Origin of the sequence: Flavobacterium sp. HTF, from assembly GCF_003105115.1 — a bacterium.
Classification (GTDB): Bacteria; Bacteroidota; Bacteroidia; order Flavobacteriales; family Flavobacteriaceae; genus Flavobacterium.
On the sequence record NZ_QETH01000011.1, the window covers coordinates 1 to 57,671 of the forward strand.

General features: G+C 35.3%; 47 protein-coding genes (1 of these 47 running past the window's edge). 38 read left to right on the forward strand and 9 right to left on the reverse strand.

From position 1 onward, the window contains the following. Together DCO46_RS23040 and DCO46_RS05255 are read right to left on the reverse strand one after the other, a co-directional pair. The coding region (locus tag DCO46_RS23040) for a hypothetical protein (RefSeq protein WP_207784948.1) at nt 1-189 on the reverse strand (189 nt) is incomplete at its 3' end. 53 nt (nt 190-242) lie between these two features. Beyond that, entirely contained in the window at nt 243-794 is a 552-nt protein-coding gene (locus DCO46_RS05255) for a hypothetical protein (protein WP_116751518.1), read from the reverse strand. Between the two features lie 117 nt (nt 795-911). Here DCO46_RS05255 and DCO46_RS05260 point away from each other — a divergent pair, with 117 nt between their 5' ends. From DCO46_RS05260 to DCO46_RS05285, 6 genes are all read left to right on the forward strand, one after another. After that, nucleotides 912-3,683: a 2-oxoglutarate dehydrogenase E1 component gene (locus DCO46_RS05260; protein ID WP_116751519.1), complete on the forward strand. Its 2,772-nt coding sequence runs from the start codon at nt 912-914 to the stop codon at nt 3,681-3,683. A gap of 71 nt (nt 3,684-3,754) precedes the next feature. After that, nucleotides 3,755-4,999 carry a 2-oxoglutarate dehydrogenase complex dihydrolipoyllysine-residue succinyltransferase gene (gene odhB, locus DCO46_RS05265; protein ID WP_116751520.1) on the forward strand — a complete coding sequence of 415 codons (1,245 nt, stop codon included), beginning with the start codon at nt 3,755-3,757 and terminating at the stop codon, nt 4,997-4,999. A 260-nt stretch (nt 5,000-5,259) separates the two neighbouring features. Beyond that, the gene (locus tag DCO46_RS05270) at nt 5,260-7,626 is read left to right on the forward strand and encodes a TonB-dependent receptor (RefSeq protein ID WP_243416255.1); all 2,367 of its coding nucleotides are present in this window, start codon (nt 5,260-5,262) and stop codon (nt 7,624-7,626) included. A 57-nt stretch (nt 7,627-7,683) separates the two neighbouring features. Then, nucleotides 7,684-8,016 (forward strand): hypothetical protein, encoded by a 333-nt coding sequence (locus DCO46_RS05275; RefSeq protein ID WP_116751522.1) that lies wholly within the window; start codon nt 7,684-7,686, stop codon nt 8,014-8,016. A 2-nt stretch (nt 8,017-8,018) separates the two neighbouring features. Further along, nucleotides 8,019-8,321: a hypothetical protein gene (locus DCO46_RS05280; RefSeq protein ID WP_116751523.1), complete on the forward strand. Its 303-nt coding sequence runs from the start codon at nt 8,019-8,021 to the stop codon at nt 8,319-8,321. Nucleotides 8,322-8,324: 3 nt separating this feature from the next. Continuing rightward, nucleotides 8,325-9,872, forward strand: coding sequence for a PepSY-associated TM helix domain-containing protein (locus tag DCO46_RS05285; protein WP_116751524.1), 1,548 nt, complete (start codon nt 8,325-8,327; stop codon nt 9,870-9,872). Nucleotides 9,873-9,993: 121 nt separating this feature from the next. Here DCO46_RS05285 and DCO46_RS05290 read toward each other — a convergent pair whose 3' ends face one another. Beyond that, a complete protein-coding gene (locus DCO46_RS05290) occupies nt 9,994-10,341 on the reverse strand; it encodes a toxin-antitoxin system YwqK family antitoxin (RefSeq protein WP_116751525.1) in 348 nt (115 codons plus the stop codon). Nucleotides 10,342-10,552: 211 nt separating this feature from the next. Further along, on the reverse strand, nt 10,553-11,551 hold the full coding sequence (locus DCO46_RS05295) for a TlpA family protein disulfide reductase (RefSeq protein WP_116751586.1): 999 nt from the start codon (nt 11,549-11,551) through the stop codon (nt 10,553-10,555). 156 nt (nt 11,552-11,707) lie between these two features. Between DCO46_RS05295 and aspS the strand changes: the two genes are divergently transcribed. From aspS to DCO46_RS05385, 18 genes are all read left to right on the forward strand, one after another. After that, a complete protein-coding gene (aspS, locus tag DCO46_RS05300) occupies nt 11,708-13,459 on the forward strand; it encodes an aspartate--tRNA ligase (RefSeq protein ID WP_116751526.1) in 1,752 nt (583 codons plus the stop codon). A 287-nt stretch (nt 13,460-13,746) separates the two neighbouring features. Continuing rightward, on the forward strand, nt 13,747-13,941 hold the full coding sequence (locus DCO46_RS05305) for a cold-shock protein (RefSeq protein ID WP_007137066.1): 195 nt from the start codon (nt 13,747-13,749) through the stop codon (nt 13,939-13,941). A 243-nt stretch (nt 13,942-14,184) separates the two neighbouring features. After that, nucleotides 14,185-14,550, forward strand: a complete 366-nt coding sequence (locus DCO46_RS05310) for an NADH-quinone oxidoreductase subunit A (RefSeq protein ID WP_116751527.1) — start codon at nt 14,185-14,187, stop codon at nt 14,548-14,550. Between the two features lie 158 nt (nt 14,551-14,708). Next, complete coding sequence (locus DCO46_RS05315; RefSeq protein WP_116751528.1) at nt 14,709-15,257, forward strand: NADH-quinone oxidoreductase subunit B; 549 nt, start codon at nt 14,709-14,711, stop codon at nt 15,255-15,257. 1 nt (nt 15,258) lies between these two features. Beyond that, nucleotides 15,259-15,780: an NADH-quinone oxidoreductase subunit C gene (locus tag DCO46_RS05320; protein WP_116751529.1), complete on the forward strand. Its 522-nt coding sequence runs from the start codon at nt 15,259-15,261 to the stop codon at nt 15,778-15,780. 24 nt (nt 15,781-15,804) lie between these two features. Beyond that, entirely contained in the window at nt 15,805-17,043 is a 1,239-nt protein-coding gene (locus tag DCO46_RS05325) for an NADH-quinone oxidoreductase subunit D (RefSeq protein WP_116751530.1), read from the forward strand. Between the two features lie 77 nt (nt 17,044-17,120). Further along, nucleotides 17,121-17,651 (forward strand): complex I 24 kDa subunit family protein, encoded by a 531-nt coding sequence (gene nuoE / locus DCO46_RS05330; RefSeq protein ID WP_116751531.1) that lies wholly within the window; start codon nt 17,121-17,123, stop codon nt 17,649-17,651. A 1-nt stretch (nt 17,652) separates the two neighbouring features. After that, nucleotides 17,653-19,020, forward strand: coding sequence for an NADH-quinone oxidoreductase subunit NuoF (gene nuoF / locus DCO46_RS05335; RefSeq protein WP_116751532.1), 1,368 nt, complete (start codon nt 17,653-17,655; stop codon nt 19,018-19,020). A gap of 87 nt (nt 19,021-19,107) precedes the next feature. Next, nucleotides 19,108-20,139: a 2Fe-2S iron-sulfur cluster-binding protein gene (locus tag DCO46_RS05340; protein ID WP_116751533.1), complete on the forward strand. Its 1,032-nt coding sequence runs from the start codon at nt 19,108-19,110 to the stop codon at nt 20,137-20,139. Further along, the gene (nuoH, locus tag DCO46_RS05345; protein ID WP_207784949.1) at nt 20,139-21,197 is read left to right on the forward strand and encodes an NADH-quinone oxidoreductase subunit NuoH; all 1,059 of its coding nucleotides are present in this window, start codon (nt 20,139-20,141) and stop codon (nt 21,195-21,197) included. The genes DCO46_RS05340 and nuoH overlap by 1 nt, the downstream gene beginning before the upstream one ends. Nucleotides 21,198-21,362: 165 nt before the next feature. Then, nucleotides 21,363-21,908: a NuoI/complex I 23 kDa subunit family protein gene (locus DCO46_RS05350; RefSeq protein ID WP_116751534.1), complete on the forward strand. Its 546-nt coding sequence runs from the start codon at nt 21,363-21,365 to the stop codon at nt 21,906-21,908. After that, entirely contained in the window at nt 21,908-22,447 is a 540-nt protein-coding gene (locus DCO46_RS05355) for an NADH-quinone oxidoreductase subunit J (protein WP_116751535.1), read from the forward strand. Before DCO46_RS05350 ends, DCO46_RS05355 begins: the two co-directional genes overlap by 1 nt. Next, nucleotides 22,447-22,767: an NADH-quinone oxidoreductase subunit NuoK gene (nuoK, locus tag DCO46_RS05360; RefSeq protein ID WP_026982591.1), complete on the forward strand. Its 321-nt coding sequence runs from the start codon at nt 22,447-22,449 to the stop codon at nt 22,765-22,767. The genes DCO46_RS05355 and nuoK overlap by 1 nt, the downstream gene beginning before the upstream one ends. A 6-nt stretch (nt 22,768-22,773) precedes the next feature. Continuing rightward, on the forward strand, nt 22,774-24,657 hold the full coding sequence (nuoL, locus tag DCO46_RS05365; protein ID WP_116751588.1) for an NADH-quinone oxidoreductase subunit L: 1,884 nt from the start codon (nt 22,774-22,776) through the stop codon (nt 24,655-24,657). A gap of 10 nt (nt 24,658-24,667) precedes the next feature. Further along, nucleotides 24,668-26,107, forward strand: coding sequence for a NuoM family protein (locus DCO46_RS05370; RefSeq protein WP_116751536.1), 1,440 nt, complete (start codon nt 24,668-24,670; stop codon nt 26,105-26,107). A gap of 60 nt (nt 26,108-26,167) precedes the next feature. After that, on the forward strand, nt 26,168-27,559 hold the full coding sequence (locus DCO46_RS05375) for an NADH-quinone oxidoreductase subunit N (protein WP_116751537.1): 1,392 nt from the start codon (nt 26,168-26,170) through the stop codon (nt 27,557-27,559). A 164-nt stretch (nt 27,560-27,723) separates the two neighbouring features. Continuing rightward, nucleotides 27,724-28,494 (forward strand): Bax inhibitor-1/YccA family protein, encoded by a 771-nt coding sequence (locus DCO46_RS05380; RefSeq protein ID WP_116751538.1) that lies wholly within the window; start codon nt 27,724-27,726, stop codon nt 28,492-28,494. Between the two features lie 598 nt (nt 28,495-29,092). Next, on the forward strand, nt 29,093-31,933 hold the full coding sequence (locus DCO46_RS05385; RefSeq protein ID WP_116751539.1) for a T9SS type A sorting domain-containing protein: 2,841 nt from the start codon (nt 29,093-29,095) through the stop codon (nt 31,931-31,933). Between the two features lie 68 nt (nt 31,934-32,001). Here the strand turns inward: DCO46_RS05385 and DCO46_RS05390 are convergent, their stop codons facing one another. Continuing rightward, a complete protein-coding gene (locus DCO46_RS05390) occupies nt 32,002-33,555 on the reverse strand; it encodes an aldehyde dehydrogenase family protein (RefSeq protein WP_116751540.1) in 1,554 nt (517 codons plus the stop codon). Nucleotides 33,556-33,739: 184 nt separating this feature from the next. Between DCO46_RS05390 and DCO46_RS05395 the strand changes: the two genes are divergently transcribed. Together DCO46_RS05395 and DCO46_RS05400 are read left to right on the forward strand one after the other, a co-directional pair. Beyond that, nucleotides 33,740-34,699, forward strand: coding sequence for an MBL fold metallo-hydrolase (locus DCO46_RS05395; protein ID WP_116751541.1), 960 nt, complete (start codon nt 33,740-33,742; stop codon nt 34,697-34,699). A gap of 55 nt (nt 34,700-34,754) precedes the next feature. Beyond that, a complete protein-coding gene (locus tag DCO46_RS05400; RefSeq protein ID WP_116751542.1) occupies nt 34,755-35,045 on the forward strand; it encodes a type II toxin-antitoxin system RelE/ParE family toxin in 291 nt (96 codons plus the stop codon). Nucleotides 35,046-35,047: 2 nt separating this feature from the next. Here the strand turns inward: DCO46_RS05400 and DCO46_RS05405 are convergent, their stop codons facing one another. From DCO46_RS05405 to DCO46_RS05415, 3 genes are all read right to left on the reverse strand, one after another. Further along, a complete protein-coding gene (locus DCO46_RS05405) occupies nt 35,048-35,359 on the reverse strand; it encodes a hypothetical protein (RefSeq protein ID WP_116751543.1) in 312 nt (103 codons plus the stop codon). A 72-nt stretch (nt 35,360-35,431) separates the two neighbouring features. Next, nucleotides 35,432-35,971, reverse strand: a complete 540-nt coding sequence (locus tag DCO46_RS05410) for a 3-hydroxyanthranilate 3,4-dioxygenase (RefSeq protein ID WP_116751544.1) — start codon at nt 35,969-35,971, stop codon at nt 35,432-35,434. Nucleotides 35,972-36,064: 93 nt separating this feature from the next. Beyond that, nucleotides 36,065-37,144, reverse strand: a complete 1,080-nt coding sequence (locus tag DCO46_RS05415; RefSeq protein WP_116751545.1) for an endonuclease/exonuclease/phosphatase family protein — start codon at nt 37,142-37,144, stop codon at nt 36,065-36,067. A 140-nt stretch (nt 37,145-37,284) separates the two neighbouring features. Here DCO46_RS05415 and DCO46_RS05420 point away from each other — a divergent pair, with 140 nt between their 5' ends. The 12 genes from DCO46_RS05420 to DCO46_RS05480 all read left to right on the forward strand — a co-directional run bounded on the left by DCO46_RS05420 (nt 37,285) and on the right by DCO46_RS05480 (nt 56,208). Continuing rightward, complete coding sequence (locus DCO46_RS05420; protein ID WP_124019543.1) at nt 37,285-38,358, forward strand: serine hydrolase domain-containing protein; 1,074 nt, start codon at nt 37,285-37,287, stop codon at nt 38,356-38,358. Between the two features lie 155 nt (nt 38,359-38,513). After that, the gene (locus DCO46_RS05425; RefSeq protein WP_116751547.1) at nt 38,514-39,413 is read left to right on the forward strand and encodes an LD-carboxypeptidase; all 900 of its coding nucleotides are present in this window, start codon (nt 38,514-38,516) and stop codon (nt 39,411-39,413) included. A gap of 142 nt (nt 39,414-39,555) precedes the next feature. Beyond that, nucleotides 39,556-39,915, forward strand: coding sequence for a YraN family protein (locus DCO46_RS05430; protein WP_116751548.1), 360 nt, complete (start codon nt 39,556-39,558; stop codon nt 39,913-39,915). A 121-nt stretch (nt 39,916-40,036) separates the two neighbouring features. Further along, entirely contained in the window at nt 40,037-40,693 is a 657-nt protein-coding gene (locus DCO46_RS05435; protein WP_042564741.1) for an aspartate kinase, read from the forward strand. 379 nt (nt 40,694-41,072) lie between these two features. Continuing rightward, nucleotides 41,073-41,636, forward strand: coding sequence for an RNA polymerase sigma factor (locus DCO46_RS05440; RefSeq protein ID WP_116751549.1), 564 nt, complete (start codon nt 41,073-41,075; stop codon nt 41,634-41,636). Nucleotides 41,637-41,933: 297 nt separating this feature from the next. Then, complete coding sequence (locus tag DCO46_RS05450; protein WP_116751551.1) at nt 41,934-43,115, forward strand: FecR family protein; 1,182 nt, start codon at nt 41,934-41,936, stop codon at nt 43,113-43,115. Nucleotides 43,116-43,303: 188 nt separating this feature from the next. Next, on the forward strand, nt 43,304-46,516 hold the full coding sequence (locus DCO46_RS05455) for a TonB-dependent receptor (RefSeq protein WP_243416256.1): 3,213 nt from the start codon (nt 43,304-43,306) through the stop codon (nt 46,514-46,516). 7 nt (nt 46,517-46,523) lie between these two features. Then, nucleotides 46,524-48,038, forward strand: a complete 1,515-nt coding sequence (locus DCO46_RS05460; RefSeq protein WP_116751553.1) for a RagB/SusD family nutrient uptake outer membrane protein — start codon at nt 46,524-46,526, stop codon at nt 48,036-48,038. 8 nt (nt 48,039-48,046) lie between these two features. After that, entirely contained in the window at nt 48,047-49,159 is a 1,113-nt protein-coding gene (locus DCO46_RS05465; protein WP_116751554.1) for a SusE domain-containing protein, read from the forward strand. Between the two features lie 104 nt (nt 49,160-49,263). Next, entirely contained in the window at nt 49,264-50,643 is a 1,380-nt protein-coding gene (locus DCO46_RS05470) for an alpha-amylase family glycosyl hydrolase (protein ID WP_116751555.1), read from the forward strand. Nucleotides 50,644-50,689: 46 nt separating this feature from the next. Then, entirely contained in the window at nt 50,690-52,867 is a 2,178-nt protein-coding gene (locus DCO46_RS05475; RefSeq protein ID WP_116751556.1) for a glycoside hydrolase family 97 protein, read from the forward strand. Nucleotides 52,868-53,100: 233 nt separating this feature from the next. Next, nucleotides 53,101-56,208: an Ig-like domain-containing protein gene (locus DCO46_RS05480; protein ID WP_116751557.1), complete on the forward strand. Its 3,108-nt coding sequence runs from the start codon at nt 53,101-53,103 to the stop codon at nt 56,206-56,208. Nucleotides 56,209-56,341: 133 nt separating this feature from the next. Here DCO46_RS05480 and mfd read toward each other — a convergent pair whose 3' ends face one another. Then, a protein-coding gene (gene mfd / locus DCO46_RS05485) for a transcription-repair coupling factor (RefSeq protein WP_116751558.1) crosses the window boundary here: on the reverse strand, nt 56,342-57,671 show its final stretch. Its footprint extends 2,036 nt past the window's final position; 1,330 of the gene's 3,366 nt are visible here — the last part of the coding sequence; its start codon lies off the right edge, out of view — the gene reads right to left on this strand; it ends in the stop codon at nt 56,342-56,344.

Genomic DNA, 57,671 nt, shown 5'->3' on the forward strand with positions numbered 1-57,671 from the left:
TTTATTTTTACTTATTAGTTCTGTAAAGTCATGATCTGAAAAATTTAAATAATAATGATCAATTTCATCTGAATCAAAAAAAGGTCGTAATTCTTTTTTTACAACCTTTTTATTATCAGATTTTATTGTCTTGGAGTTGTTACAGCTTAAAGTTATAATTGCTGTAATTATAAAAATATACTTCTTCAAATTTTTCTATTTAAAAATCTTAGAACCTCAGAACCTTAGTGCCTCAGCACCTTTTAAAAATATACTCTCACAAAAGGCATAAATGCTGAACCATAAAGACTTTTTTCATCATTAAACAAAACATCGTAACGTGCCCCTATTGTAACGTTTCCGGTTCTGTATCCGGCTCCGAGATATAAGGCCGTATTCCAGAAATTATCTGAAAATGCCGGTCTGTAATTGGTTGCTTCATAATCTGTATTGACGCGCACCTGTTCTAATTCTGCAGAAAGTTGAACTTCAGGGATCGGATTCACAAGGCCAATCAAACTTCCGCCGTAAACAAATGAATCGTAGTAGTTTTTTGAAGCCAGATAACCAAACTGTAATCCGACACCAACAGCAACAATTTCATTAACATTGTAGATAGCGCTTGGCATAACTGAAATGTCGGTATATCCGGAACCAATTCCGAGACCAATCCCTCCTCCAAACTGAACCTTCTCCCAAAAATGATTATTGTTATCTATAACATAATTTTGTTGTGCAGAGGCATAACTTGAAAATAACACTGTCAATATCACAAAAAGAGATTTGCAATCGATTGAAAATACAATTCTATTCATACTTAACGTTTATTTTAACAAATTTTTACGTAAAAGTACTTAAAAAAAAGATTTAAATAAATGCGATTGTTGTACTTTTGCCATTCTATTAAACAAAAAGTATATTCAACTAATATTATGGATAGGTTTTCATTTTTAAATGCAGCGCATACAGAGTTTTTCGCACAGTTATATGATCAATATTTAGTAAACCCGGACAGTGTTGAGCCAAGCTGGAGAAGTTTTTTTCAAGGTTTTGACTTTGGAATGACGACTTACAATGACGAAAATCCGGTTCAACAAATTGTCGAATATGTAAACACTAATACTGATTACAGTCAGGTTTCAGAAAAACTTAAGAAAGAATTTAATGTTCTAAAATTAATTGACGGATACCGTACACGCGGGCATTTGTTTACTAAAACAAATCCTGTTCGCGACCGTAGAATTTCTTCTCCGAGTTTAGATATCGAAAATTTCGGATTATCAGCTGCAGACCTTTCAACTGTTTTTGATGCTGCTCAGACAATCGGAATGGTACCTTCTTCTTTGCAGGATATCGTAAATCGCCTTAAAGCTATTTACTGTCAGCATATTGGTATTGAATATATGTACATCAGAAATCCCGGTGTTGTAAAATGGATTCAGGATAAACTGGCAGTAAATGTTAACCAGCCAAGTTTTTCCGGTGACGAAAAGAAAATCATATTAGATAAATTAAACCAGGCCGTTTCTTTTGAGAACTTCTTACATACCAAATATGTAGGTCAGAAAAGATTCTCATTAGAAGGTGGTGAAACCATCATTCCTGCATTAGACGCCTTAATCGAAAAAGCGGCTGAAAAAGGTGTTGAACAATTCGTAATGGGAATGGCTCACCGTGGTCGTTTGAACGTTTTGGCAAACATCTTCGGAAAATCTACTCAGGATATCTTTGGTGAGTTTGACGGAAAAGATTACGATCAGGAATATTTTGACGGTGACGTAAAATATCATTTAGGTCTTACTGCCGACAAGAAAACAAGATCAGGAAAAAGCATCAATATCAACTTAGCACCAAACCCTTCTCACCTTGAAACGGTTGGAGCTGTTATTGAAGGAATTACCAGAGCAAAACAAGATAAATATTACGCAGATGATTTCTCAAAAGTATTACCTATCGCCGTTCACGGTGATGCTGCAATTGCAGGTCAGGGTATTTTGTATGAAATCATTCAGATGGCTCAGCTTGATGGTTACAAAACCGGAGGTACCATTCATATTGTAATCAATAATCAGGTTGGATTTACAACTAACTACTTAGATGCCCGTTCATCTACTTACTGTACAGACGTTGCCAAAGTTACGCTTTCGCCGGTATTACACGTAAATGCTGATGACGCTGAAGCTGTTGTACATGCCGTTTCTTTCGCATTAGATTACAGAATGGAATTTGGCCGTGACGTATTTATTGACTTATTAGGATACAGAAAATATGGTCATAACGAAGGTGACGAACCTCGTTTTACACAACCGGTTTTATATAAAATCATTGCAAAACATAAGAATCCAAGAGATATTTATGCTGAGAAATTATTATCTGACGGCGTAATTGATGCTTCTTATGTAAATGCTTTAGAAAAAGAATACAAAACTGATTTAGAGGAGAATTTAGAAGCTTCCCGTAAAAAAGATTTGACTATCATTACTCCATTCATGAAAAACGAATGGGACGGATTTGTTCAGGTAACAGATACGCAAATGCTTGAAAAAGTAAATACTACTTTTGACAAAAAAGGACTGGATTCGATTATCAATACAATCTCAACATTACCTTCAGATAAAAAGTTCATCAACAAAATAACCAAAATTGTTACGGACAGAAAAACAGGATACGACAATAATACTATCGATTGGGGAACTGCAGAAGCACTGGCATACGGTTCGCTTTTAACAGAAGGATTTGATATTCGTATTTCAGGTCAGGACGTTGAACGTGGTACATTCTCTCACCGTCATGCTGTAGTTAAAGTAGAAGATTCTGAAGAAGAAGTAATTCTATTAGATGCTATCGAAAACAAAAAAGGAAAATTCGGCGTATTCAATTCACTTTTATCAGAATATGGAGTTCTTGGTTTTGATTACGGATATGCATTGGCAAATCCAAAAGCATTAACAATCTGGGAAGCACAATTTGGAGATTTCTCTAACGGTGCACAAATTATGATTGACCAATACATTTCTTGTGGAGAAGATAAATGGAACAACCAAAATGGTATTGTTTTATTATTGCCTCACGGATATGAAGGACAGGGAGCTGAACACTCTTCTGCAAGAATGGAACGTTACTTACAACTTTGCGCAAGACAAAATATGTATGTTGCAGATTGTACAACGCCAGCCAACTTCTTCCACTTGTTGAGAAGACAGATGAAAACGAATTTCCGTAAACCTTTGGTAGTTTTCTCTCCAAAAAGTTTATTGCGTGACCCAAGATGCGTATCAACAGTTGAAGAATTAGCAAACGGAAGTTTCCAGGAAACAATTGACGATACTACGGTAAACAAAAAAGACGTTAAAACTTTAGTTTTCGTTACAGGTAAATTCTACTATGATATTACTGCAGAAAGAGAAAACAACGGAAGAAAAGACGTTGCAGTTGTTCGTATCGAGCAATTATTCCCATTGCCGGTTGAGCAATTAAAAGCAATTATCGCTCAATATCCAAATGCAGATGATTATGTTTGGGCACAGGAAGAGCCTAAAAACATGGGAGCTTACAGCTTTATGTTGATGAACTTTGACCTTGTAAAATGGAGATTAGCGTCATTAAAAGCATATGCTGCACCAGCATCAGGAAGTTATACACGTGCAAAACGTCGTCATGCAGATGCAATTAGAATGGTTTTCGATAAAGATTTATTCAGATAAAAAAATGTTTCAAGTTTCTGTTCCTATAGCTATCGGGACTGAAACCATAAAAACCTTAAACAAAAACAAAGATGATTTTAGAAATGAAAGTCCCATCACCAGGGGAATCAATAAAAGAAGTTGAAATTGCAACTTGGTTAGTAAAAGACGGAGATTATGTAGAAAAAGATCAGGCTATAGCTGAAGTTGATTCAGACAAAGCTACTCTTGAATTACCTGCTGAAATGAGCGGTATAATTACACTAAAAGCTGAAGAAGGTGACACAGTAGCTGTAGGTGCTGTAGTTTGTTTAATTGATACAGATGCTGCAAAACCTGCAGGGGACGCTCCGGCAGCACCAGCGGCTGAGGCAACAAAAGCGGAAGCTCCAAAGGCAGAAGCTCCAAAAGCGGAAGCTCCGAAAGCAGCTCCGACTCCGGCAGCAGCACCAAGTTATGCAGCTGGAACTCCATCTCCTGCAGCAAGAAAAATATTAGACGAGAAAAATATTGCTCCGGCAACAGTTTCAGGAACTGGAAAAGGAGGAAGAATCACTAAAGATGATGCTGTAAATGCAGTACCTTCAATGGGAACTCCAACAGGAGGAAGCCGTGGGTCTGAACGTACAAAATTATCAATGTTACGTCGTAAAGTAGCAGAAAGATTAGTTTCGGCTAAAAATGAAACGGCTATGTTGACTACTTTCAACGAAGTAAACATGACGCCAATCAACCAAATTCGTAATGAATACAAAGATGCTTTCAAAGCAAAACATGGTGGTCTTGGTTTAGGTTTTATGTCATTCTTTACAAAAGCAGTTACAAGAGCTTTAGAATTATATCCGGATGTAAACTCAATGATGGATGGTGATTACAAAATCGCTTACGATTTTGCTGATATCTCTATCGCAGTTTCAGGACCAAAAGGATTAATGGTTCCTGTTGTTCGTAATGCTGAACTTTTAACTTTCCGTGGAATTGAAGCTGAAATCAAAAGATTGGCTTTAAGAGCTCGTGATGGTCAAATTACAGTAGACGATATGACTGGAGGAACTTTTACAATTACAAACGGTGGAGTTTTCGGAAGTATGTTATCTACTCCAATCATCAACCCTCCTCAATCAGGAATCTTAGGAATGCACAACATTATTGAGCGTCCGATTGCTGTAAACGGAAAAGTTGAAATTCACCCAATGATGTATGTTGCCCTTTCTTACGACCACAGAATCATCGACGGACGTGAGTCAGTTGGTTTCCTGGTTGCTGTGAAAGAAGCATTAGAAAATCCACTAGAATTATTAATGAATGGCGATGCTAAACGTGCTTTAGAATTGTAATCAGAATAATTTTCAATATAATTTAAAACCTGTTCATTCATTTGAGCAGGTTTTTTTTATTTAAATCAAACAATTAAAACCACTTTTTCTCATTAAAAAATAATCGATTGAAAAATTATTTAGAATAAATAAGAATAACTTGGATTATTAGCAACCAACTACTACATTTGCGCTATTAAAATCAATTCTAAATAAAAATGAACTTTAAATCTATACTTTCTATATTAAGTTTCTTCTTCATTTTGTGTGCCTCAAATACAATGTCAGCACAAGAAAAAGCAACTATAAAAGGACAAATAAGCCTATCAAATAATGAAGCTGCCGACAACGTTTCTGTAGTTCTAAAAGGAACTAAAATTGGAACTGTAACTGACAATCTGGGATTTTATGAAATAAAAAATATTACTCCGGGAAATTACACGATTCGAATTTCTGCTGTTGGTCATTCATCAAAAGAAGAAAATATTAATGTAAATGAAGGTGAAGTTTTAACAAAGAATTTTACTATTATCAATAATTCAGAGCAATTAGAAGAAATTTTTGTAAAAGGAAACGCTAATAAATATACAAAATCTGAAAGCAGCTATGTTTCTAAAATGTCTATTAAAAATCTTGAAAACTCTCAGGTTTATAGCGTAGTTACTAAAGATTTAATGAAAGATCAATTGGTAGTTAATCAAGACGAGGCTTTAAAAAACGTACCGGGTTTATACCAGCTTTGGTCTTCAACAGGTCGTGTTGGTGATGGTGGATCTTACTTTTCGATGCGAGGATTTGTAACTCAAAGTTTATTAAGAAACGGAATAGCCGGAAAAATTACAAATAACGTTGATGCTTCAAACTTAGAAAGATTAGAAAGTATTAAAGGCCCTTCGGCAACATTATTTGGCAGCTTATTGACTTCTTATGGAGGATTAATTAACAGAGTAACCAAAAAACCAACTGAACAATTTGGTGGAGAAATTTCATATCAATCGGGAAGTTATGGCTTAAACAGGTTAACTGCTGATGTAAACACTTCCTTAAATGATGACGATACTGCACTTTTGAGAATAAATGCAGCTTACAATAATGCAAATACTTTTCAGGATTACGGACACACAAGAAGCTATTTCTTTGCTCCTTCTTTCTCTTATAAAGTAAATGATAAATTAACAATATCAATTGATGCTGAATTATCTAATGTAGATGCTTCATCAATGCCATTAATATACATTCCTTTTGGAGCAACACCTGATCTTCTTGGTTTACATGATGCAAAAGACATCAAAATGAACTGGAAAAGATCATTTACTGGTGGTGAATTCATGATGAATACTAAAACGAGTAACATTTTTGCACAGGCAGATTATACAATGTCAGACAACTGGAAATCTCAAACTGTTTTAAGTACCAGTACAAACCAGTCAGAAGGGCCACAAACATGGTTTTATTTATTAGGAAATAACAAAATGTCCAGAAACGTATGGAATATTGACGGACGTGATAACATTTTGGAGTTTCAACAAAACTTCAACGGAGAATTTGATTTATTTGGAATGAAAAACAGAGCCTTGATTGGTGGTGATATATATCGTTTAGAAAGCAAAACAGGTTATGGATATTTGCCAACATTCTTCCTTTTTGACGAAGTAGATTATACTGCAGCAAATGCAAATTATTATGATTTTAATCCTAAAGCAGCAGAAGCACGTTTTGCTCAGGGAACGTCATACAAAGCAATTACAACTTTAACAACTTATAGTGCTTATGTAGCAGATGTTGTAAATGTAACCGATAAGTTAATTCTTTCTGCAGCTTTGCGTTTTGATCACTTCCAAAATGACGGAACTTTTGATCCGGCTGCTAATACACAAGCAGGAGATTATTCTCAAAATGCATTGTCTCCTAAATTTGGTTTAGTTTATCAAATTGTAAAAGACCAGGTTTCTATCTTTGGAAATTACCAAAACAGTTTCAAAAATGTGGGATACTTAATGACTACAGGAGGAACTATCGAAGCTTTTGATCCTGAAAAAGCAAATCAATTTGAGGCAGGGGTAAAACTAAACGCCTTTCAAAATAAATTAAGTGCAACTTTAAGCTATTACAACATCGAAGTAAAAGACATTGTAAGAACAGGGCCAGTTGCAAACACAAATGTTCAGGACGGAAATCAGACAAGTAAAGGTTTTGAAGCTGAGATTACTGCAAACCCTGTTTCAGGATTAAACTTCATTTTTGGTTATGCTTTCAATAATAGTAAATTAAATGAAGCAAACCCGGAAGTAAACGGACTACGTCCGGAAACTGCAGGTCCGGAAAACTTAATAAACTACTGGATCAGTTACAGTTTACAAACTAGTAAATTAAAAGGTTTAGGGTTTGGTTTCGGAGGAAATTTTGCTGATAAAACATACGCATTCAACAGAAATGTTACTGACACAGCAACAAACACAACGACAACTCAGACATTTACATTGCCATCATATGCGGTTGTAAATGCTGCTTTATATTATGATCAGCCTAAATACAGATTATCATTAAAAGTAAACAACTTAACAAACGAATTATATTTTAACGGATATACCACTATTAACGTTCAGTCGCCAAGAGTGTTCATGGGATCTGTTGCTTACAAATTCTAATATAGTATCAAAAAACACCTTTCTCATAAGAAAGGTGTTTTTCAAATTTATAAAATCATGATAACAATAGCCAGTCTTCTCGTTTTTATCTCCTTTTATATGTTTTATTACACTTCAAAGAGAGCAGTCCTTTCTTATGATTATGGTATTGAGAAATGGATGAATAATAATCCTAAGGAAACCAAAATTTCAGGATTAGTTTTACTTCTCTGTTCTTATTCGTTGTGGCTAATCAGTAAATCATTAGGATCAGGCACTTTGTTTTTCTTTATTCAGTTAATGACTATTGGAAGCCTGATTGTTATTTTATCACCTTTAAAGGTTTTAAACAGTAAAACTGTCGCTGTACTTTTTGTATTGGCCGGACTATTAGAATTTTATTACTATTAAATATGCCTGCAAATCCTAAATATCTGACGAAGTCAAAGTGGCAGCGTTTTCTCAAAATAACAGCTGCTATACTTGGTGGCTATTTTGTTTCTGTAACTTTTCATTTGGCCCTAGCTTCATGGCTGAACCGTGCTAATGTACTTATAACAATGGCTTATAGTGGGTTTATCCTTTGGGTTGTATTAATGGTTATTGCATTTCTTGCCAAAAGCGGCTGGAAAATCTGGGGAATTTATTTATTGCTTACCTTACTTTTTTGTGGTATTATCTATTTTGGTCAAACCGCTAACCCAATTATCAAATAATTCATGAATAACAGAAACTATAATATCTATTTTCATACGCATACTGTAAGTGGTATTGTTATTAGCGTTGTATTATTTGTCATTTTCTTTGCCGGGTCATTTTCTTTTTTCAGAGACGAGATCATCAATTGGGAACGCAGTGAATCTGTTATGCAAACCAAGGAAATTGAGCTTGACTATGATACTGCATTAAAAACGTTAGACAAAAAACATATTTTAGCAGGACGAAATATTTCGATTTCAAAAGCCAGTAACGAGAGACGTGTCAATGTTTATATGGAAGGAACCCAGGATACTTTGGCTCCCGCCAAACAAAAAGAGGGACAATTCTTTTATTTAGACACTAAAACTTTTAAAACCGAGACTTACGAAGAATCCTATTCGCTAGGTGAATTCCTGTACCGCCTTCACTTTTTAGCACAAGTACCTTATCCTGTTGGTTATTATCTTTCAGGTTTTATCGCATTGTTTTTCTTATTTGCGATCATAACCGGAGTATTACTGCATTGGAATAAAATTATTTCTAATTTTTACATTTTTCGCCCTAAAGAAAAACTAAAAACATTGTGGACAGATGCTCATACCGCTTTAGGAATGATTGGTCTGCCGTTTCAGTTTGTTTATGCTGTTACCGGAGCTTTCTTTATGATTAAACTGGTAATTGTTGCACCGGCTGTAATGGCTTTATACAAAGGAGATGACACCAAATTGTACGAAGATTTAGAATATAATGAACCTGCTTTTAAATTTGAAAATAAAAAAACAGCCAATCCTTTCAGTATAAATGAATTTGTAGCCAAAGCAAAAAGCAACTGGAAAAATTTTGAAATTACAAGCGTCGAAATTAAGAATTACGGCGATGCTAATATGCATATCCTGGTTGATGGAGAAATGCCATATGACCAAAAGTTTACTGCTGTTGGAAAAGTAATTTACAAAATTGCAGACGGCAAAATTATTGCAAAAAAAGATCCGATTACAGAAAACAAGTATTTGGATGTGGTAAAAAATGTTTTATACCGAATTCACTTTGGTGATTATGGTGGCTATGCTTTAAAAATCATCAGTTTTATATTGGGAATTATTACTTGCTTCGTTATAATTTCAGGAGTTATGATTTGGCTGGTAGCAAGGGATAAGAAAAACATGCCGGAAAAAAAACGCCGTTTTAATAATTCAGTTGCCCGTATTTATCTGGCCATTTCTTTGAGCATGTATCCTGTAACTGCTTTAGCATTTATTGGTACCAAAGTATTTCATCCTTTAGGACAGACTAATATTTACAGTCTTTACTTTATCACCTGGCTGGTATTAATCATATTCTTCCTTTTAAAGAGAGATATTAACTTCACCAATAAGTGGAGTTTAATTTCAGGAAGTATTTTAGGATTTTTAATCCCAATTGCAAATGGCATCTGTACAGGAAACTGGTTTTGGAAAACTTTTGCAGCAAATGAAGTTCAGATCTTTTTTGTCGATATTTTCTGGATTGTACTGGCTTCTATTACCTTGTATGTTTCATTTAAACTGAAAAAAGTAAAAAGTGAATAATTTTTCACACCATTATAGAAAAACCCGGACATACTCCGCGTTTTTTATTTTCCTTAGAAAAAATGAGACAAAAAAAAACCGCTCCAGATACGAAGCGGTTCTTTTTTATTTTTTGAAATTTTTAGTTTCTATTTGCTAAAGCATTTTTCTGTAAATTTTTAACTGAAGTAACTTTGCTGTTCTCATAAGAAACTTCACAAAGGTTTTTTTCATTAAAAAATACCCATTTTCCCGTTTTCAATCCGTCTGTGTATTCTCCCACGGCAACCTTATTTCCTTTTTCATCATACGATACCCAAACACCATCCAGTTTACCATCCTTAAAGAAGCCTTCCTGCTGAACATTACCATTTTCATAATAATATGTAGCTTTTACTTTATTTCCCACAGCTTCTAATTCTGGCTTTACCTCTTGTGCAACTAAAATTCCAGAGAACATCATTGCAACTAAAATCACACACTTTTTCATATCTTTAGGTTTTTAATGTTATCAAATCGTTATCAAATATAATTAAATGTTTACATTAAAAAAACTTTTACTTAACAATTTGGTAACATTGACTAAAAGCTTAACATTGGGAAATCCCTGAAAATAAAAAAACCAACGCTTAAGCATTGGTTTTACTGATATTTTAGAAAAAAATCAATTTTACGATAACGTTATAAATTTCGTAAATATTTTAGTTCAATAATGAATCTAACTGTGTTAAAAGTTCTGGAGATGAAGGTCTTGAAGCATTAGAATTGACAACTTTACCTTGTGGATCAATCAAAATAAATCGTGGAATAGAAATCACATTATAACTTATTGCAAAATCAGATTTCCATTCATTATCAGCCAAAAGCTGGATTCCTCCAAGTTGCTTATCGGTTACAAATTTTTGCCATTTATCATGGTCTTTTGGAGCATCAATTGAAACGCTCACAAATTCGATATTTTTTCCGTGATATTTTTCTTCTACTTTTTGAAGAAAAGGAATTTCAGCACGACATGGCCCGCACCAAGTTGCCCAAAGATCAATATAAACATATTTCCCTTTTAATTCTGATAATTTTGTTTTTCCTCCTTTATGGTTTTCAAATTCGAAATCTGGTGATGCTGTATTGTTCAATTTCGCTATTTTCATCACTTGGTCACGATGTTCTGTAATTTCAGTAATCGCTTGCTGTCCATTTTCAGTTTCAATTTTTACAAACTCAGAATCCAATTCCTTATTATTTAATCGGGCTGCATCAGCTGCTTTTTTGGCATCAATTAATTTATTAAAAGCTGCATCATCTAAATTTACAACACTATTATCATAAAGTTTCTCATCGGCCAGAATACGCTGTGCCAAAATATTGTTTTCTAAACTTCCTTTACCTTTATAAACTATTGATTCATCAAATTGTTTAGCATCCATCTTAAGCTTTATATCATAGCCATTTTTCAAAAACAATTCGGTTGATTCAACACCGTCATACATACGGCCTCTTCCTCCGTTCAATACTAAAGTATCTTTAAAAATACCTTTTGCATTAACATAAATCGTCTTAACAACTTTTCCGTCATTAATAATCTTGATAATATCGCTATTTCTATTTGCAATATCTGCTTCAAAAGTGACATATTTTTTAGATTGAGCACTGATATTCAAAGCACTAAAAAGGACTAAACCGGCAATAAAAAATTTCTTCATAGATAATAAGGTTTCTTTTTGGTGTATCAAATCTAAAGAAATTAGAATTGCAAATTTAACAATTAACAAAATATTTCAAATTTATATGCAGCAACTTAGCACTTTACTATATTATTTTATTTTTTGTGTTTACTTTTGCAGTCTAAAATTTAGATCATGTATAGAAGTCATAATTGTGGCGAATTAAACGCCTCAAATATAAATACCGAAGTTACGCTTGCGGGCTGGGTTCAAAAATCACGCGATAAAGGATTTATGAATTGGGTCGATCTGCGCGACCGTTACGGAATTACACAGCTTATTTTCGACGAGAGCCGTACCGATAAAACTGTTTTTGAACTGGCAAAAACTCTTGGTAGAGAATTTGTAATTCAGGTAAAAGGAACTGTTATTGAGCGTGAAGCGAAGAACAAAAATATTCCGACTGGTGAGATTGAAATTTTAGTTTCTGAATTGACGATTCTAAATGCAGCGCTTACGCCTCCATTTACAATTGAAGATGAAACTGACGGTGGTGAAGATATCAGAATGAAGTACCGTTATTTAGACATTAGAAGAAATCCTGTAAAAAACAGTTTGCTTTTCCGTCATAAAGTAGCGATGGAAGTTCGTAAATATTTATCTGATTTAGATTTCTGCGAAGTTGAAACTCCTTATTTAATCAAATCAACTCCCGAAGGAGCAAGAGACTTCGTTGTACCAAGCCGTATGAACGAAGGTCAGTTTTATGCATTGCCCCAGTCACCACAGACTTTCAAACAACTTTTGATGGTGGGTGGAATGGATAAATATTTCCAGATTGTAAAATGTTTCCGTGACGAAGATTTACGTGCAGACCGTCAGCCAGAGTTTACACAGATTGATTGTGAAATGGCATTTGTGGAGCAAGAAGACATTCTGAATGTTTTTGAAGGATTGACAAGACATTTATTAAAAGAAATTAAAGGTATAGAAGTAGATAAATTTCCAAGAATTACTTACGACTATGCCATGAAAACATATGGAAATGACAAACCTGACATTCGTTTCGGAATGGAATTTGGTGAACTGAACGAATTTGCACAACACAAAGATTTCCCGGTATTCAATGCTGCAGAATTAGTCGTTGGAATCGCCGTTCCCGGAGCAGGAAACTATACCCGTAAAGAAATTGATGGTTTAATTGACTGGGTAAAACGTCCTCAGGTTGGTGCATCCGGAATGGTGTACTCAAAATGCAATGATGACGGAACTTTTAAATCTTCTGTAGATAAGTTTTACGATCAGGATGATTTAGGGAACTGGGCAAAAGCAACAGGAGCAAAACCAGGCGATATGATCTTCGTACTTTCCGGTCCTGCAAACAAAACACGTGCGCAGCTTTCTGCACTTCGTATGGAATTAGCAACCCGTTTAGGATTGCGTAAACCGGAAGAATTTGCACCACTTTGGGTTGTAGATTTCCCATTATTAGAACTAGACGAAGAAAGTGGTCGTTACCACGCGATGCACCATCCTTTTACATCTCCAAAACCAGAAGACATGGCTTTGTTAGAAACTGAACCAGGAAAAGTTCGTGCAAATGCATATGATATGGTATTGAATGGAAATGAAATCGGTGGAGGATCAATTCGTATTCACGATAAAGCAACTCAGCAATTAATGTTTAAATATCTTGGATTTACCGAGGAAGAAGCAAAAGCACAATTTGGTTTCCTAATGGATGCATTTCAATTTGGAGCGCCTCCCCACGGTGGATTAGCTTTTGGATTAGACCGTTTAGTAGCTATTTTGGGCGGACAGGAAACGATTAGAGATTTTATTGCATTCCCTAAAAACAATTCAGGCCGTGATGTCATGATTGATGCTCCGGCTGCAATTGATGATGCACAATTACAAGAACTACATATTAAAGTTGATTTGGCATAAACCAATCAATTCTTACAGAAAAAAACGCAGCTAAATGTTTAGCTGCGTTTTTTTATAAATAAAGTCAAAAAGACCATAAATATTTCAACCTCAAAGTCATAAAGTTCCTACTTTTTGAACTATTTTTAATAATGGCCATTTAATAAGTCTTGTAACTTAAACGAACGCAATATAAACAGCAAAAACACTGGAAATCAATAATTTTTACAAAAAATTAACACCTTCTTGTCTTTTGTATGAATTTATATATTACATTTGCTTCATTATAAATTATTATTACAATTACAATGCGTACAGGTACAGTAAAATTTTTCAATGAATCTAAAGGTTATGGATTCATTACAGACGAAGAAACAGGAAAAGATATCTTCGTTCACGCTTCAGGAATTAACGCGGAAGAATTACGCGAAGGTGACCGTGTAAGCTATGAAGAAGAAGAAGGAAGAAAAGGGAAAGTTGCTGCTAAAGTAGCAGTAATCTAAGAAAAATATAGCAATTTATTTTTTTTGCCTCTGAATGGTTTTAAAAACGTTTCGATTTATTTCGAGACGTTTTTTTTTGCCCAAATCTTAAAAAAATACTAAAAAAGCACAAAGTTATTTATAATGAATAAAAATTAGACATAAACGTACTTTTCACACCTACTTATATCTTCATTTAGCTTGTGATTTACAGAGTTGGAAGTTATCTTTGTGGCTTATTTTTTAAGTAAAAACCCTAAGTTTATGCAATCCGATCAATACAGCTATCTTCCTATTTTAATGCAGCTTATTCTTGCTGTTGGTTTTGTAGTAGGAACAATCATTATTTCTGGAAAATTAGGTCCAAAAAGAACTTCTGAAGTTAAAGATAAAAACTTCGAGTGTGGTATCGAATCTGTTGGTAATGCACGTATTCCTTTTTCTGTAAAATATTTCCTGGTTGCAATCTTATTCGTTTTATTTGACGTAGAGGTAATTTTCCTTTATCCATGGGCGGTAAACTTTAAGGATCTTGGAATAGAAGGAATGTTAAAAATGATTATTTTCATGGCCTTGCTTTTAGTTGGTTTTTTCTACATCATCAAAAAGAAAGCATTAGAGTGGGAATAATATCGATTTTAAATTTTAGATTTCTGATTTTAGATTGATATCTTAAATTAAAATTTAAAATTTAAACTCAACTGAATAAATACTGATTTAAAAAATTGATTTTACTTTTTACGATTTCAAAAAAATCCAAAATCTAAAATCAGAAATCTAAAATAAAAATGAGCGATTCAAAAGTAAATATGGTTGCGCCACCGGAAGGAGTTGTAGGAGAAGGATTCTTCGCTACAAAACTAAATGATGTTGTTGGTTTGGCAAGAGCCAATTCATTGTGGCCACTACCTTTCGCAACTTCATGCTGTGGTATCGAATTTATGGCTACCATGGCTTCACATTACGATTTGGCACGATTTGGTTCTGAGCGTGTGAGTTTCTCTCCCCGCCAGGCAGATATGTTATTGGTAATGGGAACTATTTCTAAAAAAATGGCGCCTATTTTAAGACAGGTTTACGAACAAATGTCTGAACCACGATGGGTAATTGCTGTTGGGGCTTGTGCTTCATCTGGCGGTATCTTTGACACCTACTCTGTTCTACAAGGAATTGACAAAGTAATCCCTGTTGACGTTTACGTTCCCGGATGTCCTCCAAGACCAGAACAAATCGTAGATGGTGTTATGAGACTTCAGGATTTAGTAAAAAGCGAATCTGTAAGACGCAGAAGTTCTCCAGAATACCAAGAATTATTAGCATCATACAATATTTCATAAGATGGCTTTAGAAAATACCCAAATTCAAGATAAACTTATAGAAACATTCAATAATGATGTTTTTAACTTTCAGCAGGAAAGAGATATCTTTTCTTTAGAAGCTTCTGCAGATAAAATCACACCATTGATTTTGTTTCTTAAAAACGATCCGGAATTGCGATTTCATTTCTTAACTGATTTATGCGGCATTCATTATCCGGATAATGAAACTGAACGTCAATTTGCAATTGTTTATCATTTACACAACTGGTACGAAAACACACGTTTGAGAATCAAAGTATATATTAACGGTGAAAAACCGGAGATTAAAACTATTTCAAATATCTTCCCCAGCTCAAACTGGATGGAAAGAGAAACATACGATTTCTTTGGAGTTAACTTTATTGGACACCCACAATTGAAACGTATTTTGAATATGGATGAAATGCTTTCTTTCCCGATGAGAAAAGAGTTCCCAATGGAAGACAGCGGAAGAACTGATAAAGACGACAGATTCTTTGGAAGAACAACAACAAATTGCTAAAAATAAATAATTCAACATTATAAAATGTCAGAACTATTATTACCACCAGAGCATCGCTATGCTAAAATAATTAAGGAGAAACTAAACGAAGACGGAAGTGAACTTTCTGTACTGAATTTAGGTCCTACTCACCCGGCTACTCACGGTATTTTTCAGAATATCTTATTGATGGATGGTGAAAGAATACTTGAGGCTGAACCAACTATTGGTTACATCCACAGAGCATTCGAAAAAATTGCCGAAAATCGTCCTTTTTATCAAATCACACCGCTTACAGACCGTATGAACTATTGCTCCTCTCCTATTAATAATATGGGATGGTGGATGACTTTAGAAAAACTGTTAGGTATAGAAGTTCCGAAAAGAGCACAGTATTTAAGAGTTATCGTGATGGAGCTTGCCCGTATTACCGATCACTTAATCTGTAATTCGATTTTAGGAGTTGATACTGGTGCGTATACTGGTTTCCTGTACGTTTTTCAATTTAGAGAAAAAATATACGAAATCTACGAAGAAATTTGTGGTGCCCGTTTAACAACCAATATGGGAAGAATTGGTGGTTTTGAAAGAGACTGGACTCCAGCTGCTTTTGAGAAGCTAGATAAATTCCTTGAAGATTTTCCAGCTGCCTGGAAAGAATTCGAAAACCTGTTCGAAAGAAACAGAATTTTCCTTGACAGAACTGTAAACGTTGGAGCTATCTCTGCTGAACAGGCAATGGCTTACGGATTTACAGGTCCAAACTTACGTGCTGCCGGAGTTGATTACGATGTTCGTGTAGCTCAGCCTTATTCATCATACGAAGATTTCGATTTTATCGTTCCTGTTGGAAAATCAGGTGATACTTACGATCGTTTCTGTGTTCGTAATGCTGAAGTTTGGGAAAGCTTAAGCATCATTCGTCAGGCATTGGATAAAATGCCTGCAGGAAATGAATACCATGCAGAAGTTCCTGATTATTACCTTCCTCCAAAAGAAGATGTATATACTAATATGGAATCTCTAATCTATCACTTTAAGATTGTAATGGGAGAAGTTCCTGTACCGGTTGCAGAAATTTACCACCCCGTTGAAGGAGGAAATGGAGAATTAGGTTTTTATTTAGTTACAGACGGAAGCAGAACTCCATATAGATTACATTTCAGAAGACCTTGTTTTATTTACTACCAAGCATATCCTGATATGATCAAAGGAGCTTTATTATCTGATGCAATTGTTATTTTATCAAGTTTAAATGTAATTGCAGGAGAGTTAGACGCTTAAAAATTTAGATTTTAGATTGTAGAATTTAGATTAAAAAATTTGTGCCTTTGCGCCTTTGTGGCAAAAAAAGAATAAAAATGGAAAGAAAACATTACAAACAAGAAATAAATATGACTGAGGCATTGATCGCTCGTATCAATGAATTAATTAGTCATTATCCGGAAGGCAAACAAAAATCGGCTTTACTGCCTGTTTTGCACGAAGTGCAGGATGCGCATAACAACTGGCTTAGCACTGAATTGCAGGACAAAGTTGCCGAAATTCTTCAGATAAAACCAATTGAGGTTTATGAAGTGGTTACTTTTTATACCATGTTCAACCAAAAACCAATTGGAAAATACATGTTTGAGTTTTGCCAGACATCTTGTTGTTGTTTAAATGGTGCCGAAAATTTAATGGATTATACTTCTGAAAAATTAGGCATTAAAATGGGAGAAACAACCGCAGACGGAATGTTTACCATTGCCGGTGTAGAATGTTTAGGTGCCTGCGGATATGCTCCAATGATGCAGTTAGGTGATTTCTACAAAGAAAAATTGACAGAAGAAAAAATCGATCAGTTAATCGCTGATTGCAGAGATGATAAAATAATATTACACGATAAATAATATGTCACAAAAAATATTATTAGATAAAATCAATATTCCTGGAATTAAAACTTACGAAGTATATCGTCAAAATGGTGGTTATGCTTCTGTAGAAAAAGCTTTAAAAACACTTACTCCGGATGAAGTTACTGAAGAAGTAAAAAAATCAGGTCTTCGTGGTCGTGGTGGCGCGGGTTTCCCTGCCGGAATGAAATGGAGCTTTATTGATAAAAAATCAGGAAAACCAAGACACTTAGTTTGTAACGCAGACGAATCAGAACCGGGAACTTTTAAAGATCGTTATTTGATGGAATACATTCCTCACTTATTGATCGAAGGAATGATTACGTCAAGTTATGCATTGGGTGCAAACCTGTCTTATATCTACATTCGTGGAGAATATATGTGGGTTTACAAAATTTTAGAAAGAGCAATCGCCGAAGCTAAAGCTGCCGGTTGGTTAGGAAAAAATATATTAGGTTCAGGTTACGATCTTGAACTTCATGTTCACTGTGGAGCCGGAGCTTATATCTGTGGAGAAGAAACTGCACTTATTGAGTCTTTGGAAGGTAAAAGGGGAAATCCTCGTATCAAACCACCTTTCCCAGCGGTTTCAGGACTTTGGGCAAACCCAACAGTGGTTAACAATGTTGAAACTATTGCAACGGTGCCTTGGATTGTAAACAATTCCGGTGACGATTATGCAAAAATTGGAATTGGGCGTTCAACTGGAACTAAATTAATTTCTGCTTCAGGGCACATTAAAAATCCTGGGGTTTACGAAATTGAATTAGGTTTAAGTGTAGACGAATTCATGAATTCTGATGAATATTTAGGAGGAATGTCTTCAAGCCGCCCATTAAAAGCATTTGTACCTGGAGGTTCATCTGTGCCAATTTTACCAGCTGAATTGATTTTCAAAACAGCAAACGGTGAAGATCGTTTAATGACTTACGAATCTTTAAGTGATGGTGGTTTTGCTACCGGATCGATGTTAGGTTCCGGAGGATTTATTGTTTACAATGATACTGCTTGTGTGGTAAGAAACACCTGGAACTTTGCTCGTTTTTACCACCACGAATCTTGCGGACAATGTACACCTTGCCGCGAAGGAACTGGATGGTTGGAAAAAATCTTATGGAGAATTGAAAACGGTCAGGGCCGTGAAGAAGATATTGAATTATTGTGGAGCATTCAGAGTAAAATTGAAGGAAACACAATCTGTCCTCTAGGAGACGCCGCTTCCTGGCCAGTAGCAGCAGCGATACGTCACTTTAGAGATGAATTTGAATATCACGTTCGTTTCCCTGAAAAAATCAAAAACAGAGATCACTTTGTTGCTGAACCTTTTTCACAAGTAAAGCATTTAGTAGGCAGACAAACAGTTTAAAAAAATAGTTTAAAGTTTCAAGTTTTTTTTAGTTTCAAGTGAAAACGTGAAACGTGAAACCTGAAACTAAAAAAACAAAAATAAGAGATGAAAGTAACCATAGACGGTCAAAGTATAGACGTAGAGCCAGGAACAACGATCCTGCAGGCTGCACGTATGATTGGTGGAGATTTAGTACCGCCAGCCATGTGCTATTACTCAAAATTAAAAGGCAGCGGCGGAAAATGCCGTTGTTGTTTAGTTGAAGTTTCTAAAGGTAGTGAGGCTGACCCAAGACCAATGCCAAAATTAATGGCATCTTGTGTAACAGGATGTATGGACGGAATGGAAGTAAACAGTAAATCTTCTGACAGAGTAACGGAAGCTCGTAAATCTGTAACAGAATTTTTATTGATCAACCACCCGCTAGACTGTCCAATTTGTGATCAGGCTGGAGAATGTGATCTTCAAAACTTAAGTTTTGAGCACGGAAACCCAAAATCACGTTTTATTGAAGAAAAAAGAACATTTGAACCGGAAGATATTGGTCCAAATATTCAACTACATATGAACCGTTGTATTTTATGCCAAAGATGTGTGCAGGTTGCAGATCAATTGACAGACAACAGAGTTCACGGAGTATTAGATCGTGGTGACCACGCTAATATTTCAACCGGAATTTCTAAAGCAATCGACAACGAGTTTTCCGGAAACATGATTGACGTTTGTCCGGTTGGAGCCTTAACAGACAAAACTTTCCGTTTTAAATCAAGAGTCTGGTTTAATAAACCTTACAACGCACACAGAGAATGTACGACCCCAGGATGTTGTGGAAAAACAACTGTTTGGATGTTTGGTGGAGAAATTCAGCGTGTTACGGGTCGTAAAGACGAATATCATGAGGTTGAAGAATTTATCTGCAACAGCTGTCGTTTTGATCACAAAGACGTTAATGACTGGGTTATTGAAGGACCAAGAGAATTTGAAAAAGATTCTGTTATCAATCAAAATAACTACACTCAAAAATTAGAGAAAGTAGAAATCGCTACAGAAAAGAATATTCTTTTAGGTAGAGATGAAGATCGTAAAAAAATTAGTATGGCTGAAATTCCATTAAATACTAACAACAAAATTTCTTAATGATGGTAGATGGTGCGTTTATTATAGAAAAAAGTGTTGTTATCGTTGTAGTTTTTGCGGTAACCATGATTATGGCGATGTATTCTACCTGGGCAGAGCGTAAAGTCGCTGCTTTTTTACAAGACCGTGTTGGACCAAACCGTGCAGGTTGGGGTGGTTTATTACAACCTCTTGCCGATGGTATGAAATTATTTTCTAAAGAAGAATTTTTTCCAAATACACCAAACAGATTTTTGTTTGTTGTAGGGCCGGCAATTGCAATGAGTACAGCTTTGATGACAAGTGCTGTTATTCCTTGGGGAGACCGACTTCATGTTTTCGGACGTGATGTTATTCTTCAGGCAACAGATGTAAATATTGCTTTATTATATGTTTTTGGAGTTATTTCTGTTGGAGTTTATGGTATCATGATTGGTGGATGGGCTTCTAACAATAAATTCTCATTGATGGGAGCGGTACGTGCAGCTTCTCAAATGGTTTCTTATGAGGTTGCAATGGGATTGTCCATGATTGCTTTATTGATGATGACCGGAACTTTGAGTTTGAAAGAAATCTCAGAACAACAGTCAGGAATGAACTGGAATGTATTTTATCAGCCATTGTCTTTCCTGATTTTCTTAATTTGTGCTTTTGCTGAAACCAACAGAACTCCTTTTGACTTAGCAGAGTGTGAATCTGAGTTAATCGGTGGTTACCATACAGAATATTCATCAATGAAAATGGGATTCTATTTATTTGCTGAATATGCAAATATGTTTATCTCGGCTACAATTATAGCTGTTTTATTCTTTGGAGGATATAATTATCCCGGAATGCAGTGGATGGTAGAAAACGTAGGTGTAAATACCGCTAACGTTTTAGGTATGGCAGTATTATTTGCTAAAATATGTTTCTTTATCTTTTTCTACATGTGGGTTCGCTGGACGATTCCAAGATTTAGATATGACCAGTTGATGCATTTAGGATGGAAGATTTTAATTCCGCTTTCTATTGCAAATATTATTGTGACCGGGATTGTAATTTTAAGACACGATTTAGCTGTTTTCTTAGGGTTCTAAAAACCGGGTGCCTAGCCCTGACAGAAGCGGCATCCTTTATTTTTTCCTTTAAAAATAAAAGATACGCGGATACAGTCCCGATAGTTTTCGGGATTCAAATAAAAAATAAAATAGATTTTGAATTTGTTTAATCTCAAATTGAAAATCGTAAATCATAAGTTAAAAATGTCGATAGAAACTATATCATTATCGGGTAGAAAAAAAATGGTCTCTAACAAAGAGATGACTTTTTTGGAGCGTTTGTATCTTGTTGCGATTGTAAAAGGATTGTTTATAACGCTTAAACACCTTTTTAGAAAAAAAGTGACAATCCATTACCCAGAACAAGTACGTCAAATGAGTCCGGTTTATCGTGGACAGCATATGCTGAAACGTGACGAACAAGGTCGTGAAAACTGTACTGCCTGCGGATTATGTGCTTTGTCATGCCCTGCTGAAGCCATTACTATGAAAGCTGCGGAGCGTAAAGCAGATGAAAAACATTTGTACAGAGAAGAAAAATATGCTTCGATTTATGAAATCAATATGTTACGTTGTATTTTTTGTGGCCTGTGTGAAGAAGCATGTCCAAAAGATGCAATCTACCTTACGACTTCAAAAGTTTTAGTTCCTGCGAGCTATGAAAGAGAGGATTTTATCTTCGGAAAAGACAAATTAGTAATGCCTTTAGAAATGGCTATGAAAAATTCACAACTTAACAACGCTAACTAATGATACACATTCCTGATCTAGCAAACGCAACTCCTGTGGGAGTGATATTTTGTGTTTTAGCGTTTATTACGGTAATTACTGCCTTCCTTACTATTTTTAGCAGAAATCCAATTCATAGTGCTATTTATTTAGTGATTTGTTTCTTTTCGATTGCAGGTCATTATCTATTACTGAATTCCCAATTTTTGGCGATTGTTCATATTATTGTCTATTCGGGTGCTATTATGATTTTATTTCTCTTCACGATTATGTTAATGAATCTGAATGAACAGCGTGATGTTCACAGACCAAGGATTACACGTTTGGGGGCTATTGTTTCTTTTTGTTTAATCGTAATCGTTTTGATTGCAATCTTTATCAATTCTAAACCTATTGTTGGTGCATACGATTCGACAGGAGAAGATTTTCAATCTATAAAAGTGCTGGGTAAAATATTATTAAACGAATATATGGTACCTTTTGAATTTGCTTCGGTCTTGCTTTTAGTAGCGATGATTGGAACTGTATTATTGTCTAAAAAAGAAAAATTAAATAAATAATGGGTAATATATTAAATCAAATAGGTATCGAAAACTACATCTTTTTGAGTGTTGTACTTTTCTGTATTGGTGTTTTTGGTGTATTGTACAGACGAAATGCTATTATTGTTTTTATGTCTATCGAAATCATGCTGAATGCTGTTAACCTTTTATTTGTAGCTTTTTCTACTTATCATCAGGATGCTCAGGGGCAGGTTTTTGTTTTCTTTTCGATGGCAGTTGCTGCTGCGGAAGTAGCAGTAGGATTGGCTATTTTAGTTTCGATCTTTAGAAATTTAGGTTCGATTAGTATCGATAATTTAAAAAATTTAAAAGGATAAATGGAAATGAATACCAATTTAGCTTTAGTCTTAGTATTAGCTCCTTTTTTAGGATTTTTAATCAATGTTTTCTTTGGGAAAAGCTTAGGCAAAACAGTTTCGGGAATTATCGGAACTGTTGCTGTTGTAGTTTCATTTGCTGCTACACTTTTCTTCTTTAATGAGATTACTTCAACTGAAAAAGCCATTCAGATAACTTTATTTGACTGGATTCAGATTAGTAATCTAAATATTAATCTTGGATTTTTATTAGATCAGTTATCTGTTCTTTGGTTGTTATTTGTAACCGGGATTGGATCTTTGATTCACTTATACTCTATCAGTTACATGCATGATGATGAAAATATGCACAAGTTTTTCTCGTATCTGAACTTGTTTGTATTTTTTATGATTACCCTTGTAATAGGAAGTAACTTATTAGTTTTATTTATTGGTTGGGAAGGTGTTGGACTTTGTTCCTACTTATTAATTGGATTTTGGTATAAAAACCAGGATTACAATGATGCAGCGAAAAAAGCCTTTATCATGAACAGAATTGGGGATTTAGGTCTTTTAATTGGAATGTTCATCATTGGTTCTATGTTCTCTACTTTAGATTATGCAACTTTAAAAACTGCAATTGCCGGAGCATCCAGCTTAAATATCCCGTTGCTTTCTGTATCGGCTTTATGTTTATTTATTGGAGCTTGTGGTAAATCTGCTCAGATTCCGTTATACACCTGGCTACCAGATGCGATGGCCGGACCAACTCCGGTTTCTGCGTTAATTCACGCTGCGACAATGGTTACAGCTGGTATTTTTATGGTAACCAGATTAAATTTTGTATTTGATTTGGCTCCAAATGTTCAGATTATCATTGCCATTATCGGAGGTGTGACTTCATTAGTTGCTGCTACGATTGGTTTAGTACAAACTGACATCAAAAAAGTATTGGCTTACTCTACTGTTTCTCAATTAGGCTTGATGTTTTTAGCCTTAGGATTTGGTGCTTATGAAGTTGCCGTTTTTCACGTAATCACACATGCTTTCTTTAAAGCTTGTTTATTCTTAGGTTCAGGTTCTGTTATTCACGGTTTGCACGGTGAGCAGGATATGCGTAAAATGGGTGGTTTGCGTAAAGCAATGCCAATTACATTCTGGACAATGTTGATTTCTTCATTAGCTATTTCCGGAGTTCCGTTCTTTTCAGGTTTCTTCTCCAAAGACGAAATTTTATTAACGGCTTTCCATCATAATATTCCTTTATATGTTGTTGGATCTGTAGCTTCTATCATGACTGCTTTTTATATGTTCAGGCTGATGTTCTTAACTTTCTTCAAAGACTTTAGAGGAACTGAAGAACAAAAACATCATTTACATGAAAGCGATGGTTTAATTACTTTCCCTTTAATGATTTTAGCACTTTTAGCAACGTTTGGAGGATTAATCAGCTTACCTGGAAACAGTTGGCTAAATGAATATCTGGCTCCGCTTTTCACGAAAGTGGCAGGAGAAGAACATCATTTAGGTGCAACAGAATACACTTTAATGGGTGTTGCTGTTTTAGGCGGTTTACTTGGAATTTTAATCGCTTATGTCAAATACTTTAAACAAGATAATATTCCTGAAGCTGACGAAAACATTACTGGTATAACAAAAGTTCTATATAACAAATATTATGTAGATGAATCTTACGATGCATTGTTTGTACGAACTATAAATGCATTGTCAAGATTCTTTAGGGATTATATCGAAACTGGCTTATCTGCCGCCGTTTTCGGATTAGGTAAAATAACGAATGAATTAGCTTTTCAAGGTAAAAAACTACAAAATGGAAGTATCGGATTATATCTTTTTGCTTTCGTTATAGGCCTTTGCGCAATTGTTTCTTATATATTTTTAGCTCAATAATTTTATAACTATGAACGTTTCTCTTATATTAATTATTCTTTTAGTTGGTGCCTTTATCACCTATTTTGCTGGTGACAAACTCGCTTCAAAAGTAGCTTTGTTCTTTAGTTTGGCAGCTTTAGGCTGTTCGGTTGTATTGTTGAATCATTTTAATGCTGGCGAAAATATCCGCCTTATTAATGCATGGATCACACAGCCTAAAATTTCATTTGCGCTAAATGCTGACGGGTTAGCTCTTGCAATGCTTTTATTGACAACAGCTTTAACTCCAATTATTATATTTTCTTCTTTCGGGAACGAATATAAAAATTCAAAAGCTTTTTATGCTTTAATTCTATTTATGGCTTTTGCAATGACTGGAACTTTCCTGGCTGCAGATGGTCTTTTATATTATATTTTTTGGGAGTTAGCACTTATTCCAATTTATTTTATTGCCCTTATCTGGGGTAATGGAGATGCTGAAGAACGTAGAAAAGCAGTGGTTAAATTCTTTATCTACACACTTGCAGGTTCGTTATTCATGTTAACTGCTTTTATCTATTTATACCAAAAAGCAGGTTCTTTCCTAATTGAAGATCTGTATAAAGTAGAATTATCTTCTTGTGAACAATTTTGGATTTTCCTTGCTTTCTTCCTTGCTTATGCGATCAAAATTCCAATTATTCCTTTCCATACCTGGCAGGCAAATGTATACCAAAAAGCACCAACTGTTGGAACGATGCTTTTATCTGGTATCATGTTAAAAATGGGACTTTACAGCGTGATCCGTTGGCAATTGCCAATTGCTCCTCTTGCTGCAAAAGAATATATGAACATTTTTATTGCGTTGGGAATTGCCGGAGTTATTTATGGTTCTGTCGTGGCTTTGAGACAAAAAGATTTAAAGAAATTATTAGCTTATTCTTCTTTGGCTCACGTTGGTTTAATTGCTGCAGGATCTTATACCTTAACACTTGATGGTTTACGTGGTGCTGTTTTACAAATGATTGCTCACGGTTTCGTAGTTGTTGGATTATTTTATGCTGCTGAAATTATTTACAGAAGATTTGAAACAAGAGAAATTTCTCAATTAGGCGGAATTCGTATTCAATCACCTAAATTTACTTCAATGTTTTTAATTTTGGTTTTGGCTTCTGTTGCATTACCAAGTACTTTTAACTTTGTTGGAGAATTTACAGTATTATACAGCCTTTCGCAAATTAATGTGTGGTTTGCCGTTTTAGGAGGAACAACTATTATTTTGGGCGCTTATTATATGCTTAAGATGTTTCAAAATGTAATGTTAGGAGATGCAAATTCAAAAACTTTTGCAGATGTTTCTGTAAATGAAGGAATTTCATTAGTACTGATTATCGCTGTTTTAATTTTCTTTGGATTTTATCCAAAACCAATTACAGACTTAATTACGCCAAGTTTAGAAAATATTTTAAACGTCATCAATAAAAATTAATATTTTAAATAAAAAATTAGGGTATCGTAGTTTTGGATTTCCTAAATCAAAAAAGCAAAAATGAATACATTAATAGCAATTACAGGATTGGGTATTTTCTGCCTATTATTTGAAATTCTTAATTTCAGGAAAGCCATTGTTCCTTTTTCCATTATTGGACTTCTGGCTGTTTTGGCACTTAATTTTTCAGAATTCGGAGCGGCAGAAAGTTATTACAATAACATGATCAGAGTGAGTAAATTCTCTACTGTATTTTCATCATTATTTATAGTTATAACTATCTTCCTTATCGCATTAAGCCATAATTTCTATGAGAAACACCAAACCAAAATCTCTGACTTTATTGCCATAAAAATCTTTTTATTGGCAGGAGGCGTTGCGATGGTTTCTTTTGGAAATTTAGCTATGTTTTTCTTAGGAATTGAAATTCTGTCAATCTCATTATATGTACTTGCAGCAAGTGAACGTCTGAACTTAAAAAGCAATGAAGCCGGTATGAAATACTTTTTGATGGGTTCTTTTGCATCAGGAATTATCTTGTTTGGAATTTGCTTAATCTACGGAGCAATGGGCAGTTTTGATGTTGTTGAAATAAGTGAAAGTTCTCTTTCAGCTGAATTACCAATCTGGTTTCCAATCGGAATGGTTTTGATGGTTATCGGAATGTTGTTTAAAGTAGCAGCAGTACCATTTCATTTTTGGGCACCGGATGTTTATGAAGGTTCTCCTGCATTAACAACTGCGTTAATGAGTACTTTGGCAAAAGTAATTGCTATTGCAACACTTTATAAATTAGTTGCCGAACTAAATTTGATTCCATCTCTAGACAATCAGGGTCTTTTGAGTACTTTTGAAAATATTGTTGTCATCATTTCTATAGCCTCTATGACTGTTGGAAACATTATGGCACTGCGTCAGGTAAATGTAAAACGTATGCTGGCATTTTCAGGAATCTCTCATGCAGGTTTTATGCTGATGACTCTGCTTACCATTTCAACGTCTGCAGGAGTGCTATTATACTATTCTGCTGCTTATGCGTTAGCTGGAATTGCTGCTTTTAGCGTTATCTTATATGTTTGTAAAAATCAGGAAAATGAAGATATTACTAACTTTCACGGGTTAGGAAAAACAAATCCTTTGTTGGCTGCAATCCTTACAGGTTCATTATTATCTATGGCCGGTATTCCGATTTTTTCAGGATTCTTTGCTAAATTATTCTTGTTCAACCAGACTATTCAGGCAGGTTATATTGCTTTAGTAATTGTTGCTGTTTTAAACTCTATTATTAGTGTTGGATATTACTTCAAATTAATTTTGGCTATGTACTCTAAAGAACCGAACGAAGAGCGCACAGGAAAACCTTTTCTTATTTATGCTACTGCAGTAATTTCGATTGGTTTAAACATTGCTTTAGGTTTATTTCCATCTTTAGTTTTAGATTTATTGAAATAGAATTTCCATCTATATAAATACAAATCCATCAAGAATTTCTTTTGATGGATTTTTTATTTTAAGGCTGTTTTACAAGCAAAAAAAATCATGTTAAAAATTTAACCTAAACTGCCTGACTTCAAAAAAACTCCATATATTTGACATCAATTAAATGTATTAAAAATATGAGTTTCAATTCAAAAAATCCATTTTTAAGCGACAAGCGTTTTTCATCAAATGCTGTTTCAAGAGCTGAGGAAGTGCACGAAGCAAAGATTATTGACTACAATCAGGAAATGACTTTATCTGGTACTATCAATAAAACAGCTATTTTATTTTTAATTCTTTGTGGAGCAGCCATGGTAACATGGTGGATGGCTTTTAACGGAATTAATATAATGTTGCCTGCAATTGGCGGTGCTGTTATAGGACTTATTTTAGTTGTAATTTCTGCATTTAAACCACAAGCTTCCCCATATTTGGCTCCAGGTTATGCCTTATTTGAGGGCTTATTTATTGGAGGTATTTCTGCAATCTTCGAAGCCATGTATCCGGGTATAGTAATTAATGCCGTTGGAGCAACTCTGGTTACCTTCTTAGTTTGCTTAGGTTTGTATAAATTTAAAATTGTAAAAGTTACTGAAACATTCAAATCAGTTGTAGTGGCAGCGACATTAGCAATTGCAACTTATTACCTAATCTCGTGGTTGGTATCAATGTTTACAAGCTTTACTCCTGTTCATTATGGAAATTCTATGATGAGTATCGGAATTAGTGTATTTGTTATTGTTATAGCAGCTTTAAACTTATTCTTAGATTTCGATCAAATCGAAAAAGGGGTTCAACAAAGAGTTCCTAAATATATGGAATGGTATGGAGCAATGGGACTGATAATTACGTTAGTATGGTTGTACATTGAATTCCTTAGATTGTTATCTAAATTATCGAAAAAATAATTTTTCCTAAACATAAAAAAAAGCCCTTTTGAGATTTCAAAAAGGCTTTTTTTATTCTTTCATGTTACACAAAATCGAAATATACAACTCTGTATTTCACAAAATAAAAGTACTACTTAGCTTTCTTTTATTTAAAATTTCCTGGATTTTCTTTCGCCTTTTCTAAGTTTTTTTCATGTTTATAAAAAACTTTTTCACTATTATTAATTCAAATTATTGATTAAACTTAAAGTCGATATTTTTTATTTGTAATCTTAAACTTACTTTTTATTGATTGTGCTTAATTTTTTTTAAGCATCTCATTTTTTAAATATAAACTTCGCAATTCGATTTTATAAAACTTAAAATCTTAGGAAAAATACCACTTCGCATCAATAACCATGATTATGTAATAAATTGCATTTAGTGCAATTTATTACATAATTAATATTTTAACAGCAATTTTTACATGCTATTTATTTTTTTAATACTATAAAATTACATTATTCCAAAATTATGTATATTTTTGTGTAATCGATTACAATTTATAACAAAATTGAGTTGATTGCAAAAAACCACAAAAAACTACTTTTAATTTTACTAACTTAAACAAACCACTATGAAAAAAAACTTACTTTTTCTGGCTGTATTTATGATGACAGTTCAGACATGGGCACAGCAAGTTCAGATCAATGAATCATCAGGATGGCTGGAATCTGCTTTTGTGAAATGGCAGCCTGTAAGTAATGCTCAAAGCTATAATGTATATTACACAGGCGAAGGCATTACCGATAGAAAAATAGATGATCAGCTTATAAGAAGTTATGGATCATATTACCGTGCAGATATACCGGGTCTAAAAGCCGGATCATACACGATTAAAGTAAAACCAGTTGTCTCAGGTACTGAAGGAACAGGAAGTACAACAGGCAATCTCACCGTTTTGGCACAAGACAGAAATGGATTTGCATTTGACGGAGGAAGAGTCCCTGGAGGATATAAAGCAGACGGAACACCTAAAGACAACGCTGTAATTCTGTATATAACTCCCAATACAAAAAATACTATCTCGGTAAACATCACGGGAGCAAGTTCTAATCCTTGTATTGGTCTTCAAAATATTTTGTACGCAATTAAAAAGGGACAGGATACCCGTCCTTTTATTATCCGTTTGATTGGAAACATTACAGATATGACAGTAATGGAAGGTGGCGATATTGTAATAGAAAATGCCAATAACGCAAATAGCTATGTAACTTTTGAAGGTATTGGAAATGATGCTGTAGCGAATGGTTGGGGCGTACGCCTTAAATCGGCATCAAATATTGAAGTTAGCAATCTTGGTTTTATGAACTGTAACAGTACAGCAGGAGATAATGTGGGAATGCAACAGAATAATGATCACGTTTGGGTTCATAATTGCGATTTATTCTACGGAAATGCCGGAAGTGATGCAGACCAGATAAAAGGAGATGGTGCGTTAGACAATAAAACATCAACTTATATTACATTGTCTTATAATCACTTTTGGGACAACGGGAAAGCAAGTCTTTTAGGATTGAGCGAAGGGACAACTTCGGGATTGTATATCACATACCATCATAATTGGTTCGATCACTCTGATTCACGCCATCCTCGTGTCAGATACTATTCTGCTCACATTTATAACAATTATTTTGATGGTGTTTCCAAATATGGCTCCGGTTCAACTTTGGGTTCTTCTTTATTTGTTGAAGGAAATTATTTCCGTAATAGTAAACATCCAATGTTAACTTCCCTTCAGGGAACTGATATTTGGGACGAAACAAATCAGGTAAATAACGCCGGAACTATGGGAACCTTCTCTGGTGAAGCAGGAGGTTCTATAAAAGCCTTCAATAATACATTTGATGCTGACAACGCTACTAACAATATGCGTTTTGTAGCTTATGGAGATACAAATCCATTATATAATATTTCAGGAAAAATTAGCTCAACTACAGATTTTGATGCTTATGTCGCAAGCTCACGAGGTGAAGTAGTGAGCAGTAATGTTAAATCTAAATCAGGTGCCAATACTTATAATAATTTTGATACTAATGCAGCACTATATGTGAAAAATTTAGTACCCGAACAACCAGCTGTAGCCAAAACGAAAACGATACAATATTCAGGTCGTATATCAGGTGGCGATCTGAAATGGACATTTAATAATGCAACTGATGATACCTCTTCTCTTGTAATTACAGCGCTAAAAACTGCACTTACTAACTATACAGGTACATTGGTCTCTGTACAAGGTGAAGGAAACCCTCCAGCCGGAAATCAAACCTTAACCTCAACCTCTAATAATAATCAAACCGTTGCAAATGGTACAGCTATTGAATCTATCATTTTTACCTGGGGAGGAGATGCAAGTGATGCGACTGTAACCGGATTACCGGCATCCGGGCTTAGTTTTACAAAAAATACTACTGCCAAAACCATCACAATAACAGGAACTCCGACTGCAACTGTCTCTTATTCTATAGTGACAACCGGAGCTTCAGGTTCACCGGCAACAGGTTCAGGAATAATAACTGTGAATGCTGCAGGGACACAAACCCTTACATCAACATCAAATAATAACCAAACAGTTACAAGTGGCACAGCAATTGCTTCGATAGTTTTCACCTGGGGAGGAAATGCAACTGATGCAACCGTAACAGGATTACCGGCATCGGGTATTAGTTTTGTAAAAGATACTACATCAAAAACCATCACAATAACCGGAACTCCAACTGCAACTGTATCTTATTCTGTAGCAACAACCGGTACCTCTGGATCACCTGCAACCGGATCTGGAACAATAACAGTAATCACAGGTGGGACAGGTGGGACAGGTGGAAGTGAAATTCATAATTTTACAACATCCGGAAAAGCTAGTTCTTTTTACAACATAACAGGAAATCTGTCTACAACAAAAGGAACTGTAACTTATAATGGTTTAACACTTACACAATGTCTGAAAATAGAATCATCTACCAGTATAACCTTTACAACAACCCAGGCAAGCACCCTGACTCTTGTGTTTGTTGAAAGTGCAGGAACAATAAAAGTAGACAATGTTGATAAAGTCGCTTCGGGAGGAATTGTAACCGTTTCATTGGCAGCAGGAAATCACACTATTTCCAAAAAAGACACATCAAACTTATTCTACATGAGTACAGTTTACAGCGGAGGAACATTGCGTATATCTCAAAATAAAGAAAAACAAAGTGAAACTCTAAAAACGGTATTGTATCCTAATCCGGTTTCAGAAACTTTGTATGTATCTAACCAAAACGTAGAAAAAATAGAAATTTACAATATCTCTGCCGTTTTAGTAAAAAGCTCTGAAAATAGTGAAGCAATAGATATGAGCACTTTACTTCCCGGAACCTATTTTGTTAAGCTTTATACACCACAAGAAGTATTAAATCAAACCATCATTAAAAAATAACATTTTATCTTATCTAAAAAAGAAAGGCTTCCAAATTTGGAAGCCTTTTATTATTGTCGAAAATAATTTTACAAATCAAATTTTATTCCCTGTGCTAAAGGCAGACTCGTTGTATAATTAATTGTGTTGGTCTGACGTCTCATGTAAATCTTCCAGGCATCAGAGCCAGATTCACGGCCACCACCTGTTTCTTTTTCTCCTCCGAAGGCACCTCCGATTTCAGCTCCTGAAGTTCCGATATTTACGTTTGCGATTCCACAATCTGATCCTGTTACAGAAAGGAATCTTTCTGCTTCACGCAAATTATTTGTCATAATTGCAGATGATAATCCCTGAGCAACACCATTTTGAAAATCAATTGCATTCTCTACTTCTCCGGAATATTTAATTAAATATAAAACCGGAGCAAAAGTTTCGTGTTGTACAATTTCAAATGAATTTTTAGCTTCGGCAATGGCAGGTTTTACATAACATCCGCTTTCGTAACCTTCTCCGGAAAGAACTCCGCCCGGAACCAGGATATTACCTCCTTCAGCCACAACTTTATTTAAAGCAGCTCCGTACATTTCTACTGCATGTGTATCAATAAGCGGTCCGACATGGTTGTTTTCGTCAAGCGGATTTCCTATTCGCAATTGTTTGTAAGCTGCTACTAAGGCATCTTTTACTTTATCATAAATACTTTCGTGAATAATCAAACGACGTGTTGATGTACAACGCTGTCCTGCAGTACCTACAGCTCCAAAAACAGCACCAATAACGGTCATTTTTATATCAGCATCCGGAGTAACAATGATGGCGTTATTTCCTCCTAACTCAAGCAATGATTTTCCTAAGCGGCCGGCAACTGCCTGTGCTACAATTTTTCCCATGCGGGTTGAACCGGTAGCAGAAACTAAAGGAATCCTTGTATCTGCAGTCATTAACTCTCCTATTTTGTAATCGCCATTTATCAGACATGAAATTCCTTCCGGTAAATTATTTTCTTTGATAACCTGTGCAATAATATTTTGGCATGCTATACCACAAAGGGGTGTTTTTTCTGAAGGTTTCCAAACGCAAACATCTCCTGAAATCCAGGCGAGAGCAGTATTCCATGACCAGACAGCAACCGGAAAGTTAAATGCAGAAATAATCCCTACAACTCCCAATGAATGATACTGTTCATACATACGATGGCCCGGTCTTTCTGAATGCATTGTCAATCCGTGTAATTGGCGGGATAAACCCACTGCAAAGTCGCAGATATCTATCATTTCCTGAACTTCACCATATCCTTCCTGCAACGATTTTCCCATTTCATAAGAAACCAATTTACCAAGAGCTTCTTTATTCTGACGTAGTTTTTCTCCAAACTGGCGAACAATTTCTCCACGTTGCGGAGCCGGAATCAATCTGAACGTTTTAAAAGCTTCTGTCGCTGACTGCATTACTCTTTCGTAATCCTGAGGTGTTGACATTTTTACCGAAGCAATTAATTTTCCGTCAACCGGAGAATAACTTTCCAGGATTTCTCCTGACGAAAAGTTCTGTATACCTGTTGAAGTTCCTTCATTTATCGATTTGATGCCCAATTTTTCCAGAGCCTCATTCATTCCAAATTGCGATGCTATTGTTGTCATTGTAACTTTTTTAGTTAAAATTGTTATATTTTTATGTAAAGATATTATTTCGAACGGAATATCAATTCAATTTGAATTGTTAAAATGAGAGTAAATTTAAGGTTAATTAAAATCAATTGCAGGAATAATGAGCAATTTATTCCCTTTAATTCCTGAAATTTGCAGCATTAAATTTATTTTTATTATGAGTATTTTCAATAGAGTTTTGATTTGTCTGATCTTAATTTCAACAGCTGCTTTTTCTCAAAAACAACAAAAATCATCTTTTCAGGTAGTTCCTTTAGGAGTAAAAGGTGGTATTGACGAAAAAAATCTTTCAGCTTATTTATTAGCCCCTTCAGACACAAAAGATTTTATTTGCCTGGATGCGGGAACAGTAAACGCCGGAATCGAAAAAGCAATTGAAAAGAAAGTTTTCAAAGTTTCTACAAGTGAGGTGTTACGAAAATATATAAAAGGATATCTGATATCGCATGCGCATCTGGATCATGTTTCAGGATTGATCATTAATTCCCCAGCTGATTCTTCCAAAACCGTTTATGCTACAAATAAATGTATGGAAATGATGGAAAATCATTATTTTAATGATCAGACCTGGGCAAATTTTGGAGATAAGGGTGCTGGTTTTCCATTAAAAAAATATCATTTTCAAACCTTAAATCCAACGGAAGAAACTGCTGTTTCAAATACAAAAATGACGGTAAAGGCTTTTCCTTTAAGTCATGTTAATCCTTTTGAAAGTACTGCTTTTTTAATTAAAAATGGCGAGTCGTACGCATTGTATTTAGGTGATACCGGTCCTGACTCTGTTGAAAAAAGTGATAAATTAAAAGCTTTATGGACAGCAGTTGCGCCTTTGGTTCAAAACAAACAACTAAAAGGTATTTTTATTGAAGTTTCTTTTCCAAATGAGCAGCCCGATCAGTTTTTATTTGGTCATTTAACTCCGAATTATTTGATGAAAGAACTTCACATTCTGGAAGATTTAGCCGGAAAAGATTCCCTGAAAAACTTTAAAATTATTATTACTCATTTAAAACCACCTGCAAAGAATATTGCCAAAATTAAAGAGCAGTTAAAAAATCAAAATGATTTGGGTGTAAAGATTATTTATCCTGAACAAGGGAAAAGATTTGAGTTGTAAGATAATAAATTTGTAGGTTATTTTTTATAATTTGGCCAGCCAATTAAATCATATAATGAATATTGTTTGGTCTAAAAAAGCAAATTATAGCTTTTATAAAATTCGAAATTATCTTGAAGAATTTTGGAATCCGTTGATTGCTCAAAAATTCATCAACGACGTTTTACACATCATTATTTTATTAGAAAAAAATCCTATGCTGGGAAAATATAACCCAAATTTAAAGTGCAGGGAAATACTAATTTCTAAGCAAATCAGATTATATTATGATGTAAGTGAGGAATATATCGAATTAATTACATTTTACAATAGTCGTCAGAAACCTATAAATCTACTCGATTTATAAAATCATATAAGATTTTTACTTTTTAATTCAGCCAGCATCTCTTCATGAGTAATATAGTCTCCATTTTTTAAATCCAGTTTACCCTGTTCGATATCTGCTTTCAATTCTAATATAAAGTTTTCTTCTGGAGAAATTATTCTGGCAATAGAAAGCATTTCGTCCGGTGTAAATGTTTGAGTTTTTAATTTACGATAAAATGTTGGACTGGGTATACCTATTTTTTCAATAATATAATTCTTTTTAAAAGGAGATTTACTCATTAATTCCTCAATATCAGTCACTATATTTTTATATGCAATTATTTCCTGTATCATAATTGATGTATTTATATCTCATATATGATACAAAAATACATCAAAACTATAATATAATTGTTATGGTTTAAATTATTTCTTAGCCGTAAACCTTGGATCTGTTTCCATTACAGTTCCGCATTTATCACAGGTTCTTAATTCTTCTGAATTATAGAAATGTTCAAAATGTGGAAGAAAATCTTTTTCGATATTATGCAATTCAAAAAACACTTCATACAGTTTGTGGTTGCAATTATCACAATGCCAAAGCAAACCATCTGTGTAGCCTTTCCCTGCGCGTTTACGCTCGATTACCAGACCAATTGAACCTTCTGAACGAACCGGGGAATGTGGAATTTTTGCCGGATGCAGGTACATATCACCCGCATTTAAGATCATTTCCTTACGCTCACCATCTTCCTGAATTACAACTTTTATACTGCCTTCTAATTGATAAAACAGCTCTTCTGTTTCGTTGTAATGATAATCTTTACGGGCATTTGGTCCCGCAACAATCATAACTATATAATCGCCGGAATCTACATACAGATTTTTGTTCCCGACTGGTGGTTTCAGTAATTGACGATTTTCCTCAATCCATTTTGTGAGGTTGAAAGGTTTTGCTATTGCCATTTTTTAGCTGCTAAGTTTCTATGAAGCTAAGTTAAGGAAAAGTTTCCAGTCTTTGCTTTAGTTTTAAGTCACAGTCGTAGTTTTCCACCGTCCTTAAAAAGCTTCTTTAATCAGATAAATATAAACCGGAAAATGATCGCTGTAACCCACTTCTGTTAATGTATGTCGTAACGGATATCCTTTGTATTTTCCTGAATTCTGAATAAGATAGAGTTTATTAAATATGCCGGCTTTCCAGAAATTAAAAGAAGAAAAATCAGGTTTTATCAGAGATTCGGTAACCATAATCTGGTCAAAAATATCCCAGGAATCCCTAAAGGCCAGTGTTCCCTGTCCTCTATTGAACATTTCTTCAAAAGGATTAAAAATTCCAAATTCAGGAACTTCTGTTTTTTTTGCCTTTGCTCCTAAAGCTACTTTTACACTTTTATTATAAGGACCGTCGTTTAAATCGCCCATCGTAATCACTTTTGCACTTGGGTTTATTTTCTGGAGCGAATCAATAATTTTTCTGTTTAAAGCTCCGGCTGCTTCTCGATATTTACCCGAAGCTTTTTCTCCTCCGGATCTGGACGGCCAGTGGTTGACGATAATATTTATTTCTTCTCCGTCTAAAAATCCTGTGATTAAAAGCTGGTCTCTTGTAAAAACACGATTATTTAGAATTGCCGGTTCTGCATCTTCCTCCGTTTCTTCCTTTGAAATTGTTTTATTTTTATAAATTATTAATGGAATGTTGGAGAATGATACCGGCTTGAAATATTTTTTCTGATATAACAAGGCGACATCTATCCCGCGTTTGTCAGGCGAATCAAAATGTATAATCCCATAATTATAATTCAGCAATTTTGGCTGTTTGATTAAATCTTCCAGCACTCCCCTGTTCTCGATTTCGGAACCTCCTATTAAAGTAGGTGCGTTTGTGTTTTCAGCTGTGCCGATTTCAGATAAAACTCTTGCCAGATTCTGAAGTTTTTGATGGTATTTTTCTTTTGTCCAGTTCTGGATTCCGTTGGGTGTCCACTCATCATCATTTGTTGCGGGATCATTTATAGTATCAAACAAAATTTTGAAATTATAAAAATCTAATGTAGGAATATTATATTTTTTATATTGTGCATGTAAGAATGTTACAAAGAAAAAAAGCAGGCAAAACCGTATATTAAAACGCATAAAAAATAGTATTTAGAAAAACCGGCTCAATTTAATGAAATTATATTTGTAAGAAATTTATATTGCTGATTTTTTTGACTTATATCTTTGTTTCTCAAAAAATCTCATGTAACTTGCTTACAAAATCTGATAATTTCAAAATGAAAAAAAACTATTCTATTGCCTTTCTATTTCTTTTTTTAAACACCTTTTACGGGCAAAAAAACAGCTCTTTTGCAGATAGTATCAGGATAAAATACAAGATTCCGGAATTGGCATATGCTGTGGTTTCATCAGATTCAATATTTGAAATTAATGCTTTGGGGTATCAACGTTATAATTCTTCCTATAAAGCAAAAATTGATGATAAATTTCGTTTAGGTTCAATTACAAAAACAGTTACCAGCTATATTGCAACTCTGCTGGTCAAAGAAGGGAAAATAAAATGGGATACTAAATTCTTTGATTTGTACCCTGAATTAAAAGCAAAAAGTAATCCGGAAACATACAATTTTACGCTACAGGATTTTTTAACTTTTCGTGCAAAACTTGGTATTTGGTCTTATGGAAATGAAACCCCGACTCCAAAAGAAATTAAAGGAAATGACCAGCAGCAGCGTTATGAATTTATTGCCTGGTTTTTTCAGCAAAATACTGTTCTAGAAAAGCAGGATATTTACTGGTCAAATCCAGGATATGTTGCTGCGGGATTAATGCTTGAGAAGGCAACCGGAAAAACATATGAAAATCTCGTTCAGGAATTAGGCAAATCTTTGAAAGTTGATTTTGATTTTGGACAACCCAATTTAAAAGATAAAAATCAGCCATGGGGTCATGATGAAAATCTGAAACCCGAAAAACCAACATTAAATTATAAATTAAACTGGCTTTCATCTGCCGGAAATATAAATGTAAGCTTACCTGATTTTTGTAAATTTACTCAAATGCAGCTTCAGGGATTATCAGGAAAATCAAAATTATTATCAGCTGAAGAATTCCATAACATGCATTATGGTTTACCCGAATATTCGTTTGGCTGGGAATCGGAAAATAATGAAAAAAGCCACCTTAAATATTCTTTTCATAACGGAAACCCTGGAACTTTTTTAGCTAAAGTATATCTTTGCAAATCTATCGACAAGGCTTTTATTCTCTTTGCAAACGTACAGTCTGAACAAGCCGACAAAGGATTAATGCTGCTTTTGGCTAAATTGCAGGAACAATACGGAGGCTAATTTTATTTAAAACCTTAAAAATAATTTATAAATTTAAGCAAAAGAAACTCATGAACTTAATAGGATTTCATCATATAAAGAAACGTTTTACCATTTGTAAAATCGTATTTCTTACTTTTGCTTTACAATCATTCAACTGTCAATCCCAACAAAATATGATAACACCACCTTATTTACAAAAAGGAGATACTGTAGCTATTTTGGCCACCGCCAGAAAAAATATAGATGATAATCTAAAACCTACTATAGAATTACTACACAGTTGGGGATTAGAAGCTGTAGTTGGAAGTACAATTGGTCTTGATGTAAACCAGCTTGCAGGAACTGACGAGCAGCGTGCAGCCGATTTTCAGAAACAGCTGGATAATCCGAACATTAAAGCTATCTGGTGTGTAAGGGGCGGATACGGAACTGTCCGAATGATTGACTTATTGGATTTTACAAAATTTAAGCAGCATCCAAAATGGATTGTTGGTTTTAGTGATGTTACGGTTTTACACAACCATTTAAATACAATGGGTTATAAATCGATTCATGGCGTAATGCCGGTTACTGTTCCGCGGGCGACTGCTGCTGCCATTATTTCGATGAAAGCCAGTTTGTTTGGCGAACCGTTATCTTATAGTGTCGGTCCTGATAAAATGAACAGGTTTGGACAGGCAACCGGAGAATTGGTGGGAGGAAATTTATCTATTCTGTACAGTTTATTAGGATCTCAATCGGCGATTGATTGTAAGGATAAAATTTTGTTTATTGAAGATTTGGATGAATACCTTTATCATATAGACCGTATGATGATGAATCTAAGAAGAAATGGCTGCATCGAAAACCTGAAAGGGATTGTAGTGGGAGCAATGACAAAAATGAAGGACAATGAAGTTCCATGGGGAAAAAATGCTGTTGAAATTGTAGATGATGTAACCAAAAAATATAATATTCCGGTCATTTTTAATTTCCCTGCAGGGCATATCCAGGACAACAGGGCTTTGATTATGGGAAGCACAGTTACAATAGATGTAAATCAAAACGGAAGCACTCTTACTTTTCAGAAATAAAATCTCTTTCTTTTAGTTAAGAAAAAAATACCACAACATAAATTTTTCTCAGAGACGCAAAGTCACAAAGTTTTATCGCTTTTGGCTTTGCGTCTTTGCTACTTTGGATATAAATGATCAATCTAAAACTTATCAGTAATAAATGGCTGAACATAATGAATTAGGAAAAAAAGGAGAAGAACTTGCTGTAGAATTTCTCTTAAAAGACGGTTATGAAATTCTGGACAGAAACTGGACATATCAGAAAGCAGAAATAGATATCATTGCACAAAAAGAAAATATTTTGGCCGTCATTGAAGTCAAAACAAGATCGAGTTCAGATTTTGGTTTACCACAGGATTTTGTCAAGTCAAAAAAAATTCAATTACTAATAAAAGCAGTAAATGCCTACATAAACGATAGGGAAATAGATTTTGAAATCCGTTTTGACATCATCGCAGTCCATAAAAACGGTGAATCATTTGCTGTTGAACATCTTACGGATGCTTTTTATCACTTTTAACATAATTTTTTATTGTTATAATTGTAACAAATTGTTTTTTTATTTATATTTGCAGAGATTTATAACATCGCACTGTTAACTCAAACCAACCAATTACGTTACCAAAAAAAAGAAAAAAATTATGAAAACCGTTTCCTCCATTGTAGAAAATTACATTAAAACAAAGCCTTTTTTATTAAATGCCTTATCACTCGGAATTATCAATTTAACTTCACTTTCCCGTAATATCATGACGGAACTGGAAAGCGAATTTGGAAAAGAGGTAAAACAAGGTGCAGTTGTAATGTCGCTTAAACGACTCACTGAAGAATTAGATTTTAAACTAAATCATAAAATCAACAAAGTCATTAAGAATATTGGGGAAATTACGGTTCGTTCAGAATTAACAGATTATACTTTTGCAGCTTCAGAGACTGTTTTGAACAAACAGGCTGATCTTATTTCTGATATTAATGTTTTATCTGATATTTTTTATACCTCATCACGTGGTGTAAATGAGACTAACATTGTGGTAAGCAGCAGCGTTAATCATCTGGTTGAAAAACACTTCATGCGCGAAAAACTAATTCAGAAGTTAGATAACCTGGCTTCTATTACAGTAAAATTACCAAAAGAGAATATTGTTGTTCCGGGAATTTATTACTTTATTTTTCAACGTTTGGCCTGGGAAGGAATTATCATCAACGAGGTAATTTCAACTTCAAATGAGTTCACTATTTTAGTTGGTGAAGATCAGGTTGATGTTGCTTTTAAAGTGATTAAAGATTTGAAAAACTAGATCTCAACAAATACTAAAAATATCTAAATAAGGAATCCTTTTGTCTTTTAAACCTTAAAAAGATAAAAGGATTTTTTCTGTTTAGTCACTTCCCATAGTCTTTGCTTTCACATACAAATAAGAATATTCTCAAAAGTATAATTCGAAATTGACAGCGGTCTTCAAAAAGCGTCAAAAAGACACTTACTTATAAAGCGTGACTTGCAGGCGTTTATTCTTCATTTAGTAAAAAAACTAACAAAAATTAAGAAATAAGTTTTTTTACTTATAATTTGCTGAGAATAATATTTTTATATATTTGCTAACCAATCAAGTCAATCACACCACCCATTTTGATAGTCATAATATAATTAGAACTAAGTAAAGACTAATTAAATTAATGTTAGAAGCGAACAACCATAGCGAAAAATTATTGGTCAGTGAACTCAAAGGCGGCAACGAAAAAGCATTTCGTAGTCTTTTTGATTTATACTATCAGGACATCTATGGATACAGTATCAGTATTTTAAAATCAAAAGAAGCTGCTGAAGAAAATGTTCAGGATGTTTTTATGAAAGTGTGGATGAACCGTGAAAGTTTAAATCTGGAACAATCCTTTAAAGCATATATTTTTACAATTGCCCGAAATCAGGCTTTTAATTTCTTAAACAAAGCGGCTAATGAACTGCTTCTCAAAGAAGAAATTTTTTATGAAAGTCAGAAATCTCATGAATATGGTGATTATTCGATACGCGAGGCCGATTGCAAAAAACTCCGTAAAGAAGCAATGAATCTGCTGCCTCCAAAACGGAAAGAAATTTTTAAAATGTCACGAAAGAAAGGCATGAGTTACGAAGAAATTAGTCAGGAACTCGGCATTTCCATAAATACCGTCAGGAACCAAATGAGTAAAGCATTAGAATCGATGCGGGTCTTTTTTCAGGTTCATGATGAAATTATCTAAACCACAAAAACCAAAATTAACCATCAAAATCACTTCTTTCGGAGTGATTTTTTTTTGTCTCATCCTGAGGAATGAAGGATCACACAAGCAAATCCTCAAAGAAGAATTAAAATTTTTCTGTTTTTTTTCAAAAAAAAACAAATTGAAAAACCTCAACAAAATCAGCACTTTAACCTGCATTTTTACATTTTACTGTAACTTCTAAATGTTAAAATTTAAAAAATTATAACGTTTGAGTAGTACTTACCTTCTCTTCAACTGTATTATATTCAGAACCCGACCTAAAAACAATTCGTAATGAATTCAAATTCTGAAATAAAAAGCCTTTTACAAAAGTTTGTTTTGAACCAATGTACACCTGAAGAAACAAACGAAGTAATTGCGTATTACAAAAAAAATAAGCTGACGGAAGATTTTCCTTCTGTAGAAGATATTCAAAACCTTCTGACCGAAATGCCAAAAATGAGTCAGCAAAAAGCTGATGATATTTTCTTAAACATCATGCAGGCATCCAAGGAAAATGAAACAACAATTACGATTTCTCCTGAAAAATCAAATTTCAGAACATACATCTCGATTGCGGCTTCTATATTAATCTTGTTAGGAGTTGGATTTACCGCTTACAAACAGAATTTTTTTAATAAACCAGCTGAAACCAAATTTGATATTAAAAGTACCGATATCGTTTTGCAGTTAGAAAACGGAAATGTTCAGATTATTTCTGAAGATCATTCTGTTCAGGTAAGAGATTCTAAAGGAAATATCGTTGGAAATCAAAACGGAAATAAACTGGTTTACGAAACTGATTCGGACACGGAAAAAATATCTTACAACACCCTTAAAATTCCGTACGGTAAAAAATTTGAACTGCAATTGTCTGATGGTACGCTTGTTCATCTGAATGCAGGAACGACTTTAAAATATCCTGTAAAATTTATTGCGGGAGAAAACAGACAGGTTTTTCTGGACGGAGAAGCTTTTTTTGATGTAGCCAAAGACAAAAAACATCCGTTTATCGTAAACGCTGACAATCTGAATGTCCGTGTTTTAGGAACTCATTTTAACGTTTCCAATTATCCTGAAGATGCTTCTACTGATGTTGTTTTGGTTGAAGGTTCGATTGGAATGTACAATAGAAATGAAGATTTTGACCTTACTAAAAATACCATCCTGAAACCAGGCTTTAAAGGAAGTTTTCAAAAAGCAAATAGCCAGATTTCTACAAAACCTGTTCTTACAGATATTTATACTTCCTGGATAAATGGCGGTCTTACTTTTAGAAACATGACTTTCAAAAACATTATTACGAAACTGGAAAGACGTTATAATGTGACAATTATAAACAAAAACGAAAAACTCGCAAACGAAAAATTCAATGCAAGTTTTAAAGAAGAATCCATAGAAAATGTGATGAGTTATTTTAATGACATTCATGGCATTAACTACACCATAAAAAACAATCAAATACTAATTAAATAACCACTAAAAATGAAAAAATATGAGAATAGAAAAGTACTAAAATAAAAAAATCGGAAAGAGCTGCGAACAATTTCCGATTAACTAAGTGATTGAATATAACGAATTAACTACAATCAATTAACAAAATTATGAAAAAAAAATCTAAGAATAATGGGTTTCTGTACTCATTGTTCCAAAATGACCTAAAATTGAAATTAACTACTCTCCTTATTTTGGTCGCCATGTTTAATATTCGCGGGAATACTTATGCCCAAAAGACAAAAGTAACCTTAGAATTAAACAATTCAACAGTCGAAAAGGCTATTGAGACCATTGAACAAAAAACGGACTTCAGGTTTATTTACAAACTGAATGACATCGACCTGGATCGAACGATTTCTATTTCTGTAAAAGACCAGTCAATACTTGTTGTTTTAGATAAACTTTTTAAAGGGACACCAACTGAATTTAAAATAAGAGATACTCAGATCATCCTGAAAAAACCGGAACTCAAAACTGAGTTAATCCTATTTGAAAAACAAACGGTTTCCGGTATAATCACCGACGAAAATGGTTTGCCATTGCCCGGGGCTTCTGTTCTTGAAGAAGGAACAAAAAACGGAATGGTAACAGATTTTGACGGAAAATATAAGATAACTGTTGAAAGCAGTGCTTCTGTAATTATTGTCTCTTTTGTTGGTTACAAAGAGAAAAAAGTAGTAGCTAATCAAAAAGTTATAAATATCCAGCTTATGCCTGATGCTACAGACTTACAGGAAATTGTAGTTGTAGGATACGGTTCGACTATTAAAAAAGATGTTACGGGAGCTGTTTCTTCAATTGCTGCAAAAGACATGAATCAGGGTGCTATCGTGAACCCTTTGCAATTGATTGCAGGAAAGGCAGCGGGTGTAAACATTACTCAAATCGGTAGTGAACCGGGTTCAGGACCAAGTATTCGTATTAGGGGAATTGGTTCTTTGATTGGAGGAAATGACCCACTGGTTGTTGTAGATGGTATCCAGGGAAATATGGATTTATTAAATCAGGTGCCGCCAAGTGAGATAGAAAGTATCGATCTTTTAAAAGATGCTTCTGCTACTGCTGTTTACGGTTCCAGAGGAGCGCCGGGTGTACTTATTGTGACGACGAAGAAAAATAAGGCCGGAAAAACTACCATGGAATATATTGGTTCAACGTCATTAGATTTCATTCCGAAAAAACTGGATATGTTAAATGCTGATGAATGGTGGAAAACAGCTCAGACTTTAGGAACACCAGCTTCATCAAATCATGGTTCAGATACAGACTGGTATGGTCTTTTGACTCAGACCGGAATAACACAAACACATACTTTGTCGTTTGGTGGAGGAACAGATAAATTTAGTTACAGAGCCTCTTTAACAGCTATTTTACAAGAAGGGGTTGTCATTAACTCAAATAATAAAAAATACATTGGCCGTGTTCAGGCAACTCAAACAGCTCTTAATGATAAATTAAAACTGACTTTTAATCTAACTAATGGTATTATTAATGGGAATAATAGCATTGGAGACATCGGAACAGCTGCTTATATGTCTAATTTGATTACAAATGCTTATTTAATGAGGCCAACGGATCCTGTTTATAATCCGGATGGAAGTTATTTTACAGATCCTAATGTATTTCAATATTTAAATCCGTATGCAGCTGCACAAACAGTTACGCATGAAAAACAGGAAGATAATTTATTTGGAAGCCTAAAGGCGGATCTTGATCTGGCTAAAGGATTAACGGCGAGCTGGTTTGGAAGCTGGAGAAAAACGAATGAAATGGTTGGTTATTATCTTCCTGCTGCGTCAACAAATGCCTATGCAATTGATCAGAAAGGATATGCAAACATTAGAAATAAAAAACAAAATGAAAGATTGACTAATGCCAGTCTTAACTATAAAGCAACGTTCGGGATTCACAACATAAATGCACTGGCATTATACGAATGGCAAAACCAAACCTATCAGGGAAATTATGCACAGGCAAAAGGCTTTATAAGTGATAAGACGACTTATAATTCAATGCAGCTTGGTGATTTGTCAAAAGTATCGCCGGGGGATATGGAATCTTATAAAAATGACAGGACATTAGTATCTTTTTTAGGACGCGTAAATTATTCTTTGCTTAACCGATATTTATTTACAGGAAGTTTCAGACGTGATGGATCATCAGTATTTGGAGCCAATAACAAATGGGGTGATTTTCCTTCTGCTTCTGTAGCATGGCAAATCAACAAGGAGTCCTTTATGAATCAAAATTTGTTTAATGAACTGAAATTACGTGCAGGATATGGTGTTACCGGAAATCAACAAGGCCTTTTGCCTCAAAATTCTATTGCATTAGTTGGTAAACTGGGACTAACTTATTTTGGAGGTCAGCAAATTACGAATTACGGTCCAAAACAAAATGCCAATCCTGATTTGAGATGGGAAACCAAAAAACAAACCAATATCGGTCTTGACTTTGCACTTTTAGACAATCGATTAAGAGGAACGGTAGATGTGTATGATGCAAAAACAGATGATTTATTATTAGATTATACACTATCACAACAGGGAAATGATTACAATTACATAAAAGCTAATGTTGGAAGTATTTCGAATAAAGGACTGGAAGTTTCTTTGGCGTATGATGTGATCCGAACAGAAAACAGTACACTTACTTTAGGCGGGAATGTTTCATTTATGAAAAATGAAGTCCTTAATCTAAACGGAAGCTTTAATGGACAGGAACTAACTACAGCTTACGTAGGCTGGGGAACTGCAAACTCTTACCTCGTAAAAGGAAAACCGGTAGGTGCATTTTATATTCTACAATCTACAGGTGTAGACGTCAACGGAGCAGAAACAGTATTGGATCGTGACGGAAGCGGAGGCCCAATCAACCAAAATGCAGATAGCCCGGACCGTTATTACGCAGGTTCAGCCTTACCAACTTATACTTTTGCCTTTAATCCAAGCTACAGATACAAAAACTTTGATGTTTCTATGCTATGGAGAGGTTCGGGAGGAAATAAAATTTACAACGCACTGGGGCAAAGATTAAGTATGCTGGAGAACGTTGGTAAATCAAATGTTTTGGCAAGCGCTGTTGATAAAGGAATTGTTACTTCTACATACGGTTCTGATGCATGGTTAGAAGATGGTTCTTTCATCCGTTTAGACAATGTTACAGCTGGTTATAATTTCCGCTTTACGGATAAATATATTGATTCTATCCGACTTTCGCTTACAGGAAATAATTTACTACTGATTACTGACTATTCCGGTATGGATCCGGAACTGAATATTAGCGGAAGTGGTAATCCTGCTGACAACTTTGGTGGTGACAAAGGAATTTATCCACGTACCAGAAGTATTGCATTTGGTTTAAGTGTAAAATTTAAATAGTTAAGAAATGAAAATCAAAAATATATTGTTGGCAGGAAGTGTATGTTTCCTTGCCTTGTTTAGCTGCACCGATATTAGTGAAAATATATATGACCAATATCCTGCAGATGAATTTTATGCCACTCCCGAAGGAACCAATAGTCTGCTTGCAGGTATTTATGCCCAGATTCCCGGAGAATTTACAAGAGATGGTTATGCTGGTGTTGGTTATGCCGGAGCAGATAATGGCTGGTATGACATGAACTGCATGTCGTCTGATGAGCAGGTTATACCTCACAGAAATGATGGTAACTGGCAACAGGATTTTGCCCGTTTCCACAAACACGGCTGGCTGCCAACCGAAGGTATTATCAATAATACATGGAACTGGTTATACAGATGTATTTTCAAAGCCAATTTATCAATACAATTACTGGAAAAAGCAAATGCAGATGCTTCAAAAATTGCAGAAGCTAAAGTATTGCGCTCTTTTTTCTACTACTTATTAATTGATGATTTTGGAGATGTTCCTTTTTTTACAGACAATAATACTCCTTCAGATCAAATTCCACAGGCAAGTCGAAAAGAAGTATATAATTTTATTGTAAAAGAATTAAAAGAAAATGCAGAATTACTTTCTAACACCAAAGGTGGAGAATATTACGGAAGATTCAACAAATGGGCTGCTTATACCTTACTGGCAAAAGTTTATCTGAATGCTGAAGTTTACACCGGTGAAGCAAAATGGACTGAGTGTCTGGCAGCATGTAATAAAGTAAGCGAAGGAGGATTTACACTTCATTCTGGTGCTGCTGATGCTGGCAGCCCTCTTGGAAATAAGTACTATGAGTTATTCGGAGATGTTTCTCCTCAGGATGAGACTATTTTGTCTATTTATGCTACTGTAGATGTTTTATCGCGTAATGTTTATGCTGTAAGAAGTTTATATGGCCCTCATGGTATTACAGCTCTTCCATATAATGGCTGGAATGGTACTATTGTTCCTAAAGGGTTTTACCTGAAATATGCTGATAACGATATTCGTAAAAAACAGTTTTTAGCAGGAGAACAACCCGGAGGTATCAATTATACTTTAGATGTAGCCTCGATAGATCTTCCCGGAGCAGATCCGCAAGCCGGAGTTCGTAATATTAAATTTTACCCGGCCGGTGCTAATACCGGAGGAGGAGCTTCTAATGATTTTCCAATTTACAGATATGCAGATGTAGTTTTAATGATGGCTGAATGTAATGTACGTTTAGGAAATTCAGGCGCTGCGAAATCCTTTATTGATTCAATCAGATTACGTGCAGGTTTAGACGCATTAGGTGCAAATCCAACTCTTGATGATATATACAACGAAAGAGGATTTGAACTGAACTGGGAAGGACACAGAAGACAGGACATGATTCGTTTTAACAAATTCTTACTGGCAAACGAATTCAGAACTGAATCGGCTTCTTTCAGAAAATTATTTCCGATCCCAACAGCAGCCTTAAATGCTAACAAAGCACTAAAACAAAATCCGGGTTATCCACAATAAAAAGTATTATGAAAAAGTATATAAATAAATTATTCGTATTAGGTAGTTTACTTTTTTTAGGGACATCCTGTGAAACGGAAAATGCCGAAGCAACGACCTTAAAAACAGTAACTTTTCCAGCCAATGTTGAAGTTTCTGCAAGCACATTAGTATTAACAGAAGATACACAAGATGATTCTGTAATACTGTTTTCATGGCCGGCAGTTAAATTTCCTGTGGGAGCACCCGTTAATTATACCCTACAGATTGATGTTATCGCTGACATTACAGGTCCTACAGCCTGGCAAAAATCTAAGAGAGTTGAAGTTGGTGAAGATGTTTTAAGCAAAGCTCTACTAGGAAAGGATTTAAATAAAATAGCTGTAGACTTAGGTCTTTTGCCTAATTTAGCCGGGAAATTAGTTGTTCGTGTAGAAGCGTCTTTAGACCATAAAGTTTACTCAAACCCTATTACTCTTAACATAACTCCGTATGAAAGAAGTGTTGTTTTTGGTGATATATTTATGCCGGGTAGCTATCAGGGCTGGAGTATAGAAACTGCCGCTGCCTTAACTGCTATACAAAAAGGAGTTTATCAGGGTTACATGACAGTTCCGGCTGGTCAGGGATTAGGATTTAAACTTAATAAAGAAAGAAACTGGGCACAATTCTATGGAGCCGGAGCAACAAACTCTGATTTAAAGGACATGAGCGATACTGATTTTGGACTTCCTGGAGAAGGTTCTTACCAAATCAAAGTAAACTTAAATACCTTAAAATGGACCGCTACACCGTATGCATGGGGAATTGTAGGACCGGCATCTGCAACAGCAGATCAAACAGCAGGAGATGCCAACTACGGCTGGAATCATTCTGTGCCAATGTCATATGATCATCAGGCCAAAACATGGAAAATTACCACTAATTTATTAGCAGGTGCTTTAAAATTCAGGCTGAATGATAATTGGACAGTCAATTACGGACCCGCAGATCCTTCAACCAATACGATCAATCTTGATAATGGAGGTGCTTATACTATTGGTGAAGCAGGAACATATGAAGTAACTTTTACTATAAACGAAGTAGATCCGGCAACAACAGGTTATCCTGCTACTGCAACTTGTACTATCGTTAAAAAATAATCTAACATAGAAATATAGCTAGATTAGTTTGAGTGATACCTGCCTTTTTTGAGCGAAAGGCAGGCTATCTAAAACTCCTGGCTTATCAACCAAATTCAATACATATGAAATCAAATATAAATATCGTCTATACTTTAATACTTGCATTGGCATTTGTTTCGTGTAGTTCTTCGGATAATGATTCAACTCAGCCTTCTCCATATCAACAATATGGGGCTCCTTTCGACAAAATGCCAAATAAGGAAGATGCCATTATTTACCAGGTAAATATTCGCGCCTTTAGTCAGGCCGGAAATTTAAAAGGAGTTCAGGACAGGCTTACTCAAATTCAGGAACTGGGGGCAAATGTTGTTTATTTAATGCCAATTTATCCAGTCGGAAAAGTAAAAGCTTCGGGTGAATTAGGTTCTCCGTATGCGGTTCAGGATTATAAGGCTGTAAACCCTGATTTTGGAACCTTACAGGATCTGCAGGTTTTGGTAGAAGAAGCACACAAAAAAAATATGGCTGTAGTTCTCGACTGGGTTGCCAACCATACTGCCTGGGATAATGCCTGGATTACCCAGCATCCGGACTGGTATCAAAAAAATGAAAAAGGGGAAATTATTATTCCGCCGGGAACCAACTATAATGATGTTGCACAATTGGATTTTAATAATGCTGAAATGAAAAATGCTATGATTGACGCTATGTCCTACTGGGTATATACAGCAAACATAGATGGTTTCAGATGTGATTATGCCGATTTCGTAGGACCGGGTTTCTGGACTGATGCTATTACAAAATTAAGAAGCATTAAAAAAACTCAAAAGATATTAATGTTGGCTGAAGGTTCTAAAGTAAGTCATTTTGTTGCTGGTTTTGACTATACATTTGGATTCAATTTTTTTAGTTCTCTGGAAAAAGTTTTCAAAGAAAATCTGTCTGCAACGACTTTGCAAAGTTCAAACGCTACTGAATATGCAAATAATTATAATACTGAAAACAAAGTAGTAAGATATACAACCAATCACGACGTAAACCTAACAGACGGAACGCCACTGGAACTTTTTGGAGGAAAAAAAGGATCTGTTGCCGCTTTTGTTGTAGCTGCCTATTTAAAATCTGTTCCTATGATTTATAACGGACAGGAAATTGGCTATGCACAAAGACTTAATTATTTCTCAAGAACTCCTATTGACTGGTCAACTGCAGATAATGAAATGCTGGCAGAATACAAAAAGATAATTGCTTTTAGAAATTCAAGTAATGCCATTAAAAAAGGAACTTTTACCGGATACAGCAGTGATGCGGTAAGCGCTTTTACAATGGAAAAAGATACCGAAAAAGTACTTGTCCTTTCAAACCTGACCAGTTCTTCAATAAAATATCTTGCTTCACCTGCCATAAAAGGAACATGGAAAGATGCTTTTACGGGAGCATCGGTAACTGTTGGCACCGAAATAAGCCTTTTGCCTTTTCAATATTTAATATTGAAAAATTAATACGTACGCAATTTTAATCAATTAGATTTGCAAAAAACTAAATAAAATGAATTTTCAATCCAAAAAAGCATTGCTTAGAATTTCTTTAAGCAAAATCCTTCTGTGTCTTTTTCTACTTGCAAACTCCTTATGGGTAAGAGCGCAGGAGATTACTTCACCAGACAAAAACCTTTCTTTAAAATTTGAATTAAAAGAAGGCGGAATTCCGTCTTACCAGTTATCATATAAACAAAAGCCAGTTATTAAACCAAGTTCTTTGGGCTTAGAACTGCAAAATATGCCTTCGTTTTTGGATGGTTTTACCGTTACAAATACAGCACAATCCTCAGTTGATGAAAATTGGAATCCGGTTTTAGGTGAAGAAAAAACAATTCGCAATAATTACAATGAATTAGTTGTCACTTTAGCGCAGGCAAAAAACAACAACAGATATATTCGCATCCGTTTTCGTTTATTCAATGACGGACTAGGTTTCAGATATGAATTTCCAAAGCAAAATGATTTAAATTATTTTGTAATTAAAGAAGAGCGCACTGAATTTCAATTGGCCGGAAATCATAAAATTTTCTGGATTCCGGGAGATTATGACACTAATGAATATGCGTATACAACTTCTAAAATTTCTGAAGTTCCTTCGTTGATGAAAAAAGCAACAATCGAAATCAATGCGCAGTGGCCAATAAAAGAATTGTCTGTACAAACTCCGTCAATGATGAAATCTGATGATGGTTTGTACATCAACATTCACGAAGCCGGTTTAATCAATTATCCTGCTATGTATCTTGAATTGGATGCTGCAAATAACAAAATGCGCAGTCATTTGGCACCAGATGCTGTAGGAAACAAAGGTTATATGCAGACCGATGCACAATCACCGTGGAGAACTATAGTAGTAAGCGATAAAGCGACGGATATTCTGGCTTCAAAATTAATTTTGAACCTTAACGAACCAACAAGTTATAAAGATGTTTCCTGGATTAAGCCGGTGAAATTTATCGGAATTTGGTGGGAATACTTTGTTGCGGGAAGAAGTACCTGGGCCTTCGGAAAAGAAAACAATGTAAAACTTACAGATGACTTTTCGAAATTAACGCCAAACGGAAAACACGGCGCTACTACAGAACGTGCTAAAGAATATATTGATTTTGCTTCTAAAAATGGTTTTGACGCCATTCTTATCGAAGGATGGAACATCGGTTGGGAAGACTGGATTGGCAACTGGAAAGAAGAAGTTTTTGATTACGTAACCGCTTACCCTGATTTTGATGTAAAAGCTGTTCATGAATATGCCGCTTCAAAAGGGGTAAAAATTATCATGCACCACGAAACTTCAGGATCGGCAACCAATTACGAGCGTCGTTTAGACCGTGCTTTTCAGTTTATGAATGACAATGGTTACGACGCTGTAAAAACAGGTTATGTGGGACAAATTATTCCACGTGGAGAACACCATGACGGACAATGGATGGTCAATCATTACATCAATGTTGCCAAACGTGCCGCCGATTATAAAATTATGATTGACAGCCACGAAGCTGTTCGCCCAACTGGATTGCACAGAACTTTTCCGAACTGGATTGCACAGGAATCTGCGCGTGGAACGGAGTTTGAATCTATGGGAGGTTTAGCTCCGGATCACACTACAATTCTGCCGTTTACCAGATTAATGGGAGGACCAATGGATTATACTCCGGGAATTTTCCAGACTGATCTTTCGTATTACGGAACCGGAAGTAAGCAACGTGTCAATACGACTTTGGTAAAACAATTGGCGTATTACGTAACCATGTACAGCCCGTTGCAAATGGCTGCTGATATTCCTGGGAATTATGAGCGTTTTCCAGATGCTTTTCAATTCATCAAAGATGTCGCGGTTGATTGGGATAACAGTTATGTTCTCGAAGCTGAACCGGGAGATTATATCACAATTGCCCGTAAAGCAAAAGGAAAAGATGCCTGGTATGTTGGTGGGATCACAGATGAAAATGCAAGAACAGCCAACATTACTTTCGATTATCTGCCAGCCGGAAAAAAATTCATCGCAACTATTTATGCCGATGCGAAAGAAGCTAACTGGAATGAAAAACCTCAAAAATATACGGTAACGAAAGTTGTTATAACCTCAAAAACAATTTTAAAACAGTATTTAGCTCCAGGAGGCGGTGTCGCTATCAGCATCAAAGAAGGCAATGCTTCAGAATTAAAAGGATTGAAAAAATTATAGATTACTAAATTTTTGCCACGAATTTCACGAATTCACGAATTAAGGTCACAGATTAAAATTTGTGCTAATTCGTGAAATTCGTGGCGAAAACTATTGTCCAAATTCAAGGGCAACAATTAAAAAACTTTACTATTTGAACACTATTAACCACAAAATGTTTGTCAAATTTAAAAACAATGCGAGTGAGAATGAATTTTAGTTAAGAATGCTGACAAGCATAAAAAACTACTATTATGAAAATCAATATTACCACCAGATTATTTCATATCACGAAAACACTAATTTGTTTTCTTTTATTATTTGCAAGTTCAGTTTATGCTCAGGATCCGCCACAGTACGGAACACCATTTGCAGGCGTGCCGGATACCCGGGATGTAAACATGTATCAGGTACATATCCGTCCGTTTAGTGCCAACGGAAACTTAGCCGGAGTAACCGCCCGACTCGATAATATAAAAGCACTTGGTACCAATGTAATTTATTTAATGCCAATTTATCCGCACGGAACCGATTCCCGTAGTTCTGCGTCGCCTTATTGTATCAAAGATTTTAAAGCGGTGGGATCAGAATATGGTTCACTTGCCGATTTGAGAACTTTAGTCGATGGCGCTCACAGCCGCGGAATGGCCGTTATTTTGGACATTGCCATCAATGGAACTTCATGGGACAATCCGTGGACAGTTTCACATCCGGAATATTACCTGCGAAGCGGAACTACCATTCAGCAATTAGGAAACTTCTCAGATATTGCAGCACTTGATCTTAATAGTTCAGCTACACGGAATGCAATAAAAGACGCTATGCGTTATTGGATTCTCGCTGCCAATGTTGACGGATACCGATGCGATTATGCTAATAATCCGACTATCGATTTCTGGACAGAAGTGATTTCAAATATCCGCGGAATTTCTTCTCATAAATTATTAATGTTAGCCGAAGGCGACAGACAAGCCAACTTCACCGCAGGATTCGATATGAATTTTGGTGACAGATGGTTTTGGAATGCCTTAAAAGATGTTGCTGCAGGCGGACCTGTTTCACAGCGTTTTCAGACTATTAATGATTACGAATATGTAAATGCAACAGGCTCTAATCAGGCTGTGAGATATACTGGAAATCATGACACTTATACCAACGATAATGGTGTGCAGAGACCTTTTGTAATCTTCAATAATCATAACGGAATTGTTGCGAACTTCCTTGTTTCGGCTTATATGAAAGGGGTTCCTTTCTTAATGAGCGGACAGGAAATAGATTACGAACCCAAAACCGACTGGCCGTGGACTGGTTTCAAATTCAACTGGTCCCAAAACCCTGCAGCAGCTGCAGATTTTGCTAAAATTCTAAATTTCAGAACCAGCAGCGCTGCTATCAGACGCGGAGATTTAACCATGTATGCCAATGACGATATTAGTATCTTCACTAAAACTTTGGGATCAGAGAAAGTAATCGTAATGTCTAATTTGCGAAACGCTTCTAAATCTTATGTTATTCCTGCGGCTTTGGCCGGAACTTATGTTAATCCATATAACAATAATGCTTCGGTAACCTTAACAACAGGTGCAACAAGAACATTTGCAGCTTATGAATATTTGGTTTTAACAAATGCTAATGTTCCGGTTGTCGCAGTTACAGGAATTTCTGTAAGCCCGACAGCGGCAACAGTTGGCTTGGGATCTACGCAGCAATTAAACGCTACAATAGCTCCCGCAAATGCAACTAATCAAAATGTTACCTGGACATCAGCCAATACCGCAGTTGCTACTGTAAATGCTTACGGACTGGTTACAGCTGTAAGCGCAGGAACCACAACGATAACAGTAAAAACAGCAGACGGAAACAAAACGGCTACTTCTGCAATAACTGTTGCCGCAATTCCTGTTGCTTCTGTTAGTGTATCGCCTACTTCAATGAGTTTATACGCCGGAAATACACAACAGCTTTCAGCAACCGTAGCACCGACAAATGCAACGAATAAAAACGTAACATGGTCATCAGGTAATACAGCTATTGCAACCGTAAATTCTTCTGGATTAGTTACAGCTGTTGCTGCAGGAACAACCATGATTACGGCTACGACCCAAGACGGAAACAAAACAGCATCTTCTGCAATTACGGTAAACCCTAATACCAATTTTACGGTATATTTCTACAAACCATCAAACTGGGGAACCGGAATCAAAATTTATTATTGGAGCGCCTTACCAACAGGCGTTTTAGCAAATGCAACATGGCCAGGTGTAAACATGACTAATGCAGGAAATGGCTGGTACAGTTACACGTTTACAAATGTAACATCGACCAACCTGATTTTTAATGACGGAACCAGCCAAACTGCAGATTTAAGCCGAAACAAAAATGGCTGGTATATGAATAATACCTGGTACGATTCAAATCCGGGGACTACTGGTGTTGCGGTTACAAGCGTGAGTCTGAGCCCTTCTTCAGTGTCGTTAAATGTTGGCGGAACACAACAGCTTACACCAACAGTTCTTCCCGCAAATGCCACTAATAAAACGGTAAGTTACAGTTCAGGCAATACTGCTGTAGCAACTGTAAATAATTCAGGTTTAATTACCGCTGTTGCGAATGGATCTGCAATAATAACAGTTACAACAGCAGACGGAAACAAAACCAACACTTGTACCGTAACCGTTTCAACAGCAACCGGAACCTATTACACCATCAAAAACAGATGGACGGGAGCTTATTTATCTGATGCAGGAACAAATGTTGGTTACGGAACTACAGCTTCAGGCAATAATTACAAATGGCAGAAAATTGCAATCGATGCAACCTATTTTGTACTTAAAAATGTAGCAACTGGTGAATTGATTAATATTGAAGGCCAAACCGGAACTGTTCAGTGTAATATTACTGATTCTACTTTCTGGAGTGCACAATGGTCTAGTGATTACATTGACGGAACCTGGACAAGAATCAGAAACAGATGGCAATCCGGAAATATCATTCACGTTGAAAACCAAACGGGTTCTGCACAATACGGAAATTCACAGGACGGTTGGTTTAGCGCACAATGGCAATTGGAAAGTACAACTGCTTCAAAAATGGCTTTGAATACAAAAGATGTTTCTAAAGAAGAATCTTCAGTATTAATTTATCCAAATCCTGCAACAGAAAGTACTTTCAATGTTGTTTTACCGGAATTACAAGCCGGTGATGCCGCAACAATAACAGTTTCTGATATGATGGGAAGAACAGCTTTAACCGAAAATCTTTCCTCTTCAGGTTCTGTAAACCATCATTTAGCTTCCGGAATCTATATTGTAACTATTAATTCGAAAGATCTTAATGTGACTAAAAAACTAATTATAAAATAATTGATTTTATTCTAAAAAAGTAAGCCCGAATGAGATTTTCATTCGGGCTTTTTGTTTGTTTCGCCACGAATTTTTATTTCGTTTTATTAATTTTTATTTGTGGCAATTTGTGTAATTCGTGGCAAACTATATTTTACTCCTCAAACAATTCCATCAATTCCAGCGCCCGTTTGATCGACTTCACATTATCAAAAGTCAGTAGCAAACGTAATCCGTTTACGGTTTGTTTTTCTTTCATTTTACAAAGACTGCTTTGCTTTTGAACAAAATTTAAAACCTTTCTGAACTTAGCAGACTGATAGTAATCAGATTGCTGATCGGATACAAAATAACCGATCATTTTCCCTTGTTTCAAAACCAATTTCTCGATTCCGACACGGGTGGCGATCCATTTTATTCGGATACTGTTTAATAATGAAATGGCTTGTTTTGGTAAAGGCCCGAAACGGTCGATCAGTTTTTTCTCGTATTCCTGTAAACCGGCTTCGTCTTTTATCGCGCCCAATTCGTTGTATAAAACCAATCGTTCCGAAACGTTATTGATGTATTCATCCGGGAATAAAAGTTCGAAATCGGCATCAATCTGAATGTCTTTTACATATTCTTTAGTATCGATATCATTTTCCTCAGGATATAAATCTTTGAATTCGTTTTCCTTTAATTCCTCAATCGCTTCGTTCATGATTTTTTGGTACGTATCAAAACCAATTTCATTGATGAAACCGCTTTGTTCCCCACCTAATAAATCTCCTGCTCCACGAATTTCAAGGTCTTTCATGGCAATGTTGAAACCGCTTCCCAATTCGCTGAATTGCTCCAAAGCCTGAATACGTTTTCTCGCATCTTCGGTCATGGATGAATAAGGCGGACAGATGAAATAACAAAATGCTTTTTTATTGCTTCGCCCTACCCGGCCACGCATTTGGTGCAAATCTGATAATCCGAAATTATTGGCATTGTTAATGAAAATCGTGTTGGCATTTGGAACGTCCAAACCGCTTTCAATGATGGTTGTGGCAACCAAAACATCAAAATCTCCGTTCATGAACCCTAACATCAATTCCTCCAATTTAGCACCTTCCATTTGTCCATGACCAATTCCGACTCTTGCATTTGGAACCAAACGCTGAATCATTCCGGCCACTTCTTTTATATTTTCGATTCGGTTATTTATAAAGAAAACCTGTCCGTTTCTTTGAATTTCATATGAAATCGCATCACGAATGATCTCTTCATTAAAACCAACCACATTTGTTTCAATCGGATAACGATTTGGCGGAGGTGTTGTAATTACCGATAAATCTCGAGCCGCCATTAACGAAAACTGAAGCGTTCTCGGAATTGGCGTTGCTGTCAATGTCAGCGTATCCACATTCGCAGCAATGGTTTTTAATTTGTCTTTTACGTTAACTCCAAACTTTTGTTCCTCATCGACAATCAATAAACCTAAGTCTTTAAAAACG

What these genes read in the sequence shown, in the direction of transcription:
- DCO46_RS05405 (WP_116751543.1), bottom strand. Translation starts at nt 35,359, where the DNA reads ATGATACAGGAAATAATTGCATATAAAAATATAGTGACTGATATTGAG.
- nuoK (WP_026982591.1), top strand. Translation starts at nt 22,447, where the DNA reads ATGGGTAATATATTAAATCAAATAGGTATCGAAAACTACATCTTTTTG.
- DCO46_RS05480 (WP_116751557.1), top strand. Translation starts at nt 53,101, where the DNA reads ATGAAAATCAATATTACCACCAGATTATTTCATATCACGAAAACACTA.
- DCO46_RS05380 (WP_116751538.1), top strand. Translation starts at nt 27,724, where the DNA reads ATGAGTTTCAATTCAAAAAATCCATTTTTAAGCGACAAGCGTTTTTCA.
- DCO46_RS05285 (WP_116751524.1), top strand. Translation starts at nt 8,325, where the DNA reads ATGAATAACAGAAACTATAATATCTATTTTCATACGCATACTGTAAGT.
- DCO46_RS05320 (WP_116751529.1), top strand. Translation starts at nt 15,259, where the DNA reads ATGGCTTTAGAAAATACCCAAATTCAAGATAAACTTATAGAAACATTC.
- DCO46_RS05270 (WP_243416255.1), top strand. Translation starts at nt 5,260, where the DNA reads ATGTCAGCACAAGAAAAAGCAACTATAAAAGGACAAATAAGCCTATCA.
- DCO46_RS05255 (WP_116751518.1), bottom strand. Translation starts at nt 794, where the DNA reads ATGAATAGAATTGTATTTTCAATCGATTGCAAATCTCTTTTTGTGATA.
- DCO46_RS05290 (WP_116751525.1), bottom strand. Translation starts at nt 10,341, where the DNA reads ATGAAAAAGTGTGTGATTTTAGTTGCAATGATGTTCTCTGGAATTTTA.
- DCO46_RS05410 (WP_116751544.1), bottom strand. Translation starts at nt 35,971, where the DNA reads ATGGCAATAGCAAAACCTTTCAACCTCACAAAATGGATTGAGGAAAAT.
- DCO46_RS05465 (WP_116751554.1), top strand. Translation starts at nt 48,047, where the DNA reads ATGAAAAAGTATATAAATAAATTATTCGTATTAGGTAGTTTACTTTTT.
- DCO46_RS05315 (WP_116751528.1), top strand. Translation starts at nt 14,709, where the DNA reads ATGAGCGATTCAAAAGTAAATATGGTTGCGCCACCGGAAGGAGTTGTA.
- DCO46_RS05390 (WP_116751540.1), bottom strand. Translation starts at nt 33,555, where the DNA reads ATGACAACAATAGCATCGCAATTTGGAATGAATGAGGCTCTGGAAAAA.
- nuoE (WP_116751531.1), top strand. Translation starts at nt 17,121, where the DNA reads ATGGAAAGAAAACATTACAAACAAGAAATAAATATGACTGAGGCATTG.
- DCO46_RS05310 (WP_116751527.1), top strand. Translation starts at nt 14,185, where the DNA reads ATGCAATCCGATCAATACAGCTATCTTCCTATTTTAATGCAGCTTATT.
- DCO46_RS05400 (WP_116751542.1), top strand. Translation starts at nt 34,755, where the DNA reads ATGAATATTGTTTGGTCTAAAAAAGCAAATTATAGCTTTTATAAAATT.
- DCO46_RS05260 (WP_116751519.1), top strand. Translation starts at nt 912, where the DNA reads ATGGATAGGTTTTCATTTTTAAATGCAGCGCATACAGAGTTTTTCGCA.
- aspS (WP_116751526.1), top strand. Translation starts at nt 11,708, where the DNA reads ATGTATAGAAGTCATAATTGTGGCGAATTAAACGCCTCAAATATAAAT.
- DCO46_RS05305 (WP_007137066.1), top strand. Translation starts at nt 13,747, where the DNA reads ATGCGTACAGGTACAGTAAAATTTTTCAATGAATCTAAAGGTTATGGA.
- nuoF (WP_116751532.1), top strand. Translation starts at nt 17,653, where the DNA reads ATGTCACAAAAAATATTATTAGATAAAATCAATATTCCTGGAATTAAA.
- DCO46_RS05470 (WP_116751555.1), top strand. Translation starts at nt 49,264, where the DNA reads ATGAAATCAAATATAAATATCGTCTATACTTTAATACTTGCATTGGCA.
- DCO46_RS05395 (WP_116751541.1), top strand. Translation starts at nt 33,740, where the DNA reads ATGAGTATTTTCAATAGAGTTTTGATTTGTCTGATCTTAATTTCAACA.
- nuoH (WP_207784949.1), top strand. Translation starts at nt 20,139, where the DNA reads ATGATGGTAGATGGTGCGTTTATTATAGAAAAAAGTGTTGTTATCGTT.
- DCO46_RS05325 (WP_116751530.1), top strand. Translation starts at nt 15,805, where the DNA reads ATGTCAGAACTATTATTACCACCAGAGCATCGCTATGCTAAAATAATT.
- DCO46_RS05385 (WP_116751539.1), top strand. Translation starts at nt 29,093, where the DNA reads ATGAAAAAAAACTTACTTTTTCTGGCTGTATTTATGATGACAGTTCAG.
- DCO46_RS05375 (WP_116751537.1), top strand. Translation starts at nt 26,168, where the DNA reads ATGAATACATTAATAGCAATTACAGGATTGGGTATTTTCTGCCTATTA.
- DCO46_RS05425 (WP_116751547.1), top strand. Translation starts at nt 38,514, where the DNA reads ATGATAACACCACCTTATTTACAAAAAGGAGATACTGTAGCTATTTTG.
- DCO46_RS05340 (WP_116751533.1), top strand. Translation starts at nt 19,108, where the DNA reads ATGAAAGTAACCATAGACGGTCAAAGTATAGACGTAGAGCCAGGAACA.
- DCO46_RS05420 (WP_124019543.1), top strand. Translation starts at nt 37,285, where the DNA reads ATGAAAAAAAACTATTCTATTGCCTTTCTATTTCTTTTTTTAAACACC.
- DCO46_RS05295 (WP_116751586.1), bottom strand. Translation starts at nt 11,551, where the DNA reads ATGAAGAAATTTTTTATTGCCGGTTTAGTCCTTTTTAGTGCTTTGAAT.
- DCO46_RS05350 (WP_116751534.1), top strand. Translation starts at nt 21,363, where the DNA reads ATGTCGATAGAAACTATATCATTATCGGGTAGAAAAAAAATGGTCTCT.
- DCO46_RS05460 (WP_116751553.1), top strand. Translation starts at nt 46,524, where the DNA reads ATGAAAATCAAAAATATATTGTTGGCAGGAAGTGTATGTTTCCTTGCC.
- DCO46_RS05430 (WP_116751548.1), top strand. Translation starts at nt 39,556, where the DNA reads ATGGCTGAACATAATGAATTAGGAAAAAAAGGAGAAGAACTTGCTGTA.
- DCO46_RS05415 (WP_116751545.1), bottom strand. Translation starts at nt 37,144, where the DNA reads ATGCGTTTTAATATACGGTTTTGCCTGCTTTTTTTCTTTGTAACATTC.
- DCO46_RS05435 (WP_042564741.1), top strand. Translation starts at nt 40,037, where the DNA reads ATGAAAACCGTTTCCTCCATTGTAGAAAATTACATTAAAACAAAGCCT.
- DCO46_RS05475 (WP_116751556.1), top strand. Translation starts at nt 50,690, where the DNA reads ATGAATTTTCAATCCAAAAAAGCATTGCTTAGAATTTCTTTAAGCAAA.
- DCO46_RS05280 (WP_116751523.1), top strand. Translation starts at nt 8,019, where the DNA reads ATGCCTGCAAATCCTAAATATCTGACGAAGTCAAAGTGGCAGCGTTTT.
- DCO46_RS05355 (WP_116751535.1), top strand. Translation starts at nt 21,908, where the DNA reads ATGATACACATTCCTGATCTAGCAAACGCAACTCCTGTGGGAGTGATA.
- DCO46_RS05370 (WP_116751536.1), top strand. Translation starts at nt 24,668, where the DNA reads ATGAACGTTTCTCTTATATTAATTATTCTTTTAGTTGGTGCCTTTATC.
- DCO46_RS05450 (WP_116751551.1), top strand. Translation starts at nt 41,934, where the DNA reads ATGAATTCAAATTCTGAAATAAAAAGCCTTTTACAAAAGTTTGTTTTG.
- nuoL (WP_116751588.1), top strand. Translation starts at nt 22,774, where the DNA reads ATGAATACCAATTTAGCTTTAGTCTTAGTATTAGCTCCTTTTTTAGGA.
- odhB (WP_116751520.1), top strand. Translation starts at nt 3,755, where the DNA reads ATGATTTTAGAAATGAAAGTCCCATCACCAGGGGAATCAATAAAAGAA.
- DCO46_RS05275 (WP_116751522.1), top strand. Translation starts at nt 7,684, where the DNA reads ATGATAACAATAGCCAGTCTTCTCGTTTTTATCTCCTTTTATATGTTT.
- DCO46_RS05440 (WP_116751549.1), top strand. Translation starts at nt 41,073, where the DNA reads ATGTTAGAAGCGAACAACCATAGCGAAAAATTATTGGTCAGTGAACTC.